This window comes from Streptomyces sp. GDS52 (genome assembly GCF_052246875.1).
Lineage (GTDB): Bacteria > Actinomycetota > Actinomycetes > Streptomycetales > Streptomycetaceae > Streptomyces > Streptomyces cathayae.
This window is the reverse complement of the sequence record NZ_JBQQCR010000003.1, coordinates 50,923-102,954: the sequence shown is the minus strand read 5'-3', so window position 1 is coordinate 102,954 and position 52,032 is coordinate 50,923. Positions and strand designations below refer to the sequence as shown.

The 52,032-nt window shown below is 71.0% G+C and carries 75 protein-coding genes and 1 pseudogene (2 of these 76 cut by a window edge); 59 read left to right on the top strand and 17 right to left on the bottom strand.

The features are described from left to right. The 13 genes from ACTWJ9_RS33525 to ACTWJ9_RS33465 all read left to right on the top strand — a co-directional run. On the top strand, positions 1-1,879 hold the 3' end of the coding sequence (locus tag ACTWJ9_RS33525; protein WP_443296163.1) for a hypothetical protein. 2,600 nt of this gene lie to the left of the window's left edge; only the last 1,879 of its 4,479 coding nucleotides appear in the window; the start codon falls outside the window, past its left edge; it ends in the stop codon at positions 1,877-1,879. After that, on the top strand, positions 1,876-2,769 hold the full coding sequence (locus tag ACTWJ9_RS33520) for a phage distal tail protein (protein WP_443296162.1): 894 nt from the start codon (positions 1,876-1,878) through the stop codon (positions 2,767-2,769). Before ACTWJ9_RS33525 ends, ACTWJ9_RS33520 begins: the two co-directional genes overlap by 4 nt. 7 nt (positions 2,770-2,776) lie before the next feature. Beyond that, positions 2,777-3,724, top strand: coding sequence for a hypothetical protein (locus ACTWJ9_RS33515; protein WP_443296161.1), 948 nt, complete (start codon positions 2,777-2,779; stop codon positions 3,722-3,724). Beyond that, positions 3,724-4,824, top strand: a complete 1,101-nt coding sequence (locus ACTWJ9_RS33510) for a hypothetical protein (RefSeq protein ID WP_443296160.1) — start codon at positions 3,724-3,726, stop codon at positions 4,822-4,824. The genes ACTWJ9_RS33515 and ACTWJ9_RS33510 overlap by 1 nt, the downstream gene beginning before the upstream one ends. Continuing rightward, a complete protein-coding gene (locus tag ACTWJ9_RS33505) occupies positions 4,824-6,368 on the top strand; it encodes a hypothetical protein (RefSeq protein WP_443296159.1) in 1,545 nt (514 codons plus the stop codon). The genes ACTWJ9_RS33510 and ACTWJ9_RS33505 overlap by 1 nt, the downstream gene beginning before the upstream one ends. 21 nt (positions 6,369-6,389) lie before the next feature. Beyond that, the gene (locus ACTWJ9_RS33500; RefSeq protein ID WP_443296158.1) at positions 6,390-6,713 is read left to right on the top strand and encodes a hypothetical protein; all 324 of its coding nucleotides are present in this window, start codon (positions 6,390-6,392) and stop codon (positions 6,711-6,713) included. Between the two features lie 122 nt (positions 6,714-6,835). After that, a complete protein-coding gene (locus ACTWJ9_RS33495) occupies positions 6,836-7,228 on the top strand; it encodes a peptidoglycan-binding protein (RefSeq protein WP_443296157.1) in 393 nt (130 codons plus the stop codon). A gap of 1 nt (position 7,229) precedes the next feature. After that, positions 7,230-8,180: an N-acetylmuramoyl-L-alanine amidase gene (locus tag ACTWJ9_RS33490; protein WP_443296156.1), complete on the top strand. Its 951-nt coding sequence runs from the start codon at positions 7,230-7,232 to the stop codon at positions 8,178-8,180. 26 nt (positions 8,181-8,206) lie between these two features. Beyond that, positions 8,207-8,590, top strand: a complete 384-nt coding sequence (locus tag ACTWJ9_RS33485; RefSeq protein ID WP_443296155.1) for a hypothetical protein — start codon at positions 8,207-8,209, stop codon at positions 8,588-8,590. Positions 8,591-8,674: 84 nt separating this feature from the next. After that, positions 8,675-9,010: a hypothetical protein gene (locus tag ACTWJ9_RS33480; protein WP_443296154.1), complete on the top strand. Its 336-nt coding sequence runs from the start codon at positions 8,675-8,677 to the stop codon at positions 9,008-9,010. Next, positions 8,973-9,206 (top strand): DUF7620 family protein, encoded by a 234-nt coding sequence (locus ACTWJ9_RS33475; protein WP_443296153.1) that lies wholly within the window; start codon positions 8,973-8,975, stop codon positions 9,204-9,206. The genes ACTWJ9_RS33480 and ACTWJ9_RS33475 overlap by 38 nt, the downstream gene beginning before the upstream one ends. Further along, positions 9,203-9,556 (top strand): putative phage holin, encoded by a 354-nt coding sequence (locus tag ACTWJ9_RS33470; protein ID WP_443296152.1) that lies wholly within the window; start codon positions 9,203-9,205, stop codon positions 9,554-9,556. The genes ACTWJ9_RS33475 and ACTWJ9_RS33470 overlap by 4 nt, the downstream gene beginning before the upstream one ends. Positions 9,557-9,570: 14 nt before the next feature. Then, a complete protein-coding gene (locus tag ACTWJ9_RS33465) occupies positions 9,571-10,860 on the top strand; it encodes a hypothetical protein (protein ID WP_443296151.1) in 1,290 nt (429 codons plus the stop codon). Positions 10,861-11,116: 256 nt separating this feature from the next. Here the strand turns inward: ACTWJ9_RS33465 and ACTWJ9_RS33460 are convergent, their stop codons facing one another. The 3 genes from ACTWJ9_RS33460 to ACTWJ9_RS33450 are packed head-to-tail and all read right to left on the bottom strand — an operon-like array spanning position 11,117 to position 13,191. After that, positions 11,117-12,124, bottom strand: coding sequence for a hypothetical protein (locus ACTWJ9_RS33460; RefSeq protein WP_443296150.1), 1,008 nt, complete (start codon positions 12,122-12,124; stop codon positions 11,117-11,119). Continuing rightward, positions 12,124-12,396, bottom strand: coding sequence for a hypothetical protein (locus tag ACTWJ9_RS33455; protein ID WP_443296149.1), 273 nt, complete (start codon positions 12,394-12,396; stop codon positions 12,124-12,126). The genes ACTWJ9_RS33460 and ACTWJ9_RS33455 overlap by 1 nt, the downstream gene beginning before the upstream one ends. A gap of 51 nt (positions 12,397-12,447) precedes the next feature. After that, positions 12,448-13,191, bottom strand: coding sequence for a helix-turn-helix domain-containing protein (locus ACTWJ9_RS33450; protein WP_443296148.1), 744 nt, complete (start codon positions 13,189-13,191; stop codon positions 12,448-12,450). A 271-nt stretch (positions 13,192-13,462) separates the two neighbouring features. Between ACTWJ9_RS33450 and ACTWJ9_RS33445 the strand changes: the two genes are divergently transcribed. Both ACTWJ9_RS33445 and ACTWJ9_RS33440 read left to right on the top strand, forming a co-directional pair. Then, complete coding sequence (locus tag ACTWJ9_RS33445) at positions 13,463-14,521, top strand: hypothetical protein (protein WP_443296147.1); 1,059 nt, start codon at positions 13,463-13,465, stop codon at positions 14,519-14,521. Continuing rightward, positions 14,518-15,180 (top strand): hypothetical protein, encoded by a 663-nt coding sequence (locus tag ACTWJ9_RS33440; RefSeq protein WP_443296272.1) that lies wholly within the window; start codon positions 14,518-14,520, stop codon positions 15,178-15,180. The genes ACTWJ9_RS33445 and ACTWJ9_RS33440 overlap by 4 nt, the downstream gene beginning before the upstream one ends. Before the next feature lie 86 nt (positions 15,181-15,266). On the opposite strand, the gene ACTWJ9_RS33435 is transcribed toward ACTWJ9_RS33440, so the two are convergent. From ACTWJ9_RS33435 to ACTWJ9_RS33405, 7 genes are all read right to left on the bottom strand, one after another. Next, a complete protein-coding gene (locus ACTWJ9_RS33435; protein WP_443296144.1) occupies positions 15,267-15,587 on the bottom strand; it encodes a hypothetical protein in 321 nt (106 codons plus the stop codon). A 50-nt stretch (positions 15,588-15,637) separates the two neighbouring features. Continuing rightward, positions 15,638-16,492 (bottom strand): hypothetical protein, encoded by an 855-nt coding sequence (locus tag ACTWJ9_RS33430; protein WP_443296271.1) that lies wholly within the window; start codon positions 16,490-16,492, stop codon positions 15,638-15,640. Positions 16,493-16,690: 198 nt separating this feature from the next. Further along, entirely contained in the window at positions 16,691-17,056 is a 366-nt protein-coding gene (locus ACTWJ9_RS33425; protein ID WP_443296270.1) for a hypothetical protein, read from the bottom strand. 15 nt (positions 17,057-17,071) lie between these two features. After that, on the bottom strand, positions 17,072-17,263 hold the full coding sequence (locus ACTWJ9_RS33420; RefSeq protein WP_443296269.1) for a hypothetical protein: 192 nt from the start codon (positions 17,261-17,263) through the stop codon (positions 17,072-17,074). Between the two features lie 188 nt (positions 17,264-17,451). Beyond that, positions 17,452-17,928 (bottom strand): hypothetical protein, encoded by a 477-nt coding sequence (locus ACTWJ9_RS33415; RefSeq protein ID WP_443296268.1) that lies wholly within the window; start codon positions 17,926-17,928, stop codon positions 17,452-17,454. Positions 17,929-18,027: 99 nt separating this feature from the next. After that, positions 18,028-18,843, bottom strand: coding sequence for an HNH endonuclease signature motif containing protein (locus ACTWJ9_RS33410; RefSeq protein WP_443296267.1), 816 nt, complete (start codon positions 18,841-18,843; stop codon positions 18,028-18,030). 10 nt (positions 18,844-18,853) lie between these two features. Then, complete coding sequence (locus tag ACTWJ9_RS33405; RefSeq protein WP_443296266.1) at positions 18,854-19,306, bottom strand: WYL domain-containing protein; 453 nt, start codon at positions 19,304-19,306, stop codon at positions 18,854-18,856. A 229-nt stretch (positions 19,307-19,535) separates the two neighbouring features. Here ACTWJ9_RS33405 and ACTWJ9_RS33400 point away from each other — a divergent pair, with 229 nt between their 5' ends. The 13 genes from ACTWJ9_RS33400 to ACTWJ9_RS33340 all read left to right on the top strand — a co-directional run bounded on the left by ACTWJ9_RS33400 (position 19,536) and on the right by ACTWJ9_RS33340 (position 29,039). Further along, complete coding sequence (locus ACTWJ9_RS33400; RefSeq protein WP_443296265.1) at positions 19,536-20,024, top strand: hypothetical protein; 489 nt, start codon at positions 19,536-19,538, stop codon at positions 20,022-20,024. Between the two features lie 92 nt (positions 20,025-20,116). Continuing rightward, the gene (locus tag ACTWJ9_RS33395) at positions 20,117-21,283 is read left to right on the top strand and encodes an ATP-binding protein (protein WP_443296264.1); all 1,167 of its coding nucleotides are present in this window, start codon (positions 20,117-20,119) and stop codon (positions 21,281-21,283) included. Further along, a complete protein-coding gene (locus ACTWJ9_RS33390) occupies positions 21,283-21,954 on the top strand; it encodes an SAM-dependent methyltransferase (RefSeq protein ID WP_443296263.1) in 672 nt (223 codons plus the stop codon). The genes ACTWJ9_RS33395 and ACTWJ9_RS33390 overlap by 1 nt, the downstream gene beginning before the upstream one ends. A 120-nt stretch (positions 21,955-22,074) precedes the next feature. Then, positions 22,075-22,395 carry a hypothetical protein gene (locus ACTWJ9_RS33385; RefSeq protein WP_443296262.1) on the top strand — a complete coding sequence of 107 codons (321 nt, stop codon included), beginning with the start codon at positions 22,075-22,077 and terminating at the stop codon, positions 22,393-22,395. Between the two features lie 33 nt (positions 22,396-22,428). Then, on the top strand, positions 22,429-22,695 hold the full coding sequence (locus ACTWJ9_RS33380; protein WP_443296261.1) for a hypothetical protein: 267 nt from the start codon (positions 22,429-22,431) through the stop codon (positions 22,693-22,695). Continuing rightward, positions 22,692-23,549 carry a WhiB family transcriptional regulator gene (locus ACTWJ9_RS33375; RefSeq protein WP_443296260.1) on the top strand — a complete coding sequence of 286 codons (858 nt, stop codon included), beginning with the start codon at positions 22,692-22,694 and terminating at the stop codon, positions 23,547-23,549. Before ACTWJ9_RS33380 ends, ACTWJ9_RS33375 begins: the two co-directional genes overlap by 4 nt. After that, entirely contained in the window at positions 23,546-23,977 is a 432-nt protein-coding gene (locus ACTWJ9_RS33370; protein ID WP_443296259.1) for a hypothetical protein, read from the top strand. The genes ACTWJ9_RS33375 and ACTWJ9_RS33370 overlap by 4 nt, the downstream gene beginning before the upstream one ends. Before the next feature lie 333 nt (positions 23,978-24,310). Next, positions 24,311-24,835 (top strand): hypothetical protein, encoded by a 525-nt coding sequence (locus ACTWJ9_RS33365; protein WP_443296258.1) that lies wholly within the window; start codon positions 24,311-24,313, stop codon positions 24,833-24,835. A gap of 324 nt (positions 24,836-25,159) precedes the next feature. Further along, positions 25,160-26,401, top strand: a complete 1,242-nt coding sequence (locus ACTWJ9_RS33360; protein ID WP_443296257.1) for a hypothetical protein — start codon at positions 25,160-25,162, stop codon at positions 26,399-26,401. A 92-nt stretch (positions 26,402-26,493) separates the two neighbouring features. Beyond that, the gene (locus tag ACTWJ9_RS33355) at positions 26,494-26,709 is read left to right on the top strand and encodes a hypothetical protein (protein ID WP_443296256.1); all 216 of its coding nucleotides are present in this window, start codon (positions 26,494-26,496) and stop codon (positions 26,707-26,709) included. Between the two features lie 211 nt (positions 26,710-26,920). Continuing rightward, entirely contained in the window at positions 26,921-27,865 is a 945-nt protein-coding gene (locus ACTWJ9_RS33350) for a hypothetical protein (protein WP_443296255.1), read from the top strand. 82 nt (positions 27,866-27,947) lie between these two features. Then, positions 27,948-28,739, top strand: a complete 792-nt coding sequence (locus ACTWJ9_RS33345; RefSeq protein ID WP_443296254.1) for a DciA family protein — start codon at positions 27,948-27,950, stop codon at positions 28,737-28,739. Positions 28,740-28,808: 69 nt separating this feature from the next. Continuing rightward, positions 28,809-29,039, top strand: coding sequence for a hypothetical protein (locus tag ACTWJ9_RS33340; RefSeq protein ID WP_443296253.1), 231 nt, complete (start codon positions 28,809-28,811; stop codon positions 29,037-29,039). A 91-nt stretch (positions 29,040-29,130) separates the two neighbouring features. Here ACTWJ9_RS33340 and ACTWJ9_RS33335 read toward each other — a convergent pair whose 3' ends face one another. Beyond that, positions 29,131-30,057: a hypothetical protein gene (locus ACTWJ9_RS33335; protein WP_443296252.1), complete on the bottom strand. Its 927-nt coding sequence runs from the start codon at positions 30,055-30,057 to the stop codon at positions 29,131-29,133. Further along, the gene (locus ACTWJ9_RS33330; protein ID WP_443296251.1) at positions 30,054-31,199 is read right to left on the bottom strand and encodes a ParA family protein; all 1,146 of its coding nucleotides are present in this window, start codon (positions 31,197-31,199) and stop codon (positions 30,054-30,056) included. The genes ACTWJ9_RS33335 and ACTWJ9_RS33330 overlap by 4 nt, the downstream gene beginning before the upstream one ends. Positions 31,200-32,105: 906 nt before the next feature. Between ACTWJ9_RS33330 and ACTWJ9_RS33325 the strand changes: the two genes are divergently transcribed. The 30 genes and pseudogenes from ACTWJ9_RS33325 to ACTWJ9_RS33180 all read left to right on the top strand — a co-directional run bounded on the left by ACTWJ9_RS33325 (position 32,106) and on the right by ACTWJ9_RS33180 (position 48,927). Beyond that, positions 32,106-32,372 (top strand): hypothetical protein, encoded by a 267-nt coding sequence (locus ACTWJ9_RS33325; RefSeq protein ID WP_443296250.1) that lies wholly within the window; start codon positions 32,106-32,108, stop codon positions 32,370-32,372. 149 nt (positions 32,373-32,521) lie between these two features. Continuing rightward, positions 32,522-33,160: a hypothetical protein gene (locus ACTWJ9_RS33320; RefSeq protein WP_443296249.1), complete on the top strand. Its 639-nt coding sequence runs from the start codon at positions 32,522-32,524 to the stop codon at positions 33,158-33,160. A gap of 119 nt (positions 33,161-33,279) precedes the next feature. Next, positions 33,280-33,510, top strand: coding sequence for a hypothetical protein (locus ACTWJ9_RS33315; protein ID WP_443296248.1), 231 nt, complete (start codon positions 33,280-33,282; stop codon positions 33,508-33,510). A 198-nt stretch (positions 33,511-33,708) separates the two neighbouring features. After that, positions 33,709-34,041, top strand: a complete 333-nt coding sequence (locus ACTWJ9_RS33310; RefSeq protein WP_443296247.1) for a hypothetical protein — start codon at positions 33,709-33,711, stop codon at positions 34,039-34,041. 2 nt (positions 34,042-34,043) lie between these two features. Then, a complete protein-coding gene (locus tag ACTWJ9_RS33305) occupies positions 34,044-34,256 on the top strand; it encodes a hypothetical protein (protein ID WP_443296246.1) in 213 nt (70 codons plus the stop codon). Between the two features lie 28 nt (positions 34,257-34,284). Then, a complete protein-coding gene (locus ACTWJ9_RS33300; RefSeq protein WP_443296245.1) occupies positions 34,285-34,764 on the top strand; it encodes a DUF6197 family protein in 480 nt (159 codons plus the stop codon). 22 nt (positions 34,765-34,786) lie between these two features. Further along, the gene (locus tag ACTWJ9_RS33295) at positions 34,787-35,014 is read left to right on the top strand and encodes a hypothetical protein (RefSeq protein WP_443296244.1); all 228 of its coding nucleotides are present in this window, start codon (positions 34,787-34,789) and stop codon (positions 35,012-35,014) included. Next, positions 35,011-35,394, top strand: coding sequence for a hypothetical protein (locus ACTWJ9_RS33290; RefSeq protein WP_443296243.1), 384 nt, complete (start codon positions 35,011-35,013; stop codon positions 35,392-35,394). The genes ACTWJ9_RS33295 and ACTWJ9_RS33290 overlap by 4 nt, the downstream gene beginning before the upstream one ends. A gap of 114 nt (positions 35,395-35,508) precedes the next feature. Further along, positions 35,509-36,303 (top strand): hypothetical protein, encoded by a 795-nt coding sequence (locus ACTWJ9_RS33285; protein WP_443296242.1) that lies wholly within the window; start codon positions 35,509-35,511, stop codon positions 36,301-36,303. Further along, positions 36,300-36,521 (top strand): hypothetical protein, encoded by a 222-nt coding sequence (locus tag ACTWJ9_RS33280; protein ID WP_443296241.1) that lies wholly within the window; start codon positions 36,300-36,302, stop codon positions 36,519-36,521. Before ACTWJ9_RS33285 ends, ACTWJ9_RS33280 begins: the two co-directional genes overlap by 4 nt. Continuing rightward, positions 36,514-37,482, top strand: coding sequence for a DUF5131 family protein (locus ACTWJ9_RS33275; protein ID WP_443296240.1), 969 nt, complete (start codon positions 36,514-36,516; stop codon positions 37,480-37,482). The genes ACTWJ9_RS33280 and ACTWJ9_RS33275 overlap by 8 nt, the downstream gene beginning before the upstream one ends. A 214-nt stretch (positions 37,483-37,696) precedes the next feature. After that, entirely contained in the window at positions 37,697-38,305 is a 609-nt protein-coding gene (locus ACTWJ9_RS33270) for a hypothetical protein (protein ID WP_443296239.1), read from the top strand. Between the two features lie 83 nt (positions 38,306-38,388). Next, positions 38,389-39,084 carry an HNH endonuclease gene (locus ACTWJ9_RS33265; RefSeq protein WP_443296238.1) on the top strand — a complete coding sequence of 232 codons (696 nt, stop codon included), beginning with the start codon at positions 38,389-38,391 and terminating at the stop codon, positions 39,082-39,084. A 32-nt stretch (positions 39,085-39,116) separates the two neighbouring features. Continuing rightward, positions 39,117-39,362: pseudogene (locus tag ACTWJ9_RS33260) on the top strand (WhiB family transcriptional regulator); the annotation flags it as partial. 725 nt (positions 39,363-40,087) lie between these two features. Beyond that, positions 40,088-40,597 (top strand): single-stranded DNA-binding protein, encoded by a 510-nt coding sequence (gene ssb / locus ACTWJ9_RS33255; protein WP_443296237.1) that lies wholly within the window; start codon positions 40,088-40,090, stop codon positions 40,595-40,597. A 159-nt stretch (positions 40,598-40,756) separates the two neighbouring features. Further along, the gene (locus ACTWJ9_RS33250; RefSeq protein ID WP_443296236.1) at positions 40,757-41,083 is read left to right on the top strand and encodes a hypothetical protein; all 327 of its coding nucleotides are present in this window, start codon (positions 40,757-40,759) and stop codon (positions 41,081-41,083) included. A gap of 189 nt (positions 41,084-41,272) precedes the next feature. Next, entirely contained in the window at positions 41,273-41,617 is a 345-nt protein-coding gene (locus ACTWJ9_RS33245) for a hypothetical protein (protein ID WP_443296235.1), read from the top strand. A gap of 40 nt (positions 41,618-41,657) precedes the next feature. Then, on the top strand, positions 41,658-41,840 hold the full coding sequence (locus ACTWJ9_RS33240) for a hypothetical protein (RefSeq protein ID WP_443296234.1): 183 nt from the start codon (positions 41,658-41,660) through the stop codon (positions 41,838-41,840). 50 nt (positions 41,841-41,890) lie between these two features. Beyond that, a complete protein-coding gene (locus ACTWJ9_RS33235; RefSeq protein ID WP_443296233.1) occupies positions 41,891-42,763 on the top strand; it encodes a hypothetical protein in 873 nt (290 codons plus the stop codon). Positions 42,764-42,891: 128 nt separating this feature from the next. Next, on the top strand, positions 42,892-43,347 hold the full coding sequence (locus ACTWJ9_RS33230; RefSeq protein WP_443296232.1) for a hypothetical protein: 456 nt from the start codon (positions 42,892-42,894) through the stop codon (positions 43,345-43,347). Beyond that, on the top strand, positions 43,344-43,688 hold the full coding sequence (locus ACTWJ9_RS33225) for a hypothetical protein (RefSeq protein ID WP_443296231.1): 345 nt from the start codon (positions 43,344-43,346) through the stop codon (positions 43,686-43,688). Before ACTWJ9_RS33230 ends, ACTWJ9_RS33225 begins: the two co-directional genes overlap by 4 nt. Positions 43,689-43,839: 151 nt before the next feature. Beyond that, complete coding sequence (locus ACTWJ9_RS33220; protein ID WP_443296230.1) at positions 43,840-44,691, top strand: hypothetical protein; 852 nt, start codon at positions 43,840-43,842, stop codon at positions 44,689-44,691. Continuing rightward, on the top strand, positions 44,688-45,044 hold the full coding sequence (locus tag ACTWJ9_RS33215; RefSeq protein WP_443296229.1) for a response regulator transcription factor: 357 nt from the start codon (positions 44,688-44,690) through the stop codon (positions 45,042-45,044). Before ACTWJ9_RS33220 ends, ACTWJ9_RS33215 begins: the two co-directional genes overlap by 4 nt. A gap of 40 nt (positions 45,045-45,084) precedes the next feature. Then, positions 45,085-45,648: a GIY-YIG nuclease family protein gene (locus ACTWJ9_RS33210; RefSeq protein WP_443296228.1), complete on the top strand. Its 564-nt coding sequence runs from the start codon at positions 45,085-45,087 to the stop codon at positions 45,646-45,648. Between the two features lie 103 nt (positions 45,649-45,751). Beyond that, complete coding sequence (locus ACTWJ9_RS33205) at positions 45,752-46,003, top strand: hypothetical protein (RefSeq protein ID WP_443296227.1); 252 nt, start codon at positions 45,752-45,754, stop codon at positions 46,001-46,003. Next, the gene (locus ACTWJ9_RS33200; protein WP_443296226.1) at positions 46,000-46,332 is read left to right on the top strand and encodes a hypothetical protein; all 333 of its coding nucleotides are present in this window, start codon (positions 46,000-46,002) and stop codon (positions 46,330-46,332) included. Before ACTWJ9_RS33205 ends, ACTWJ9_RS33200 begins: the two co-directional genes overlap by 4 nt. Continuing rightward, on the top strand, positions 46,329-46,778 hold the full coding sequence (locus ACTWJ9_RS33195; RefSeq protein ID WP_443296225.1) for a hypothetical protein: 450 nt from the start codon (positions 46,329-46,331) through the stop codon (positions 46,776-46,778). Before ACTWJ9_RS33200 ends, ACTWJ9_RS33195 begins: the two co-directional genes overlap by 4 nt. Further along, positions 46,775-47,401: a nuclease-related domain-containing protein gene (locus tag ACTWJ9_RS33190; RefSeq protein WP_443296224.1), complete on the top strand. Its 627-nt coding sequence runs from the start codon at positions 46,775-46,777 to the stop codon at positions 47,399-47,401. Before ACTWJ9_RS33195 ends, ACTWJ9_RS33190 begins: the two co-directional genes overlap by 4 nt. Before the next feature lie 164 nt (positions 47,402-47,565). Beyond that, positions 47,566-48,066, top strand: a complete 501-nt coding sequence (locus ACTWJ9_RS33185; RefSeq protein WP_443296223.1) for a hypothetical protein — start codon at positions 47,566-47,568, stop codon at positions 48,064-48,066. A 45-nt stretch (positions 48,067-48,111) separates the two neighbouring features. Then, on the top strand, positions 48,112-48,927 hold the full coding sequence (locus ACTWJ9_RS33180; protein WP_443296222.1) for a hypothetical protein: 816 nt from the start codon (positions 48,112-48,114) through the stop codon (positions 48,925-48,927). Between the two features lie 295 nt (positions 48,928-49,222). Here ACTWJ9_RS33180 and ACTWJ9_RS33175 read toward each other — a convergent pair whose 3' ends face one another. Beyond that, positions 49,223-49,408 carry a hypothetical protein gene (locus ACTWJ9_RS33175; protein ID WP_443296221.1) on the bottom strand — a complete coding sequence of 62 codons (186 nt, stop codon included), beginning with the start codon at positions 49,406-49,408 and terminating at the stop codon, positions 49,223-49,225. A gap of 320 nt (positions 49,409-49,728) precedes the next feature. On the opposite strand from ACTWJ9_RS33175, the gene ACTWJ9_RS33170 reads away from it, so the two are divergent. Further along, the gene (locus tag ACTWJ9_RS33170; protein WP_443296220.1) at positions 49,729-50,724 is read left to right on the top strand and encodes a hypothetical protein; all 996 of its coding nucleotides are present in this window, start codon (positions 49,729-49,731) and stop codon (positions 50,722-50,724) included. A gap of 62 nt (positions 50,725-50,786) precedes the next feature. On the opposite strand, the gene ACTWJ9_RS33165 is transcribed toward ACTWJ9_RS33170, so the two are convergent. The 4 genes in view from ACTWJ9_RS33165 to ACTWJ9_RS33150 are tightly spaced (at most 11 nt apart) and all read right to left on the bottom strand, a layout consistent with a single transcriptional unit that may run on beyond the window. Then, on the bottom strand, positions 50,787-50,954 hold the full coding sequence (locus ACTWJ9_RS33165; protein WP_443296219.1) for a hypothetical protein: 168 nt from the start codon (positions 50,952-50,954) through the stop codon (positions 50,787-50,789). Positions 50,955-50,965: 11 nt separating this feature from the next. Continuing rightward, positions 50,966-51,145, bottom strand: a complete 180-nt coding sequence (locus ACTWJ9_RS33160; protein WP_443296218.1) for a hypothetical protein — start codon at positions 51,143-51,145, stop codon at positions 50,966-50,968. After that, positions 51,142-51,471 carry a hypothetical protein gene (locus tag ACTWJ9_RS33155; protein WP_443296217.1) on the bottom strand — a complete coding sequence of 110 codons (330 nt, stop codon included), beginning with the start codon at positions 51,469-51,471 and terminating at the stop codon, positions 51,142-51,144. Before ACTWJ9_RS33155 ends, ACTWJ9_RS33160 begins: the two co-directional genes overlap by 4 nt. Beyond that, positions 51,468-52,032: the 3' portion of a hypothetical protein gene (locus ACTWJ9_RS33150; protein WP_443296216.1), read on the bottom strand. It continues 26 nt past the right edge of the window; the window shows 565 of its 591 coding nt (coding positions 27-591); its start codon lies beyond the right edge, outside the window; its stop codon occupies positions 51,468-51,470. The genes ACTWJ9_RS33155 and ACTWJ9_RS33150 overlap by 4 nt, the downstream gene beginning before the upstream one ends.

Sequence of the window (52,032 nt, the reverse complement as noted above, 5' to 3'; positions counted from 1 at the left end):
GTTGACCGAGGACGCGCAGTCGATGCTGCGCGAACTCGGGTTCGAGGTCACCGAACTCAAGGACGGCTCCTTCCGGGTCACCGCGAACACGGCCACCGCGGAGGCGTCCCTCGCGGACGTGCAGTCCCTGCGGGACGGGCTGGCCGACAAGTCCATCACCATCGACGCCCGCACCCAGGACACCATCAACAGCCTCCAGGGCGTGCAGGACAAGGTCGCCACCACCAAGGGCAAGACCATCACCATGAAGGCCCCCACGTCGGAGGCCCGCCACCAGCTCGAGCTGCTGGGCTTCCGCATCCGGGACACCAAGGGCAAGAACGTCCAAATCACCGTGCCCACCGGCAGTCAGCGAGCCAACGTGGCCGCGCTCGCCGGCGCCATCGCCGGACTGCGGAACAAGACCGTCACCATCACCACCAACTACGTCATCACCGGCAACCAGGCGAGGCGCTCGGGTGCGCACGGCTCCCAGCTCGCCAACGCCCGCGGCGGGGTGTGGGACTACTACGCCGACGGCGGCATCCGCACCCCGCGCGTGCACAAGTTCGCGTCCGGAGCCGAGAACCACGTCGCGCAGATCGCCCCCGCCGGATCGTGGCGGGTGTGGGCGGAGCCGGAGACCGGCGGCGAGGCCTACATCCCCCTGTCGTCGGCCAAGCGCACCCGCTCCCGCGCCATCCTCGAGGAAACCGCCCGCCGCCTCGGAGGCGACCCGGCCGCCATCCAGTGGAACGCCGCCGGCAGCATCACCGACTGGCGCTACGACCCCACCTCCGGCTCCCTGTACTCCGCGTCCGACGCCGGGGCCGCGGGCCGCAAGACGAAAAAGGTCAAGGTCAAGGGCGGCAAGACGAAGGAAGTCGAGTATTTCGACCTGGGCGCCGTCGAACGGAAGCTGAAGAGCGCCTCCAAGGCGACCAAGGCGTGGAACAAGGACCTCGAGCGGGTCGCCGACCGGGTCGGCGGGGACGTCGCCGATGCGCTCGCGTCGATGGGCGAGGAGGGCGTCAAGCTCGCCGCGAAGATGGCCAAGGGGTCGACGAAGTACATCAACGAGATGGCCAAGGCCCTTCGGGGCCTCCAGGCCACCGCCAAGGCCAGCCTCACGGACTACACGCGGCAGCTGACCGGCGCGAACAAGCTGAACAAGACATTCGCTGACAACCTCGCCAAGCTCGCCGCGCAGGGGTACGGCGACCTCGCCGCGCAGCTCGCCGACCAGAACGACGAGGCCGCCCAGCAGCTTGCCGCCGCCGCGGTGAAGGACAAGGGCAAGGCGTCCAAGGCCAACACCCAGGCCAAGGCGGCCAACAACGCCCTCACGTCGGATCAGGTGCAGGACCTGGTGCAGATCATTGCCGCAATCAAGACGAAGTCGACCGGCATCCACGACGTGGCCGGGACGACCGGCCTGGGTGAGGACGTCATCATCGCCATCGCCAACAAGGCCAAGAAGCAGATCAGCTCCAGCCTCGGCACGCGGGCGACGCGGTTCCTCGCGGACCTGGGCAAGGCCAACAAACACCTGGCGTATGCGGACGGCGGTATCCGGGCGGGCATCTACGCGAGCCGGGCGGGCCTGATCCGCTGGGCGGAGCCGGAGACCGGCGGCGAGGCCTACATCCCGCTCGGGGGGAACAAACGCCGCACCGCGCTCCCGGTCCTCGCCGATGTCGCCCAGCGGTTCGGGGTCGGCCTCACGAACGGGCAGGCCGGGCGGGTTGTCATCATCCGCGAGCAGGGCCCCCTCGTGGGCGCCTCCCATTTCCACATCGGCGCCCGCCAGTCCGACCGCGACCTGGCGCGCGCCATCGAGGCCCGCCAGTCCTACCAGCTTCGGCGCCTGGCGCGCGGGGGAGTGGGGGCAAGAGGATGAGCACACCCGTGGAGCTGGCCGACCACCAGCACGATCTGGCCGGGATCCTGATCGGCCGCGGCACGCCGGTGGTCGTCGCGGCGATCGAGGGGCTGGGCAGGGCGCCGCAGCGCACTGCCGACATCGAGCCGCCGGGGGAGGACGGCCTGTGGCTGGGCCCGGACTTCTTCGCCGGCCGCACCATCCGCATCGACGCCGGTATCAGGACGCCCGGGGATGAGGTGGCGGCCCTGGCCGTGCACGCCGCGCTCCAGGAGGCCGCCGACGACGAGGCGGTGCGCCTGGCCGGCGGGGCGACCACCAGTCTGCGGCTGAAGTTCCCCGGCCGCCCGGCCCGCACCGTCCGCGGCCGGATCCGCCTGCTGGACGCCGACCTGACGACGGCCGTCCACGGCTGGATCCCCCTGGACATCGAGTACACCGCCCACGACCACCTGTACTACGGCGAGCGGCAGTCCACGTCGATGCCGCTGGGGTCGCTCACCCAGGGCGGCATGACGTTCCCGGTGATGTTCCCGTTCACGATCGAGGACACCGCCGGGGCGGTGGGCCGTCCCGGGTTCCTCACCGTCACCGGCAGTGCCCCCACGTGGCCGGTGCTGCGGATCAGCGGCCCGTGCGCCAACCCGTCTGTCACCCACGTCGCCTCCGGCCGCACCCTGACGGTGCAGGGCTCGCTGGCCGCCGGGGAGTGGGTGGAGATCGACACCCGGCCCGGCTGGCGCACGGTGCTCCGCAGCAACGGGGGCGGCATGCCCCTGACCGCGCGGTCCCGTATCGACCTGTTCCGTCTCGCCCCGGGGCTGAACGAGCTCCATTGGACGGCGACCGACCCGACCCTGACCAGCACTCTGGCCGTCACCTGGTGGCCGGCCTACAAGGCCCTGTGAGGATCCGATGGCACTGGCACCCGTTCCGATCGCCACGAAGGGCGCAGAGCATTCCGCGCAGCAGTTCCGCATGATGATCAAGGATTTGGCGCGGGACAACCAGGGCGTCACCACCGGCACCGACCTGAAGGTCACGGCGCTGCCCACGCCGGGCGCGGGGGTGCAGATCGGCGACGGGTCCGCGGTCATCGCCGGGAAGAAATCCCCGGTCCAGGGCTACTACAACGCCTACAACATCGGCACGGACACTGTGTCGGTCGCGGCGACCGGCGGGGTGGGCCGCTCCGACATGCTGGTGCTGCGGGTGGAGGACCCCGAGTACGAGGGAACCCGCGACCCGAAGAAGGACCCGATCGTGTTCTTCGAGGTCATCCCGAACGTGTCCTCCAGTGCGACGGCGGTCCCGGCCGGGTATTCGGCGATCCCGCTGGCCCGGATCGACCTCCCCGCGTCCACGGCCACCATCACCAACGCGATGGTCAAGGACCTGCGCAGGATCGCCAACCCGCGCCGGGAGCGGATCCTGTACCCGTACTACGCGCAGGACCCGCTGGTGGAAATCTCCGGCACCTCCGAGACGTGGCGCACGTTCCCCAACCTGACCATGGCGACGATCGCAATCCCCGCCTGGGCGGCGAGCGCGAAGGTCGTGTTCAGCGCCGGTGGCATCCGCACCGCCGGCGGCAACGTGTGGGGCAACTTCCGCTTCATGCTCGGCACGATCGAGGCCGGCCAGTACGTCGCCATCGACGACGAGGGCACCACCGCGCGCCGCCTGTATGTCGAGATGGTGGAGACGATCGACCTGACCACCACGGCGGGTGCGGCGATGCGGGGCACCAGCCAGGCGTTCCGCTCCCGGATGCGGACCCGGTCCTCGAACGCGGGGCGGATCGGGGTGGACGCCACCACCACCTTCAAGATCGATGTGGAGTTCACGGAGGGCCCGCTCTGATGGGCGGCCGGTGGCGGTACTTCACCCAGCACGCCCTCACCGGCGAGATACTCCACTCCGCGCTGCCGTTGTCGGATGTCGACTTCGGGAGCGAGTTGAACGGGCCGGGCCAGTTCTCCGGCACGCTCGCGCCGCGGTTCGTGAAGGCCCATGTGGCGTCCCTGCTGCCCGGGAAGGCGCTCGTCTACGCGGAAGCGGACGGGTTCCTCCGCTGGGGCGGCCTGGTGTGGGACATCACCGCCGAGGACGGCGAGTACCGCATCGAGGCGGCCTCCTGGTCGTCCTACCTGACCGCCCGGCACGACACGCACGGCGAACTCAACGCGCGTGGCCCCTACGTGTACACCGACCCGTGCAAAATCATCCGCGACCTGTGGGCGTACGCGCAGGAGCAACCCGACGGCAACCTCGGGGTGGTCGTCGATGCGACCGCCTCGCAGATGACGGTGGGCACCCCGGCGGAGCTGTGGCACTCCTACTGGTACGAGACCCCCAACCTGGGCGACCACCTGGACGACCTCGTCTCGGAGGAGGGCGCCCCCCAGTACACGTGCACCTGCCGCTACCTGACCAACGGGAGCGTGGAGAAACGCCTGCGGCTGGGCTATCCGCGGCTCGGGGCCCGCCGCACCGACATCAGCTTCGCGACCGGTGTGAACATCGTGGAGGCGCCCCCGGTGCAGTACGCGGGCGACGACTTCGCCAACGTGATCATCGCCACCGGCTCCGGTGAGGGCACCGCCACCCGCCGGGCGGAAGCTCCCTCACGGGACGGCGGGCTGCGCATGGAGTCCGTGCTGGCCCTGCCGACCGTCAACGGCGTGGACGTCCTGGGCAAGCGGGCCGGTGCCGAACTGAAACGGCGCCGGGCGCTGGGGCAGGTGGAGCAGATCACCGTCCGGGACCACCCCAACGCGCCGCTCGGCTCGTGGCAGATCGGCGACGACGTGCACGTCGCCGTGCACAACCAGTGGGTGTCCTGGACCGGCTGGGCGCGGATCACCGCCGACTCCTACCGGCCGTCCGACAGCCCCGACCAGGCCGTCCTGTCCCTCAAGCGCGCCGACTCCTACCACTACGGACCCGTGGAGGCCCCCTGATGGCCCGTGACTACGCCAGTGAACTCGCCCGCCTGGGGCAGCAGCTCAAGCAGATACAGAAGGGGCAGCGGTACGCGCACGGCGGCAGCCTCGAGGACGCGGCGATCGAGGTCCGGGACGGTGCGGGCACGGTCCGGGCCGTGATCGGGATGCAGCCGGACGGCACCGCCGGGCTGATCGCCCACGCCGGGCCCGCCCCCGGGGCCCCGTCCGCGCCGGTGGTGACCTCCACCATCGGCGGGCTGCGCATCGTGTGGGACGGCGCCCTCGCCTCCGGGCAGCCTCTTCCGGCGGACTTCGACCACACGGCTGTCCACATCTCCACCAGCAGCGGCTTCACCCCGTCGGCGGCCACCTACGTCGGCACCATCACCAAGGCCGGGGACGGCGGCATGCTGCCCGCCCTGCCACTCCCCTACGTCCCGCACTACGTGCGGCTGACCGCCGTCAACACCTCCGGGAACGCCGGGGACCCGTCGCAGGAGACCACCGCCACCCCCATCAAGGTCGACGGCCCGGACCTTGAGGCCGGGTCGGTCACCGCGGGCGCCATCAAGGCCGGCGCGGTGACGGCGGAGAAGCTCGAGGCGATCCTCCAGCTCGTCACCCGGCTCGTCGCCGGGGACCCGACCGGGGCACGGGTGGAGCTGAACGAGGGCGGGCTGCGCGTCTACAACAGCAGCGGACAGCTCGTGATCCGCTTCGACGCCGCCGACGGATCCGCCGCCTTCACCGGGGCGATCACCGGCAGCACGGTCACCGGCGGACTGATCCAGACCGCCACCAGCGGCGAGCGGATCACCCTCAACGAGCAGGGCCAGAACAAGGTCGTCGTCTACAACTCATCCGGCTCATCCGGGACCGCGATCGGTGAACTGTCCGCGCGGGGCCTCATCGTGCAGGGCACCACCGGGGCGACCCTGTGGCTGGACCCGAACAATGCGTATCCGAACCTGCGGCTGACCAACCCCGCCCGCACCAACGCGGCCATCATCAACGTGTCCGGCAACAACGCCGTGCTCGGCATGAACTCGGGAACCTACCCGGCGTCCGGGGCCACCTGGAAGTGGCGAAACCTGTTCGGCATGGACAGCGGCCTGGACTTCTGGGCGGCCGAACGCGTCCGGGACGACAACAACGCGATCTACAACGGCGGCCGGATCTACCTGACCCCCACCTCCGCGACGTTCGGCTACCGCAACGCCGCCGACGTCAGCCAGGACGCCTACCTGCGCGCCAGCCCGGACCTGATACAGCTCACCGGCAACACCCACGTCACCGGCATGCTGACCGCCAGCAACATGGCCTACGGGCGGGTCGTCATCACCCCGTCCGCGGCGAACGCCCCCACCAGCGCCACCGTCACCTACCCGCGCCTGTCCGGCACCGACTACGAGGGCTACGCCTGCGCGTCCACCGCCGTGCCCGGCATGACCGTGACCGGCGTATCCATGTCCGGCGTCGGCCCCACCAGCGCCACCGTGTGGTGCACCCGCACCAACCTGACCGCCACCGGCGTCAGCTGGCAAGTCATAGGAAGGTAACCCGCCATGTCCATGCCCCCCATGCCCATCGATGAAGAGCCGACCCCCGTCATGCTCATAGCGACCTGCCACACCGACGGCTGCAAGATCGAAGACGTGTCGATCACTGCCGCGTACTACGCGAACGCCGCCCCGCCGGTCTACCGCGGTGTGTGCGGACCGTGCGGGCAGACCATCACCGACCTCGTGCCCGCCCTGTGCGACCAGTGCGGGGCCCCTGTCAGCAGCCACCCGCCCACCGCGTGCGGGCAGTGCGGGCACACCGTCACCGACCCGGCCCGCGGCGAATGGCCGCCCGAGGGCCCGGACGGGGACCCGGGAGCGGGGGCAACGTCGGACGCGTGAGCGTCTAGCCTGACCACATAGGGCGACCCTCCGCCCCAGCTCCATCCCTCGAGGGACGACCGCACGCAGCGGTCCGCCACCACCAGTCAGCTCTGGGCGCGGGGAGTTCAGGAGCACGGGCGATGCCCGATCCGACCACATCGCAGGACGAGAAGACGGCTGCCCGGAAGAAGACCGCTCCCGCCACGGAGCCCGCTCCGGCCCCCGAGCCCGTCCCTGAGCCGCCCGCGGACGGCGACGCCGCCCGGTACGAGCCGTACCCCGGCCGGGAGTTCTTCCACGGCGGCCGCCACTCCCCCCTCTTCACCGCGATGGCCCGCCGCCTCGAGGCCGAAGGTGCCACCGACGGCCGCCACCTCGGCCCGGACTGGACCCGCGCCCACCGCGACGCCGTCGCCGCCTGGCAGCGCACCCTGCGGCCCAAGGGCGGCGGCGACACCTCCGGCATCCCCGACCAGACCGCCTGGGACAAGCTCCGCATCCCGCGCGTCACCCCCCTTCCCCAGGAGACCTGACATGGCCACCGCCCCAACCGCCGCCACCTTCGCCAAGGCCCTCAGATCCGAGGGTGCCACCGTTGTCGAGGTCGGCAACTGGGCCACCCACAACCGCAACCACAAGGGCCCGTGGGGCCCGGTGCACGGCGTGATGATCCACCACACCGTCACCAAGGGCACCGCCACCACGGTCCGCATGTGCAAGGACGGGCACTCCGCCCTGCCCGGCCCGCTGTGCCACGGCGTCATCGCCAAGGACGGCACCGTGCACCTCGTCGGGTACGGCCGCGCCAACCACGCCGGGCTCGGCGACCCGGACGTCCTCGCCGCGGTCATCGCCGAACGCAAGCCCCCAGCCGACAACGAGGCCACGGTGGACGGGAACCGGCACTTCTACGGCTTCGAGTGCGAGAACCTGGGCGACAACAAGGACCCGTGGCCGCCGGAGCAGATCGAGGCGATCGTGCGTGTCGTCACCGCCATCTGCCGCCACCACAAGTGGGGTGCCCGCTCCGCGCTCCGGCACCTGGACTGGCAGCCGGGGAAGGTGGACCCGCGCGGGCCCGGCATGGACTGGGACGACGTCCTCGCCCGCGTCACCAAGCGGCTCGCCGGGGACAAGCCGGCCCCGCAGCCCGCCGCCCCGGCCCCGAAGCCGCTGCCGAAGCCGGCCAAGCCGGTCGTGGACCTGTCCCGGCTGGTCGCCGCCGCCCGGTCCAACCCCGCCGCGAAGGGCACCCCGGTCACCTACTCCGGCGTGCGCACCGTGGAGGCCGCCCTGGTCGACGCGGGCCTGCTGGCCAAGAAGTACTCCGACGGGCACTACGGCACCACCACCGTCACCGCTTACGCGGCATGGCAGCGCTCCAAGGCGGGCGGCGGCTACCGCGGCAAGGACGCCGACGGCATCCCCGGTAAGGCCAGCCTGAAGCGCCTGGGCGACCGCTACGGCTTCACCATCGTCGACTAACTCCTACCACCAGAAACGAGACCATCGTGAAGCTCTTCGCCCGTGAACCCGCGCTCCTGCTGGGGCTGATCGCCGCCGGAGTCAAGCTGATCGGCTACGAACTGAACGTCTCCGCCGGCACCCAGACCGCCATCAACGCCGTCGCCGCCGGTGTCGTCGCCATCGTCATCGCGTTCGTCGCGCAGAACGGTGCGTGGGGTGCGGCGATCCTCCAGACCGCGCAGGCCGTCATGGCGCTGTTCGTCGGCCTGGGCCTCGAGTGGAGTGCTGACCGGCAGGCCCTGTGGATGGCGTCCATCGCCGCGACGCTCGCCGTGGTGGAACGCTTCATCGTCACCCCGCCTCTGGCCACCACCGGCCTCGAGCAGTCCAGCCCGCTCACCAAGTCGCCCGGCCCGCGGGCCGTCTGACCGTGACCCTCCGGCACGTCCGCCGTCGACTGGCAGCGGCACGGGCGTGCCCCCACATCCCCCCACACCATGAGGAGCGGTCCGATGAGTGACCTGTCGGCCCTCGCCGTCCTACTGCCGGGCGGGGCCGGTGCCATCGTCACCCTCATCGTGCTGCTCATCCTCCGAGGCAGTCTCGTCTCACGCGCCGTCCTCGAGGACGTCCGCAAAGACCGTGACGCCCGCGTCGCCGAACTGGTGGCGGAGCGGAACGCGTGGCGCGAGGCGCATCGGGAGAGCGAGGCTGCGCGGATCGAGGCGCAGAACCAGGTCGGCGAGCTGGTGGAACTCGCGCGTATCGCCGACCACGTGCTGCGCGCCATACGAGGGGAGGTGCCCGGGGATGCGATGGACCAGACGGTTGCTGCGCCGCCGTCCTGAGCCCGCCCCGCAGCACTCGGAGACGCCGGGGCATCGGGAGGCCAAGTCTGCGCTGTCCCGTGCCCGGCAGGCCCGCCGGGAGGTCGAAGCGCACCGGCAGGCCGTCACCCACCTCGCCGAACGCCTGGCCCGTGAGCGGCAGAGGAACCACTTCGCGGAACTTTTCCGCTCTGCCTTAGAGGGAGGCCGACGATGAACTGGGCGCAGATAACCAACCTCGCAGCATCGGGCCTGGTGGCCCTGGCCAGCCTCGTGTTCGTGATCGCCTACCACCTGCACGCCCCGTGGCGGTCCACTGTGGTGGGCCGTCACCTGATGGGGTTCACCGCCGCGATCGGCGCGCTGGGCGCCTACACCATCGCCATCACCATCTGGCCGGACGGGGCGGCTGCGTCGGTGCTGCGCACGGCTCGGACGGCGCTGCTGGTGGTCATCGCCTGCCTGGTGGTGCAGCGGATCCGCATGGTGGTGACCGTGCAGCACCAGGGGGCGCTCCTCGGCACCCGCGCCCCGCACGATCAGCCCGGCCCGCCGCCCACGGCCTGAACTGGAGTACGACGATGACCATGGTGAACGGGACGCTCCTGGGGGGCGGGGACACCCGCCGGGTGGAGATGCGGGCGACGCTCGTGGACGTGACCGGTGCGCCGGCGGTCGGCTACGTGCCCTCCCTGGAGGGGGAGTTGGTGCGGCCGGTGGCGATCCTGCCCGAGCCGGACGGGGACTGGACGGTGGACCTCACCCCGAACACACTGATCGACTCCGCCGCCGGGGACACGCTGTGGGCGGTACAGGAGGGCCGCACCCTGTCCGGCGCCCCGATCATCACCCACATCCTGGTCCCGGAGTCCGGCGAATGGTGGGTGGGGGAGCTGCGCGTCGACCTCGCGGACGCGCCCACCGGGCAGGGCAGCGTCGTGTACGCGCCGGGCCCCGCGGGCGAGGACGGTGCCGACGGGCAATCAGGCGCGGATGGGGCGTCAGCGTACGAGGTCTGGCTGGCCGCGGGGAACAGCGGTACGGAGGCCGACTTTCTTGGCTCGCTTCGTGGGGAGCCCGGCACACCCGGTACCTCGGGCGCAGATGGGCAGAACGGCGCCGTCGGCGAGGACGGTGCGTCCGCCTACGAGGTGGCCGTCGCAGCGGGTTTCACCGGCAGTGAGATGGAGTGGCTGGCCTCGCTGACCGGGCCCCGGGGCGAGCCAGGACCGCAGCCGCCGCTCGGCTCCGCGGGCGCCGGCCCCGATGTCGCACTCCGCTCCACCGACCCGGCCCTCACGGACGCGCGCACCCCCACCGCGCACGCCGCCAGCCACGCCACCGGTGGTACGGACCCGCTCACGGCGGCCGCGATCGGCGCCTACCCGGCCGCCGACGGCAACACGTTGAACTCGTTCGTGACCGACCTACAGAACCGGGTCGGCGGCCAGTTCGGCGTGGAGAACAGAGTCGGCGCCCTCGAGGGCGGGAAGTTCGACAAGGCGGGCGGCTCCCTGTCGGGTGGGCTCACGGTGAACACGGCGGCTGCGGGCGATGCGCTCCTCGCCCTGCACGTCGGCGCTGAGACGTTCGACCGGGTGCGGGTGCTGGTCGACCGGATCGAGTGGGGTCCGGGACCCGGCGCGCGGGATACTAACCTGCGCCGGTCCGCGGCGAACGAGCTGACCACCGATGACGCGCTGATCGTGTCCCTGATGCTGCGGCATCTGGGCAGCACGCTGGGGTTCTACGGTGCGGCGGCGGTGGCGCGGCCGACGGTGAACGGCTCCCGGGGCGGGAACGCGGCGTTGGCGTCGCTGCTGGCGGGGCTGGCCAGTCTGGGGCTGATCGTGGACGACACGACGCCCTGACCTGCTGGGGCAAGTGGCGCGCTCGTACGATGGCGGTATGAGCACGCCGCCCGCCCTTGCCCGTCCGAAGCCGCCGACGCCCGACTGCGCCCCGTCCCAGGTCGGCCTGTGTGCGACGTGCCAGCATCCGTGTCACCGGTACGGGCCCGGCGGGAACCCGCTGTGCGTCCTGTGCCGGAAGGAACTGCACGCCTGAGAACGCGAGCCCCGGGACCCTCACGGTCCCGGGGCTCGGTGGGTGGTCAGCGCAGGCGCCTTACGTTCCGGCGGCCCGCTGCCACGGGGCGCCGGAGGAGGCGCGGTGGCCGCCGCCCGGGGTGTAGACGTGGGTGGCGAGGGCCGTCTGGACGAGGTGGTCGGCGATGGCCCGCGCGATGACCATGCCGGTGGCGGCCTCGACGAATCCGAACTGGCCGAACGGATTCGCCTCCAAAAACCACCACGTGCCGCCCCGGTCGACGGCGAAGTCCAGGGCCGCGTACTCCAGACCCAGCTGATCCATGAGCTGCTGGACCTTGTGCGTCAGCGGCCGACCGGCGCTCACGGCCTCGAAGCCCAGCTCGTCCTCGGGTGCGGCCCGCCAGTCGAACGCACCGTTCGCCGTGACCTTGCACGGGAACATCCGGTCGCCGATCACCGTCAGCCGGATGTCGTGCACCTTGTCCACCGGCCGCTGGAAGTAACAGACGGCCTGCCGCACACAGTCGGCGGATTCCTTGATCTCCTCGGCGGACACCAGCCGGGCCTGGATGAACCGGTGGGGGTGGGCGGTGAGTGTCTTGCACACGACCCGGCCGCCCTGCTCGCGGGCGAACGCGGCAGCCTGGTCGGGGTCGTTGGTGAACAGGGCGGGCGGGGTCCGCAGACCGAGCGACGCGGCGAGCTTCAGTTGCCGCGGGCCCGGCCTGGCCGTTCGGGCCCGCTCGGGGTGGTTGACCCATAAGACCCCGTCCAGCCCGAACAGGAAGTCCTCCAGGATGACCCGGGACTCCTGCTGCTCCCACCCGCCGGGCGGGCCCGGGTGCCACCAGAGCACCGAGACGACCGACTGCGAGAGCGTGCACCGGTGTTCGTCGTCGATCGTGAACCGCAGCGGCTCCCCGTCCGCGGTGCCGGTCATCCGCAGGACCCCCGGGCGTGCGAGGTCGGCGGGGTCGATGCGGTGGATCGTGACCCCGCGTTCCTGGATCTGCCGTATCACGAGGTCGGCCCCGAGGTCGCCGGGTGTGGTGACGATGAGCACGGTGGGCGGGAGCAGCGGCATCAGTCGTCGTCCTTCTTGCGGCCCTCGCTGTTGTGCGTGTAGGACGGCCCGAACAGCGCGTGGGGCGCGTACTCGAAGTCGTCGTCGCGCTTGAACCCCTTGTGGTTGTGGGTCATGGTCTCGGCCTGGACGTCGGCGACGTCCACCACGGCGTCACCGGCCGGGGTCAGGTTGAGCTGGCGGAACCGGTCGTAGGTGTGCGGCGGCGTCCGGTCGGCGGGCGGTGTCGGGTCTTCGGTGAGGAGAGCGAACGGGGTGAGCGTGGCGGTCATGGCGTGGTCCTTCGGGTAGGGGCCGCGCGGTGCGGCCCGGTCTCGTGTGTCTTACTCGTCGCCGGGCGGCCGGTTGTATTTGGCGACCGTCGTCCTGCTGGTGTCGGCGTCCAGGAACGTCAGCTCCCACGGGCCGGTGTTGACGTCCAACTGCTTGCCGAACCCGACCCACTTGCCGGCCATGCGCCGTCCGGTGGGGTCGATCAGCAACTGGATCGCCCCGTGGTAGACGGCGCCCCGGTAGTAGCCGCCGGGTGCGGTGCGTTCGGTCCACGCACCGGTTACCACGGTGCCGTCCACGGTCAGCTCCATGGACAGCGGTGAGTCGGGGTTCGTAGACCCGTTCGGCAGGGACTTCACGGTGAGCCGGTGCCGGTGCTGGAGCAGCACCACGTGGTGGAGCCCGGTGAGTTCGCTGCCCCGGCCGGAGCTGGGGTAGGTGTACCGGGACAGCCAGATACCGGTGTACGGGGCGGTAGACCTCCTCATGTCCGGCGTCCTTTCGTTTCCTTGGTCCTGGCCCGCTATCAACGGGTCGACCGGTGAGAAGCCGAGCGAGGACAGCGGGAGGCCCGTCACCTGCTCCAGGGCGCGTGCGTATACCGGGCGGGGGGTGGTGATGTCGCCTGATTCCCAGCGTTGTATCAGGCGTTTCGATGCGTCGTTGGGCTGTCCGGCGCGGATTCCGGCTTTTTGGATCTCCCGGGCGAGGTCGCCTTGGCTGAGGTGCAGGCTGAGGCGGGCCGCCCGTAGTGCGCTGTTCGGCGTGTGTCGCGTTTCGTTCGTTGTCGTCATGCTTCCACGGTGGCACGGACGGTAGTCGGTGCGACGCCTTTATGACGTCTTTGATGGTGCCGAAATGACGTCCCGTTGGGACGCCTTGCGCGGAGGTGCGCGTCGTAGGGGTCGGCCTTGCAGACGCTCGACATCTCGGAGCCACCCGAGCGGAGAATCGCTCCTGACGAAGAATCTGACGGGCTGTCATACTTGCGGGTCGTCAGGGCGGCCTGAAGCCTAGCCCCTCATAACCTTCCTTATGAGCGGTTAGATCCACTAGACTCGGATCATGGACAACCTCCCGGCCCGCCGCCCCGAGGACGTCATCGACGCCGAACTCATCGACGACGACCGAACAAGCCTTCCCGCCACTCGCGACACCGACCTCTCCCCCGCCACCCGCGCGCTCCTGGCCGCAGCCGACGCCGACAACACCCGGGCCGCCTACACCCGCCAGTGGGACCTGTTCACCGGATGGTGCGCCCACCGGGGCCGCGCCGCGCTGCCCGCCACCCCCGAGACGCTCGCCGACTACGTCACCCACCTCACCGCCACCGTCTCCCAACGCACCGGCCGCACCCCGGCGCCCGCCTCGATCGAACAGGCCATCGCCGTCATCCGCGCCGCCCACACCGCCGCCCGGCACCGCGACCAGCCGGACACCGCACTCGCCCTCAAGGCCCTCAAGGCGTACAAGAAAACGCAGGCCCAAGCCGGCCGCCGCAAACGCAAGGCCCCGCCCATCAACCTCGCCCGGCTGCGCGCCCTCGCCGCCACCTGCGACACCGGCACCCTCGCCGGGCTGCGCGACCGCACCATCCTCGTCCTCGGCTTCGCCATGATGGCCCGCCGCTCCGAACTCGCCGGCCTGCACCTCGAGGACATCCGCGAGGACGACGGCGACCTCCTCGTCTACCTCCGCACGTCCAAGACCGACCAGGAGGGCCGCGGCGCCGAGGTCGTCGTCCCCCACGGCGTCCACCCCGACACCGACCCCGTCCGCGCCGTCCGCGACTACCGCGCCGCCCTCGCCGCCCGCGGCATCACCACCGGCCGCCTCCTGCGCGCCATCAACCGCTGGGACAACGTCAGCCGCGACTCGATGTCCGGCGACGCCATCAACGAGATGCTCCAGCGCCGGGCCGCCGAAGCCCTGCCCGGCGAGAACCTGGTCTTCACCGCCCACGGCCTGCGGGCCGGCGCCGCCAGCGAGGCGTACCGGGCCCGCAACCCCATCTCCGCCATCCGCGGGCAGGGCCGCTGGGCCGAAGGCTCCCCCCAGGTCCTGGAGTACATCCGCCCCGTGGACGCCCGCGAAGAGAACCCCATGAGAGGAATCGGCCTGTGACGACCGCCCATGAGACCGCAGCCACCGAACTCCTGCACGACATGACGGCCGATCCCGCCTGGACAGCCGATCTGGCCCGTGCCGCCGCCGGACTGCGGCGCCAGTATCCCGAACAGTCGGTGACCGCCATCGGCCAGACGCGGGAACGGCCGGCCTACTGGCCACCCGAACAGATCGCGGCCTTCACCTACGTGGCGTCCCGGCTCGCCCACGGCCTCATCGCCCGACGCCGCATCCGGGTGGGCGCCACGCCGCGCCCCGACTCCGACCGCGCAGGCAACGCCGAACGCCTCTCCCGCGTGGTCCCGCCGTTCACCGCCCGCCTGGACCTGGAGCAGAACGGCGCGGACAGTGACGGCACCCTGACATGGGACGCGCCTGCGACGGCCTGGCGGGCCACGGGAACCCCCGTCCTCAACGCGCACGTCTACCGCGGCACCATCCACGCGCCGTTCGACCTGAAGCCGTTCTCCGCACCGCTGGAGGTCGGCTACACCAAACCGAGCCGCACGCTGCATCACCTGACCGAGGAAGGGGCGGTGGCCCGGTGGGCGTACGGCAGCACCGACATCGACCTCCTCATCGACATCGAGCGACTCGGCGGGTTCGTGGCAGCACGCCCCCTGCCCGCGGGCATCGAGATGGTCCGGGTCCTGTAGGGATGCCGGGTAGAGTCGTTCCCGCGACAGGCACCGACGCGCGGCGACGGGCCTGAACCACTCGCTCCTTCTGACAACCTCATAGCTCAGCCCGCGGCCAGGGCTTCCCGCAGGTACAGGGGCAGGGCCTGGCGGACGGCCGCATCCGCGGTCCAGCCGTCGGCGGGGAGCTGGTCGCAGGTGACGGTGACCGGCTGGCCGGTGTCGGGCCGGGCGAGGGCGCGGAACGTTTCCCCACTCCGGGGCGGGTGGACGGTCAGGTGACCGGCCAGGACGGCGGCGGCGACGTCGGCGGGGTCGGCGGTGGTGGTGGCCCGGCCGTAGCCCTTGCAGATCCACACGCGGGAGTACGGTTCGTAGCACTGGATTTCCCAGGCGAGGCGGACGGGAGTGTCTTCGCAGGTCATGCCGACAGCCTGCCGCGTGCGGACGGGCGCCGCGCCGCATACGTGCAATTTCACGTCCCGGCGGGGCTGTCCCAATACCCGGTGTGCGCGATGGTGTCGGCGGTGACGGGGGGCTGCCGGTCGGCGAGCAGGGGGTGGGTGGCGGCCATCTGCCCGACGAGTTTGTTCACCCAGCGGGACTGCAACGCCTGCCGGTTGTCGTTGAGCAGCAGCGCGTACTCGCTGGGGTCGGCCGGTTCGGGCCGGACCTCCAGGTACGCCTTGAGTGCGGCGCCGGTGAGTGGCTCCAACACGAACTGTTTGCCGACCGCTTCGTGGTCGTCGGGGGCGCGGATTTCCCAGGTGCCGTCGGGCTGGGGGTAGAGGTGGCGTTTGTCGACGCGGACGACGTGGGCGGGGCGCAGGCCCTCGAGCAGCAGCCAGACGGCGAGCCGGTCGCGCTGGTAGTGCCGGGAGTGGTGGGGGCCCCAGGAGCCGATGATGGTGAACAGGACGGCGCGTTCCATGCGGTCCAGGCGGTTCTTGGCGCCGGCCGGTCGGGTCACGCCTGAGCGCAGGGCGACCAGGTCGGGGGGGATGGTGATGAGGCGGCGGTCGTGGGCGGCCTCAAAGAATTGGGTGAGGGCGCTGATGCGGCGGTCGTGGGAGCGGGCGGCTTCGGGGTGGTGGTCGGCGAGGTGGGTGAGGGCGTCGGGTCCGTTGAAGGGCCGGCCGTCCAGGTAGGGCGCGAGGAAGCAGTCGTGGGCCCAGGCGGCGATGTCCTGGGGGCGGGCGGTGTAGGCGTCGGTCTGCTGGGTGCGGCACCAGGTGAGGAAGGAGCCGATCTCGCGCGCGTATTCGGCGCGGGTGGAGGGGCGCAGGGCGGATCCCTCGAGCCAGTCGTGCAGCAGGTCGTCGGCGTCCATGCCCCCTAGTCTGCCCCGTTTGAAGATCGGGTTACAAAACTTCCGGGCTACCTCAGCTCTAGTGGCGGGGTGGTTTCGGTGGGCGGGAGGGTGCGGGGCGGGGTCGCGCATGCGGGCTGGAGGGTGGCGCCTGGCGGAAGTTTTGTAACCTTCCCGATCATGGTGGCGGGGGGTGCGGCCCGCCCCCCCCCCGCAGTCTCAGAAGGCGGTCCCGGCGCGGGCGGTATCGGCGGGCCGGTGCAGCTCCTCGTACTCCTCCCAACTCAGCTCCCGGCTCTCCGCCGCGGGGGTCACGTCCAGGGAGAGGACGTCGTACTCGCCTGCGGGCCGACGCACGAGACCGAAGAGGGCGTCCTCCTCGGGGCGGGCGGCCTGGTGGAGGTCGACGGCCGTCTCGGTGCCGTCGGCGCACATGACGCGGGCGTCCTCCACGTTCCAGGCCCGGACGTCGTCACAACCCCAGCCGGCGGCGGGCAGTTGGACGGCGACGGCCGGGCTCGGCAGGTGGGCGGTGGCGCGGCGCACGAGGGCGGCGAGCACGGTTTCGGGCTGGCTGGTGTTCACGAGATGTCTCCTGTCTCAGAGCCCCGGTATGGGGTCTTGGTCGATGTCGTGGCGGTCGTAGCCGGTGCGCGGCTCGGGATCGCACTCCGGTCCTCGCCGGCGCTGACGCGAGATTTTGTCCGTCAATTCGGCGCCGCAGTCGACGCACCAGATCCGATCGCGGGCGCCGGGGTCGATGAGCAGGGCTTTCTGCTGCCGACTGTCCATGGCTCCAGTGTCTTCCTGAACGGGGCTGGCCTTGCTACCGGTTGAGCTGTGCGCTCTCCCAGGTCGCGAGGGGGTCTTGATCGGTGCCGAGGTCCGTGGTTAGACTGGCGTCCTTCTGATCGGGCTTACACCCGTGAGGATCGAGTTGTTGAGGCCACCCCCGGTTCGGGAGGTGGCCTTCGTCGTCCCTACGACCCGATGTTGAAGTACAGGCCGAGGAACTCCTTCGGGTCCATGGCGGGAACGGCGTGCCGTTCAGCTTCCGTCGCCTTCTCGCGGATGGCTTCGATCGCCTCGATGAGGTCCTCCCACTCATCGGTCGGGGCTCCCTCGGGGATGGGCTCGCCCGCGATGTCGGCGGCCTCGTGGAGGACCGTGGCGCGGTAGGCGCTCTGGAGCCGGGAGGGCCGGTGCTTCTCGACCTCGTCACGGATCCACGGCTGCACCATGTCGTAGCAGTCCAGGCGGGTGCCGATCTCCTCGGCCTCTCCGCTGTTCTCGCTGGTGCCGAGGACGGTGAGCTTGGTGAGCTGGTCGCCCTCGTAGGTCAGCCGCAGGCCGGTGACGTCGTGGTACTCGTAGTCCGCCTTGAGGGGCGGGGCGCCGGTGATGGCGAGTTCGATGATGCGGGTGGTCTTCTGGCTGACGACGGTGCTGGTGGTCACGGTTGCTGATCCTCCGGGGTTCAGGCGGTGCGGGGCTGCCGGTCACGATGCCGCGTCCGGCGGGGGTTGTTGCCTGCGGTCAGGCGACGTGCGCGGTGGTCAGTCGTTAGTTGGTGTCTCGACTACACGAGCGAGTGCTTCGGGGCTGGCACCAGTAGTCAGGGCCCGCTCCACGCTCCAGCCGAGCTGGCTGACCCGCCTGCTCAGAGTGGCAGGCTTTATGCCAAGCAGGTTGGCCCAGTCGGTCAGAACCATCGTCTGCCCGCGGAAGGTGAGCCTCTTGTTGCGGCGAGTGTTCCGCGCTTGCTCGCTGCGCGTGGCCCATCGGCAGTTCGATGGCTCGTAGTTCCCGTTCGGGTCGATCCGGTCGATCTCGAGGTCCGGAGAGAAGGTGGGACCCATGTCGGCTGCAAAGGCCTCGAAGGACTCGCGCCAGCGATGGCACACAGATATTCCGCGGCCTCCGTACCACTTGTAGTGGCTGTCGTTGGGGTTGGTGGTGCGCTGGATGATTCCATTCCAGCGCGAGTACAGCGGTGTTCCCGTCTGCCCGTGCGTGCGGGTAAGCCAAGCGCACCCGCACGACTTGGCTCGCCCTGACCTGAGGTCGGTCACAGCCCGGACGACTTCCGTGCCGCACTGGCAGCGGCACAACCAGGCGACGCCTCCACTGGCGACGTGCCCCACTTCTTTCACGACGGTCAGCAGGCCGAAGGTCTCGCCAGCCGCGCGGATCTTCCGTGAGCACCCGCACGACGTGCTGCGCTTCGACGTCAGGTTGGTCCTCTGCACGGCGACCTCGGTTCCACAGTCGCAGCGGCAGAGCCACATGATGACCCCGCTGGCTCGTCTCTGTCCTTCTCCAAGGACGACCAACTGGCCGAAGCGTTGACCGGTCAGATTCTTCTTGGGCACGTGGTTCCTCTCAGACGGCAAGGGTCAACTTGCGGCGGGGCCGGTAGTCGGCGTCGTCGGGGTCCCGCTCCAGCTCGAAGTAGATGAGCGCGGTGGCGTCGTCGGCCGGGGCCGGCTCGGGGCGCTCGTAGGTGGTGGGCTCCGGGCGCTCCAGGACGAACGCGATCCGGTGCAGCGTGTAGGTCCGGACGCCGGACAAGTTCAGGTGGCGCTCCGCGGTCTCGCCCTTGGTGTCCTCGCCGGCGGCCTGCTTGGCGGCGAGTTCGGCGTGGGCCTTGCGGCACATGGCGATGATGACGATGCCGCCGCTGGCGGTGGTGCGCAGCTCGTGGATCTCCACCGTGCGGATCGTCTCCTCGCCGTCACGGTCGACGTAGGTGACGGAGACGGCGTGCTTGCGCTCGATGCTGCGGTACAGGTCGGCAAGGGTCTTGGTCGTCGTCTGCTTGGCCGTGATCCGCATTGTGGGCTCCCCCTGCTGTGTGGTGATGGTTCCACCGTAGCGGACTACGCATTGCAGTGCAATGCGTATGCCTGTACTGTTGGGGTTGTTGGGACGCCGTCCCGGCCGCCCCGCCCGGAACCGTCGGGCATGGCGTTGCAATGCAGATTGGAGGAAACTGGTGGCCAACGCCCCCACGCGTCCGCCCACCTATTCGGCCGGGCGGCGCCCGCCGAAAGGACACCGCCGCGTGCCACGCCCCATGCGCGACCGCCTGCTCACCGCCGCCCAGCACCTCGAGGACGCCGGCCACCCGGACTCCGCCGCCGACGTCCGCGCCGTCGCCGCCCCGGGCGGGTGGACGCTGCTGCGCACGAAGGACACCTCGGAGCGCACCCCGGGCACGAACCTGCCGCTGACGATCGACCGGGACCTGCGCGACGCGTTGAAGGCGAAGGCCGACGAGTTCGGTGTGACGCTCAGCTCGGTCGTGGAGGACGGCTTCCGGAAGGTGGTGGCCGGTGAGTGGCTGCCGCCGAAGCTGGCCCGCTCGTCCGCGAGCAAGGTCGTACTGAACGTGCGGGTGGACGACAGTCTGCGGAAGCAGGTCGACGCCCTGAAGGAGCGGTTGTCCCGGGAGGCCGGCTACCGGGTGACGCAGTCGTCCGCCGCGATCGCGTGGATGGCGGAGGACCTGGGCGTGGATGTCGCGACCGTGGACACGGAGCCGACCGAGTAGCGCGCGTCTGGGCGGGCCGGCCTGGACGCCGACAACCAGACCGGCCACCGCCCCACATCACTACCTGAACAACCTCATAGGAGAGACCTCACATGGCTTCTGCCACGCAGGCCGCCGCGACCGCGGGCGGTCCCACTCAGCACACCCTCATTCAGGACGACGGCCTGGACTTCGAGGACGCCGTACGGGCGGCGGAGAAGGCGCGGATCGCGCTGACCGGCCCGAGTGGAAGCGGTAAGACGTACACCGCGCTGTCGATCGGGACGGGGCTGCTGCCGGAGGGCGGCACGCTCGGGGTGATCGACACGGAGCGGGGGTCGGCGTCGAAGTACGCGGGCCTGTTCACGTTCAAGACGATGAAGCTGCCCAGCTTCGAGCCGCAGGCCCTCATCCGCGCCCTGGCGGTGGCGGCGGCCCGCGGGATCGACGTGGTCATCATCGACTCGCTCACCCACTTCTGGTCCGGCCGGGGTGGCGCGCTGGCGCAGGTCGACCAGAAGACGAAGGCGTCCTCGTCGAAGAACGCGTTCACCACGGGGTGGAAGGACGTCTCCCCGCTGCTGCTGGACATGCTGGACGCGATCCTCTCCTACCCGGGTCACGTGATCTGCACGATGCGGGTGAAGACCGAGTGGGTCATCCAGGAGAACGACCGCGGGAAGAAGGAGCCGACGAAGGTCGGTACAAAGCTGGACCAGCGCGACGGCATCGACTACGAGTTCGACCTCGTGGGGGCCCTGAACCAGGACCACGTGATGACGGTCGACAAGTCGCGGTACCCGACGATCGAGGTGGGGTCGGCGCACGACCGGCCGGACTTCTCCTTCGGTCAGACGATCGCCGGCTGGCTGGACGACGGCGAGGGCAACGCGCTCGGGGTGATGGACTACCACCGCCTGGCGACCGGCCCGGACATGACTCCGCAGCAGCTGCTGAACCTGCTGTCGGAGGTGGAGGGCCGGGGCCTGCTGGGTGCGGCGGTGCTGGGGCTGGACCGGCAGGCGACGTCCCTGGGCGAGCTGATCAAGCTGATGGGGTCGGCAGCCCGGGTGAAGGACCCGGCGACGGACCCGGATGGGCTGCGGTCGCTGCGGCACCGGCTTGAGCAGTCGGGCCGGCTGGGTGCGCTGGTGCCGGGCATGGACGGGCAGCCGACGGCGATCGGTGACCTCATCGCGTTCGTGCAGAGCAAGGCGCGGGCGGCCGCGCAGACGGGACAGGCCGCGCAGGGCGGCGACACGGAGAGGAGCGCCGCGTGATGGCCGTCCTGCCCGAGCGGGAGCCGAACGGGCTCAGGGTCCTGGACGTGTACTGCTGCCAGGGCGGCGCGAGCATGGGCTACCACCTGGCCGGGTTCGACGTCGTCGGTGTTGACCTGCACCCGCAGCCCCGCTACCCCTTCGCCTTCCACCAGGGCGACGCGGTCGCGTACATACGCGCCCACGGGCACGAGTTCGACCTGATTGTCGGGTCGCCGCCGTGCCAGCGGTACAGCAATGCGCAGCGGATCCAGGGCCGCGAGCACCCGGACCTGATCGGACCCACCCGGGAGGCGATGGAGGCCACCGGCCGCCCGTGGGTCATCGAGAACGTGGAGGATGCCGGGCCGGAGATGCGGGATCCGATCACGTTGTGCGGTGCGTCGTTCGGGCTGCGCACCTACCGGCACCGGCTGTTCGAGTCGTCGTTCCCGCTGGCGGTGCCGCACCATCCGCGGCATCTGCACCCGACGGTGAAGATGGGCCGTCCGCTGCGTGAGGGCGACTGGTATCACGCGGTGGGGAACTTCTCGAACGTGCCGTATGTGAGGCGGGATATGCGGGTCGGGTGGATGTCGCGGGACGGGATCCGCGAGTGCATCCCGCCGGCGTATACCGAGTTCGTCGGGCGGCAGGCCGTGGACAGGATCCTGGCTCCGCTCGCCGCCTGAACCGCCCCTGGGGCCCGCCATGGTGCGGGCCCCTTCGAGGCTCCGGCCTCCCCGAAGTCCCCGTCCTGGGGCGCTGCACCACCCGATTCCTGTCCGGCTGTCGCCGTGTGGAGGTTCGTCATGCCTGAAATCGTTCACTCGCTGCTGAACGCGCCGGAGGTGTGGGTGCTGGCGCTGCTGGCCATGTCCCTGGCCAGCACGTGGTGGCTGGTGCGCCGGGAGCGGCGCCGGCCCACGGCGTACTCGCGGAGTGCGGAGTTTCTGGCCGGGGTGGCGGCGTGGCGGTCGATGTCCGTCCGGGCGCAGGCCGCGCACGACGAGGCGGTGCTGGACGCGGCGGAGGCTGCCGCGGCGCGGGCGGTGCCGCCGGTGGTGCGGAATGCGGAGTCGCTCGTGCTCGCGGAGTACGCGCGCACGATCACCGAGATACCCGAGAGATGACCTGTCCCCTTCCCCTTATTGGAGGTGAGTGCCGTGGGCGCTCGAGTTCTGTCTGTGTCGGCCGCCGCGGTGCTCACCGCGGCGGCCGCCGTTTACGCGCTGCTGCATGAGCGGGACCGCCGGCTGCGGCGTGAGGCGGTGTCGGAGCGGCTGATGGCCGGGTGTGCGGCGCGGGACAACGTCGTGCTGCGGGCCGAGGTGGAGAGGTTCCGGCGGCGCCTGGGCCAGGAGGTGGCCCGGCCCCCAACGGCGGCTGCCGGTACCCGAATAGAACCGTCCTCGGAAAGGGGGCCGCAGTGACCAGTTCGAAGGCGTTGAGGAAGGCGTGGGAGGAGCACCCGCGCTACCGGTACCGGGGGTGTGCCCCGGACGTGGATGAGCCGACCCGGGCGGCGGGGGACCTGTCCCTGACGCTGGACGCGTGGTCGGGTGGCGAGGACCGGGACGGCAACGAGCCGCAGAAGGAGCGCGAGGCCCGCCAGTCGGCCGCGATCGACGTGTGTTTCGGCTGCCCGGTGATGGTGGCCTGCGACGCGTACGCGTCGTCGGTGGTCGTGGAGGACGGCACGGCCCGTCTGGCGGAGCCGGACGGGATCTGGGGCGGTCGGACGGCGCTGGAGCGGCACCGGGCGTTCATCCGGCGGCGGCACGAGATGGCGGCGCCGGCGCCGGCCCGGCTGGTGATGACGGCGCAGCGGGTGGCGGTGCTGCGGGCGTTGGCGGTGCATGCGGATCCGCGGGCGGTGGCGGCCGCGTCCGGGGTGGATGTGCGGACGGCGAACTGGCAGCGGCGCCGGTTGGTGACGATGCTGGCGCTGCCGCAGGAGGCGACCCGCGTCCAGTTGCTGGAGGTGGCGGTGGCGCGGGGTCTCCTCGAGGGCGTGTCCGTGGTGGCGGATGACGGGTCGGTGCCCGCGGTGCCGCCCGCGTCGAAGGCGCCCGAGCCGGAGCCCGCAGCGTCTGCCGTGCCCGAGCCGTCCCCCGTGGTGCCGAAGCCGGGGAGGCGTTCGCGTCGCAGCCGGGTTCAGGTGCTGCCCGGCCGGGTGTCCGTGTCGCCGGATCAGCTGTCCCTCGATGACGCCCTTGCCGTCGCCCTCGCCCCTTCTCCTGTCGCTCCCCTGTTCACGAATCGCCCGTTGGAGGCAGCAGCATGACCGAGACCGTTCCCACCCCGCCCGCTGTTCCCGCCCAGGTCGATGCCGCGGAGTGGGAGGCGTTCGAGACGATGCGCGCGGATGCGGTGCTGGGCGGGCGGGCGATGTCGTCGGGGGAGTTCCTGGCGGGGCTGATCGCGAACGCGCAGTTGGCGACGGTGGGCCGTCCGGACAAGCTCGCGCGGGATCTGTTCCCGGGCGTGGACCCGGTGGTGGTGCAGACGATTTGGGACCGGGCGTTGGCGGTGGGGTTGCATGCGGGGCGTCGGTCGGCGTCGCCGCGGTTGTACCGGGACGAGCTGGACCGGATAGCGGGCCAGCTGGAGGAGGCGGGGTTTCACGCGATGGCGGGGATGGTGGCGCGGTCGCGTCGGCTGGTGGCCCCGGAGGTGCATCCGGCGGACGGCGAGGCGGCGGACGGGCACTGACGGGCCGTCGCCATCGGTGTGACCAGTAGTACCAACGACACAAGGGGAAGGACCTGGGACAGTGGACGCTTCAACCGGTAGTCTGGTACCAGCGTCAGACGACCACTCAGATGTGGTCCTGGCCGACAAGACAATAGGAACGGCCCCCGTAGTGGTCCGGATGTTTGCCGCATCCGGTACAGGGGCCGGGCCGACACCACACACAACCGAAGGCGCCGACATGGCACAGAGTACCCGGGGACCGAACCCCGTAGACAGGTGGACCCGCGAATCCGGCGTGAACATCACACCGCCGACGCTCGCCGCCCCTGTCCCTTCTACCCGCACAGTCGCGTGACCGGCCAGGGCGAAGGCGCCATCGAGGACGTCTTCGCCGCTCCGACGTCTTTGACCGCAGAGACCGCGCTCCGTCAAATCAACCATCTTCTGGCCAACGGCGCCTCGCCGGAGGACGTCCGAGGCGTCGTCGTGTCGGCCATCGCCCGCATCGACATGATGCGGCGTTCCCGGCCCCCGAGGCAGTCGGGACGTAAGCGGCGGTGGCTGGCCAGGCTCACGAGCGCCGCGTTCCCGCGGTCCTTCGCCGTCGGGACGCCGCCCATGGCCAAGGACTACCCGGACCTGGAAGCGCACCTGGCTGCCGCTGCCGAGTACGCGGCGAAGGAGCATCACGTGTGCTTCACCATCGAGATCACCGACGGTGGGGCAGGTGCAACCGGCCGGGAGATCGAGGTTCAGGTACCGGCTGATGACGCGCTTCGGTTCGGTCCGCAGATGGTACGGATCGCCGATTTCCAGCTTGCCTCGAATCCTGCGAGGCGGAAGACCCCACCCACTGAGGGGGAGCAAGTGACCTAGTCGATTCCCGGCGGGAGGTTCCCGGGCCCCTTGGCGGGGGCCACTTCCTCTACCGCCTGGCCGCTGGTGTTGGCGCACCGTGCGCGGCCTTCGTGCAACGGCCCGGAGTTGGCGCTCCGAGCTAAGGCCCCGGTTTCCCGGAGCGACTTCCTGGTTCGAGCCGAACCACTTTCACCACCAGGCGGGCTTTTACGTCCGCAGGACGGCAGGTACATAGTGCCTCAGCGCACCCCCTCTTGTCAGCTTGACCACCCCGCGCCGGGTGATTCACGGCTTATCTCCCCCCCTTCGGACGGCACCCAGTGCCCCGAACCCCGTCCCACCGTGCCCCCCGCCCACCGGCCTGTCGCCCCCGCCGAACAGGAGATCGCCACCACCGCCTCGCGCCGCAGCGGACCGCGGAAGTGGCTCAAGGCGGTCCGCTGGCTCATCGGCGCCGGCCTCCACCCCAAGGCCAACCAGACCACCCAGGCCATCGCCGACGACCTCGCCGCGCGCATGGACTACGACACGGGGCACGTCCTCTACCGGATGCACGAGACCGCGGCCCGCGTCGACATCGACGTGTCCAACGTCAAGCGGCACGTGAAGTACCTGCGCGAGCTGGGCGCCCTCGCCTGGGTCCAGCACGGCACCCGCACCAACAGCCGCCGCGCCCAGGGCCTGGACGGCTGGGCGGGCACTGCCACCATCTATGCCGCGGTCATCCCGGCCGTGTTCGACCACGCCATGGGCCACCGGATCATCGGCACCGGCTACGAGGCGCGCATCGTCGTCGACCTCCGGGACCGGCCGAACCCTGTGGATAACCGCTCCGAGGGGCCTGTGGATAACTCCGCTAAAGGATCTTGTGCGCCCCCTTCCCTAACGGTGGTTAAGGAAGAGAGTCAGGTTCAGATAGTGGGTGGTTTTACTACTACCGCGACGCGGCAGCGAAAGACCTCCCCCGCCCCCAACACCCGCAAGAGCAGCAGCAAGAGGCGGGCCACCATCCTCGGAGCCGCCGTCACCGCCGCCGGAATGCAACTCGGGGACAAGCTCGCCCGCGCCATCGGCCGCCGCGTGTCCTGGGCCCGCCGCGCCTCCCACGACCAGCTCCGCTGGGTGTGCGCCGACATGGGCGAGCAGCAGTGGACCGAGGACCAGGCCGTCCGGTTCGCCGTCGAAGCGGGTTTCAAGCACCGCGCCGGCTTCGCGTGGGAGCCCGCCCGCCCGCACCGGCTGATCGCTGCCGAGCTGCGCGCCCTCCAGGAGCAGCAGCAGGCGGACCGGCAGATGCAGGACGACCTGGCGCAGGCCGTGTCGTGGGAGGAGAGCACCGCCGGCCGTGCAGCCGCGGCCCGCGCCTCCCTCGCCGCCCTCTTCGGGGCGCCTGCTGAGCCGGAGCCGGAGCGCACCGCTGAGGACCGCAAGCGCGCTGAGCTCTACGGCTGGGACCAGTGGGAGGAAGTCGCCGCCCACTACGCCGACGAACCCGACGACGCCCTGGACCTGTACGGCGAGCGCCTGTGCACCTACGCGGTCGGCAAGGCCGCCCGTCGCGAGTGGCAGGAGGCGTGGGCATGAACCGCGCCCAATCCCGCTTTACGCATTGCACTGCCATGCGTAGCGCGGTACGGTGGAACCACGCCCAGCCGAGCAGGACACAGGAGACCACCATGACCGCCGCCGCCACCCGCAAGCAGCACAAGCTCACCAAGGCCATGGAAACCGCCCTGCTCGCCGACCCGACCGGCGACGACGCCATCGGCTCCGAGCGCACCGTCATCGCCCTCATCGACCGCGGACTCGCCTACCCCCGGTGGAACTGCCTCGCCCCGAGCCGACTCACCCCCGCCGGCAAGGAGGCCCGTACCGCGCTCCGTGCCGCCTGACCCGCCGACCAGCGCACCCACAACCCAACCTCCCGAGGGGAGGTGGCTCTCCGGCAGATTCCGCGCACCGACCAGGCCCCGGACGCCGAACCCCCTGCGGCGCCGGGGCCTTCGCATGCACCACAGCAGGGGGCAACGCCCCTTCCCGCATTCGCGTACGACACCAACCAACTGCCATCACTGCGGGCGGATACCGCCTCGAGGAGACCCGATGACCACCGAACCCGCCCTGCGCCTGCTGTCCCTCGGTGCCGGCGTGCAGTCCACCACCCTGCTGCTCCTCGCCGCCGAAGGCCGGTTGCCCAAGCTGGACGGTGCGATCTTCTCCGACACCGGCTGGGAGCCCCGCGCCGTCTACGAGCACCTGGACCGCGTCGAAGCCGAGATCGCCCGGCCCGCCGGTATCCCGATCTACCGGGTGTCCGCCGGGAACATCCGCAACGACGCCCTCGACCCGGTCCACCGGTTCGCGTCGATGCCCCTGTTCATCAAGAACCCCGACGGCGGCGACGGCATGACCCGCCGCCAGTGCACCTCCGAGTACAAGCTGAAGCCGATCAAGGCGCAGGTGCGGCAGCTCCTCGGCTGCCCGCACCCCAAGCCGATACCGCGCGGCACGTTCGCCGAACAGTGGATCGGCATCTCCCGCGACGAGTTCGGCCGCGCCAAGGACTCCGGCATCGGCTACCTCAAGTCCTGGCACCCGCTGCTGTACCTGGACGGTGCCGCCGACGGCCGCGAAGGCTGGACCCGCGACGACTGCCTGCGCTACCTGCGCGCCAACGGCTGGGCGTCCACCCCGAAGAGCGCCTGCATCGGCTGCCCGTTCCACGGCAACGCCCAGTGGCGCCAGCTGCGCGACAACCACCCCGACGAGTGGGCCGACGCCGTCGACTTCGACCGCTCCATCCGATCCGGGAACGCCCGCGGCAACGCCAACGGCAAGCCGCTGCTCGGTGAGGCGTACCTGCACCGCTCCCGCCTCCCGCTGGACCGGGCCCCGATCGACCGCGTCACCGCCCACGAGTGGGCGAGCAAGCAGACCGACGTCTTCGGGCAGATCGCCGACACCGAGCTGGAGCAGGGCGACCCCGACGGCTGCTCCCCGTGGGCCTGCCGCTCCGGCCAGCCCGTCGACACCAGCGAAGCCGCCTGAGCCCTGCCCCAAGCGTGCCCCGCCCGGACATCCGGTGCGGGGCCATCGACTGACCGGCACCTGTCCCTGCCGAGGAGCATCTGTGACCGCCACCCCGCCCACCTCCGGTGCCGACCTCGCCCGGCAGGCCCTCGCCGCCGCCCGCAAGGCCGCCACCACCCGGCCCACCCAGGACCCGCGGAAACCCCGCCGCACCCGGCCCGCCCGCGGCACCGGCCGCGACCCCCAGGGCCTCGGCACCATCCTCGGCAAGCTCACCGCCGAACAGGGCTGGGAGGACGGCCTCGGTGGCGGCAACCTCCTCGACCAATGGCCCACCATCGCCCCCACCGAACTCGCGTCGACCGTGCAGCCCATCGCCTACGACCCCGACCGCGGCATCCTCGAACTCCGCCCGTCCAGCCCCGCCTACGCCACCCAGGTCCGGCTGTTCCAGCACCAGCTCGCCAAGCACCTCAACACCCAGTTGGGCCGGCCCGCCGTGCGCAGCATCCGCGTCCTCGCCCCCAGCGCCACCGCGACGGCCGCCACCACCGGTCCGGAGCCGGAGCAGCCCAAGCCGTCGGATGCGCCGGTGAAGACGAGGGAGACCGCCAGCGCTGGCTACCGGGCGACCCTCGAGGCCGTCTTCGCCCACCGGCCGGACCGGCAACCCACCGACCCGCGTATCGCCGAAGCCCTCGCCCGGCAGGAGACCGCCCTGCGCGCCCACCGGCAGGACGAGGGCGAGCACCGCGACGGCGAGTGGGAGACCGACCGGCTCACCACCGGCCAGGACGGCCCGGCCGACACCATCCGCCGCGCCGCCCTCGCCCGCGCCCGCCACGAACGCGCCGGCGGCGAGGTGCCCCGGCGGCTGTTCGGCGCCGCCTGAGCCGGGGGAACGCCCGGCGGTTTCTGCGGCACCGTGATGTGCGATCAGCACGCACGACAGGAGCCCCCGATGACCACCACCGTCCGCGCCCGCCGCATCCCCGGCCAGCAGGTCACCCTCACCACCCCCGGCCCGGAGGCCGCCCGGGACGCCGCCCGCACCCTCCGCCGCCCACCCGGGCCACGCCGCGAGTGGCCACGCCCGCAGCTCGTCCACGACCACGCCAGCCTGTTCCGCGAACCCGCCTACGCCGACGGGCAGCCGTACGCGGCCGACGACGACCTCGAGGACGACGAGTAGGTGGTGACCAAATGGTCACCACCTTTGGGTCAGACAGACGACAAGGTGGTGACCATTTGGTCACCACCTCGAGGCGTCGCCTCCGACAGGCCTACCGCTCCAGGTTCCCGGCCAGTTCCTCCAGCAGCTCACGGACCGCGCTCTCGAGCTGCTCAGCCTCCCGCCGCGCCAGAGCCGGATCCTTCGCAGCAAGAGCACGGATCCGCTCCACCGCCTTCAGTGACTCCCCCGCACCGGCCGACGACTTCTCCGCTTCCCTCTTCTCCTCCAGGACTGGCAGTTCCTTCGGCGGGGCGTAGCCGAGGAAGTTCGCCGCCTCCCTCAGCGCCGTGTCGGCGACGTTGCCGTGCCGGGCCGCCTCCACCCACGTCTCCCGCACCGCCTCCGGGCCGTGCGTGTCCAGGATCGGCACCAGCACTCGCAGCGGGCGTTCCTTCAACTCCTGCGTCGTGATGTCCTCGAGGGCCTGCGCGACACCGAGTACACGGATGACGTTGTTCGCCTGGTGCTTCTTGATGCCGAACCGGGCCAAGGTCAGGTCGCCGAAGGTGTCGTACCCGGCCGTCTTGTGTAGCTCTTCCTCCTTCACCGCACGCAGTCGCAGCCCGAGCCCGATCAGCCGCTGCTGCTCCGCCCGCTCATGATTGGCGCGGGCCGCGTACTGCACGGCGAGGATGCCACGGGAGTAGAACTCCAGCCGCTCCGCCGGGTCGCTACTGTCCGGCTCGGTGAACTCCGGCATCGGCAGATAGCCGGCAGCCGCCACCCGCGCCGACGTAACGGCCCCGCCTGAAGCCGCAGGCGTCAGGGGCTCAGCACGCCCCGGAGCGGACTGGGCGGGCACGGCAGCGACAGGAACCGGTGTCGGGGTGGGCGTCGCCGCGGCAGCCTGCTGCGCCCGCAACTGCCGCTGCCCCTCCTCCCACTGCCGCAACTGCTCCTCCCGGGACGGATCCCCCGCCCCCGCCGCGCCGCCGACGACCGGGATCGGCGGCGGCACCTTCCTCTTCGCGCTCATGCCGCCAGCTCCTTCGCCAGCGACCGCATCACCGCGGCCTGCCCCGACTCCGGGGCATGCTCCAGCAGCGGCACCTGATAGTCCGACGCCTCCCGGCCCTCGATCGCGTCCTTCAGCGTCGCCAGCACCCCCGGCGTGGTGAGCTCGTTCCACCCGTCGTAGAAGGAGCGGGTCACCACGCCCTTGCGGGCGTCGTAGGCGTTCACGACGAACCCCAGCTGGTCCACCACCGCCCCCGTCATCCGGCAGTGCGTCACGATCTGCTCGTTCAACATCTCGTAGGCGTCGAACGACGACCGGTCCGACCACACCGGCATCAGGATCCCCGAGTGGTCGATCAGCTCGCCCGGCCGGCGCTGCACGTAGTTGATGGCCAGGTCTATGGCCAGCCCCAGGTTCGGCGGCCCGTCCAGGACGATGACGTCGTAGGATTCCTCGAGCGGACCGAGCGCCCGCGCCAGGCAGGTGTCCCGGCCGACCTGGAGCAGCGCCAGCTTCGCGTCCATCAGGAAGGCGTCCTTGGAGGCGGGGAGCGCGTGCAGCCGGCCACCGAACCGCTCGTGCGGCAGTGCCACCAGGGAGCGGGCCAGGTGCTTGTCGGCCTCGCCGAGCATGTGCTTGAGCAGACTGTCCGCGCCGTCGGGCAGGCCGGGGATCTGGAGCCGGCTGGTGAGGTGTCCCTGCGGGTCGTAGTCGACCAGGAGGACCCGCAAGCCCGCTTCGGCCATCGCCTGCGCCAGCCCGGAGGCGACGAACGTCTTGCCGACGCCGCCCTTCTGGTTGCCGACCAGGATTCGCTTCACCGGCTGCGAGACCCGCCGCTGCGCAGGGGAGGGGTGCGCGGTCAGCCACAGGCTGATGGCCTGCGCCATGCTCTGCACCTTGGTCAGGCCGCGGGCCTCGCACTCCTGCGTGAACCGGGCGGGGGTGCCGGCGGGGAGGAACACGCCCCACGATCTGGAGCCCTTGGTGTCGGCTTCGGGAGCGGACGGGGTGTCGAGCCATAGGCTGATCGCGGAGGTGGCCGCGTCCTGCATGTTGAGGCCGTGTTCGGCGGCTCGGATGCGGAGGTCTCTGCGGAGCTCAGGCGTCAGGTTGACGAGCAACTTTTCGCGCGGCGTGTCGGCGTCTTGAGTGGTCATGGCGAGCAAATTACCAGGCACCCTCGTTGGATCCCGGCACCCGGTGCATTCCGAGCGGGTGAATGCTGCGGACAGGGCTGCACGCTGCGGTCCAACCATTGTTGACACGTTGTCGAATAGTGCTGGTTGTCGGGGTCTGGTGTCAGCCTTTCGGATGACTCTCTTTACCGGCTCTTGCCCGAGGTGATCGTTCCGTCTTTGGCTGGGGGCGCCCCATCCACCGGCGGTCGGCCGTCCAGCCAAGGGCCCCGGGGTGTTCGGTGAGGAGAGCGCCGTGGTGCTCTTTCGCAGCCCTCCCGGCACCCCGCGCCCCGGCCGCGACACCCCACCGCCCCGACCCGCACCCCCCGCACACCGACGCCCCTTCAATCGGCGGGGCATCGCCCCTACCAGCACGCCGACATCCGGGACTACACTCGCGTCAACCGACGGGTGGGCCCCACGGGGCAGGCCTGTGAGGTCTCAGGCCCTCGTGCCAGGCCCGGAGCGTTGTCGGCACAACCGCCCCGCGAACCGGCACGGGGGCCACCCTCTGCAATTCCACGGACAATTTCACGCCGCGCGCACCACCCGTGACGAACTTGCCACCCAGGCAAAGAAACCGGTCACAGCAGAGTGAAAGTCCCACCCCGCATTACCCACCCACTTCGATCGGTGGGACAGTGGCCTCCCGCGGTGTGGACTGGCAGCCGCACCGTGGACCCGGGGCCCGCCGGACCCGTCCGGCGGGTACGAGACCCTTCCCATCATCTGCCGGAGGAGCGGGGCGCTACCCCTATGTCCGCAGCAGAGCATGCCGCCTCAGACCGCACCTACATGAACGCCAGCCCGCCCGCGCCCGTAATCCACCTCAGCAAGCGCCGACGGCGCGGCGAACACCAGGCGACGAGGGGGCGGCGGCCGGCCATGACCACACCACCCGGCAACACGGGCCCGACAGAGGAAGGGGGGCGCAGCGCGCTCGAGGAGTTCGCGAACGACCTCGAGATGTCCTTCAACGACGTCGACAGGTCCCTCACGAACCCCGAGACGTCGGCCGTGTTCCTGCGGACCCTGGACATCTGGGAGCGCACCCTCCAGGGCTCCCACGCCAACGGCATCATCGACGCCGGGCAGCTCGCCGAGCTCACCGCGGTGCTCCAGGGCATGCGGGAGGCGCCCCGCCTGGTGTGACCGCCGGGATCCTCCGGGTTGTCTGAATATGCCGGGGATTCTTGCCTGTTGCGGATGAGGGCCAGCACCCATTCCCGCAACAGGCCGTTGATCATTTGTGGCCGCCCGTACAACTTGTGGGGCGCGCGTGCCATCATGGGGCGTCCGGAATGACCCGGAGCACAACGTCCGGCCCCCGGCGCGCGCCCCGCACCCTGTACGGACTCCCCGCGCCCCCGGCGGCCGGCAGAGGGGACGGGGACCCGCTCATGCACCACACGGACGACACGGACAGTGCAGCAGCACTCCTGCGGCAGCTCTCCGCCTACTTCAGAGAACACCCCGTCACCGGACCCGTCGAAGGACGCGCCCCCACCAGAGCCGCCCCCGCCCCGCTCAGCCTCGCCACCCTCGACCACGTCACGCAGAGCGTACGAGAACTCACGGACCTCACCGACGCCGTGAATGCCGAGCCCAGCCCCCTGCCCCGGAATGTCCAGGACGTGTACGCCTGGTGCGTCGCCAACACCGAACACGCCCCGGAAACCACCCAGCAGCGCCGCGACACGGTCATCTACCGGCAGTACCTGGAACACGCCATCCACGCCGGCGACTGGCGCAGGGTCATACGCCCCCACCGCTGCCCCGAATGCCGCACCTTCAGTCTCATGTGGAAGGAAGGGCGCGCCCTGTGTACCAAATCCGAATGCGTCGACGCTGACGGCATGTCCACCACCGTCACCCTCGCTCGGCTCGCCCACGAGCATGTGGCGGCCCGGAAAAGTCTCCGGCATGTGAGCGCAACCTGATCCGGGGTATGTGAGTCGTACCCAGCGCCAGCCCCACAACTGCACACCCACACCACACCCGTATCGGCGTTGCTGTCAGCTGCGAACTGCGGCGCCGCCGAACCCGGGAGGCCCTCCTCATGGCCACAGCATTCCTCAGCCCCTACACCGCCCGCGACGAGATCAAGCTGAAGGACGCGGTCGAACTGTTCCGCGAGACGGGCCACCCCATCTCTCTGACCACGCTGGAGCGGCAGAGCAGGGCGCGCGGCGTCGCGCTGGTGCGGCGCGGCCGGGCGAACTTCGCCTCGTGGTCGGACCTGCTGACGGTCCACGCGGCGTGGGTGGACGCCCGCGACACGCTGCCCTGACCCTGGGCGCCCCCTGAGACGGCCCCCGGTTCTCTGCACCCCCAGTGCGGGAGCCGGGGGCTTTCGCATGCCCTGCCGAACCCAATCCCGTCATACGCATTGCACTGCCATGCGTAGCGCGGTACGGTGGACGCGCCAAGACGGCAACAGCCCACCCGCCAGGGCCGATTGCCCCGTTCTGCCCTCCCTGGAGCCACCGTGGCCGCGACGACCCTCGCCCCCGCACGCCCCGAAGCCGACTACAACACCCTCACCGAGGACCAGCAGGACCGCTTCGACCAGCTGATGGAGCAGGCCGACACCGCCGGCACCACCGACCACTTCCTCACCCTCATGGCCCACGCCGCCAACCTCGCCGGCATGCGACTCCCGGCCAGCGGCGACATACGCCGCTGCGGCTGCTCCTGCGTCTGCGGCCACATCTTCGACGCCGAAGACCCCGACGCCCACGTCATCGAGTGGACCGGCGGCTACAACCTCGGCCGCGTCCAGTGCCCCACCTGCACCGACCGGCACCCCGAAACCGCCTGACCATGGAGACCCTCGTGAAGATCAGCCCGCGCATCGACGAGTTCGAGAACAACGTGCACCACTTCTGGAAGCGGACGATCAACGGCGTCACGTTCTCCTTCGTCCACGTCAAGGTCTCCCGCCTCGGACAGCCGTACATGGGGGTCTCACGCATGGACACCGGCGCCCTGGTGCGCTGCTCCTGCCCCCGCTCCGACTGCCCTTTCGCAGTCTGAGCCACCCTCCAGAACCGTCCGGCCGCGCATGACCACCGCACTGCGCGGCCGGACGCACCACCCCCGCCAGGAGGCCAGCATGAACGCCACGGACCTCATCCTCCGTGAAACCGCCCGCATCATCGACTTCCGCGGGCTGCACACCGGCTCCCAGTTCGCCACCAACACCGGTCGCCGCTCCAGCCTCGAAGCGCCACTGGACATCTGCGCAGCCGTCTACGCCGCCGCCACAGGCCAGGTGCCCGACGTGTTCTACACCGACGAGATCGCCTCCCTCACCCTCATCGAGTCCAGCGAGCCGGCCATGGCCGCGATCCGCGCCATCTCCGCCGCCCTCGGCTCCGATGTGTGCGAGACGAACGGCGTACCGGACTACATCGAGCACGTCTCCAACTGGACGGCCACCCGCGCCCCGTTCGACATCGCGCCGCCCACCACCGGCGAGGTCATCGACCGCATCCACCGCGCCGCCGACCTCGCTGCCCGCCCCCAGACCGACGCCGCCTGACACCCCGAAGGAGCCCCACGCCATGAGCCTCATGACCCCCGAGCCGACCGCCACCAACGGCGACTCCTACAACGACGGCCTCCTCGACGGCGAACTCGCCGCCATCACCCACCTGTCCTCCGCCCGCGTCCACGCCCGCGCCGCCATGGCCGACCCCCACGACCCCCTGTACGCGCAGGGCCTCATCGACGGCTACCTCCACGCCATCGCCGTCAACGCCGCCCTCATCGAGAAGGAGCAGACCGCATGAGCGCCCGCGACTTCATCGCCAAGGCGATGACGCACAAGCCGGTTGTCTGCTCAACAACCGCATCGAACGCCCTGGACACCTACCGCCGCGAGGTCCTCGCCAAGGCCATCGGTCGTCTCCGCGCCATCCCCGTCACCTGCACGGCCCTCACCGGGCCCGTCTGGTACGGCGACGGCTGGAACGCAGCGATCACCGAACTGGAAGAGATCGCCGACTACCAGAAGCCCGACGACGAGACGTACCCCGGCGAACTTCAGCGGCTTCGCGCGCTCGCCCTCGCCACCCGGGTTGCGCTCCGCAAGGGCGACTTGGCCGAGGTGCAGCGCGTCATGGACGCCCACGTCGCCTCGGAGGAGACCGCAACGGCAGGCCAGCGGTGACCTGACCCGACGGCATCGCCATCGCCGTCGGGCTCACCGCCCTCACCCTCACCCACCAGCACCAGCACCGGAGCACCACCAGCCAGCAGCACACCAGCAGGACGGAGCACCGCAATGGCCCGCACCCCCAGCACGGCGAAGAAGACCAGCAGCAGTCCGGCGAAGAAGACCACGGCCGCGAAGAAGACGGCCGCCCCCGCCCGGACCCCGCGTAAGACGGCCGCCGCCAAGACCGCGACCGCCAAGCCGGACACGCCCCGCCTGTCCCTCGTCAAGCCCGTCAACCTGCGCAAGCCCGCCGACCTCCGCGCCGGACTCCCCACCCGCGACCGGGACTGGATGACCGACACCCAGGGCTACGCCACCCTCGCCGCCCGCATGGTCGGCATCACCACCCCCCGCATCCACGACTGGCGCGACCACCGCGACAACACCGCCACCCGCGCCCTCACCGACGGCAGCCACCTCCACTACACGCTGCCCACCCGCACCCTCACCTGGCACGCCGTCTGCCCGCAGGGCGCCATCCACCGGTACGTCCTCGGCTCCCCCTCCACCAACGCGGCGGCCCGCGTCCACGCCGACCGCTGCACCACCGTCCACGCCGACCTCACCCACATCCCCGCCCTCACCCCCGACGAGCTCGCCACCTACGGCATCCACACCAGCCCCACCCTGGACCGCACCCTCCCCGGCGAACCCGAGACCACCAGCAAGGTCGTCCCCCTTCCCACCCCCGAACCGGAGCCGGCCCCGCGCGCCCTGGGCGACCAGCTCACCCACTCCCACGCCGACACCACCGACACCCAGCCTCTCTCCCGCGAGGAGATAGCCGCCGGCCTCGAAGCCCGCGCTGGCCTCGAAGCCCGCGCCGACCACGACCAGATGAAGGAGCACCCCGAGCCGTGACGACCGACCCGGCCTACGTCGCCGACCTCGCCACCCAGATGGCCACCCGACGCCCCGACCTCCTCGCCCTCGCCGAAGACGAACTGAAGGCCTTCCGCGCGTTCAAGGCCACCGTCGCCGCCTTCATCCACAACCCCGCCATCGCCCACGACATCCGCACCAACCTCGCCCGCGACCTCGGACTCCCCGCACCCACCCCGGAGAAGACCCATGGCTGACACCAGCAAGATCGAATGGACCGACGCGACCTGGAACGTCGTCACCGGATGCGACAAGGTCTCGCCCGGCTGCGACAACTGCTATGCCGAGACGTTCGCCGAGCGGTGGCGCGGCACCCCCGGCCACCACTTCGAGACCGGCTTCGACGTCACCCTCCGCCCCGAGCGGCTGACCATCCCGCTGAAGTGGCGCAAGCCGAAGCGTGTGTTCGTCAACTCCATGTCCGACCTGTTCCACAAGGGCATCCCCGACGAGTACATCGCCCAGGTCTTCGCGATCATGGCGCTGACGCCGCAGCACACCTACCAGGTGCTTACCAAGCGGCACGCCCGCATGCGCACGCTGCTGAGCGACCGCACGTTCCTGGCGAGGGTCGACCACGACCGGGAACGGTTCCAGCCCGGGTGCGGTGACTTCGCGTGGCCGCTGCCCAACGTGTGGCTGGGGGTCAGCGTGGAGAACCAGAAGTGGGCCGACATCCGCATCCCCGCTCTCCTCGGCACCCCGGCCGCCGTCCGCTTCCTGTCCTGCGAGCCGCTCCTCGGACCTGTCAAGCTGCCGTTCTTCGAAGAGGTCGACGACTGCACCTGCGGCTTCGGCCCTCCGGACTTCCCGCACTCCCCGGACTGTGGCCTGACCCCCGGCCCCGCCTGGGGAAACCTGCACTGGGTTATCGCCGGTGGAGAGTCCGGCCGCAAGGCCCGCCCCATGCACCCCCAGTGGGCCACCAGCCTCCGCGACCAGTGCGCCGCCGCCAACGTCCCGTTCTTCTTCAAGCAGTGGGGCGAGTACGCGCCCACCGGCTACCTCGTCATCGGCGGCACCAGCAAGGGCGTACTCCTCGTCGGAGACCCGGTCGATGACCTCGGACACCGCGTCGAACTCGCCCGCGTCGGCAAGGCCAAGGCTGGCCGCGAACTGGACGGGCGGACCTGGGACCAGTTCCCGCGCACCGCGTGAACGCCTACCTCGCCGGCTGCCACGGCAAGACCCGCTTCCCCAGCCGCAGAGCCGCCCGACGCCGCGCCCGACAGATACGCGGCCAAGGCGGCCCCCGCTTCAAGCAGTACCGCTGCCGGTGGTGCAGGTCCCTCCACCTGGCCCACCGGCCCGGACTCGCCACCCACCTCCGCACCGGCCCCCACGGGCCCACACCCGTCCAGGAGATCCCACTGTGACCACCCTCGCCCCCGACCCGGCCCCGATCCCGGCCGCCCTCGCCCCACCCATCGTCGTCGGCGTCGACCCCAGCCTCACCGGAACCGGCATCGCCTCCAGCAACGGCTGGTGCGACGTCATCGGCTACAAGCGCGCCCGCGCCAAAGACCCCGGCATCACCCAGCTCCCGCACGCCGAACGCATCGCCGCCATGCGCAGCCTCCTCGGCCAGGTCCTCGAATCGATCGGCCGCCCCGCCCTCGCCGTCCTCGAACTCCCCGCCGTCTCCCGCTCCGGAGGCGGAGCCCACGAACGCGGCTGGTTCTGGTGGCAGCTCTACAACCAGCTCACCCGACACGAGATCCCCGTCGGACTCCTCGCCCCCAACGCCCGCGCCCTCTACGCCACCGGCAAGGGCACCGCCGCCAAGGGCGCCGTCATCGAAGCCGTCACCCGCCGCTTCCCCGCCTGGACCACCGAAGGCAACGACAACGCCGCCGACGCCGTCGCGTTGATGGCCGCCGGCCGTGACTGGCTCGGACACCCCATCACCGACCTGCCCAAAACCCACCGGGCCGCCCTCGACAAGGCGACCTGGCCGACCCTTCCCGGAGACCCGCGATGAGCACGACAACCCGCCTCGGTAGAACACCGGCCTCGGATCAGGCGAAGCGGCACCCGCTGGACACCCGGGAGAAGCGGACTCCGGTGAACTACGCGCTGCGCGCCAAGGGGATCCCCGCCAAGGCGTGCTCGGTGTGCTGGGTCATCAAATCGACATCCCTGTTCAACAGGAAGAGCACGGCTTCTGACGGCCTGGATCCTTACTGCCGGGCCTGTAACAGCGCGAAGCACGCCGACCGCAAGGCCAACGATCCCGCGTACAGCCAGAGGCACCGCGATTCGGCCCGCACGTCGGCCCGTAAGCGCTACCCGGTCAGGCGCGAGGTCATAAGCGAGCAGAACAGGAAGCGTCGCGCCGGCTATGTCACCGCGAACGAGCACCGGGCGAAGGACCCGAATGTGTTACGGCGCTGCGGCGGCCAGTGCGGGCAAATGCTTCCTGAGACCGAGTTCCGTCTGAACCGCGGGGTGAAGGACGGTCTGCGCGGTCGTTGCAACCATTGCTCGGACGCCTGGAAGAGAGCGCGCCGCGCTTGCCTGGAGGCCTACGGGGAGCCCGTCGGCCAGGTCTGCTACCTGTGCGGCCTCCAGATCACGGTGAAGTCCGAAGCGTGGGTGGACCACGTCATACCCCAGTCCCAAGGCGGGCCGGACACGGCCGACAACGTCCGCTGGACGCACGACATCTGCAACCTTCGCCGCCAGAACTGGCCCCTCACGCCCGAGCAGCTTCGACGGTTCAACGACACCGCCCTCACCCTTCCTGGAGAAGCCCAGTGACTCTCAAGACGACATCTTTCAGGTTGACCGGCCTGACGCCCGCCACCGGTGACTGGCGTACCGCTGCCGCCTGCCGGACCGCGGACCCCGAGCTCTTCTTCCCGGTCGGCCACAGCCCTCAGGCCATCGCGCAGGAAGCCGAGGCCAAGAAGATCTGCTACCGGTGCCCGGTGATCGAGCGCTGCCTGGGGTGGGCGCTGGAGACCGGGCAGGAGGCCGGCGTGTGGGGCGGCCTGGCTGAGGACGACCGGCGTGCGATGAAGCGGAAAGCGGTGCGGCCGATCGTCATCCCGGAGCCGAGCAGCCCGAGGAGCAAGTCGCACAACTACCCGGGTTACGCGACCGCGGCTGACGGGATCCTCGGTACGCGTCTGGAGGAGGTGCAGCGGCTGGTGGGCCGGAACGCGTCGGCGCACGAGATCGCGTCTGCCCTGGGTACGAACATGACGACGGTCCGGAAGGTTTTGGAGCGGCTGGCGCAGCCGGTCGACGACGCCGCGCAGGAGGTGGACCACGCTGCGGTGAACCGGTTCGTGCAGGGCTTCACTGCGGAGGTCAAGGATGCGGACTTCCTGGCCGGGGTGCAGATCTGTGTCGGCCGGGGGATGACGCTCGCGGACGTCGACCGGCTGCACGGGTGGGAGGAGCGGACCGCAGAGAACCGGGTGAACCGGATGCGGAAGCGGTACAAGCGCGGCGGGCGGGAGTTTCCGTCGCTGGCGCAGCCGTCGGTGCGCCGGTTCTCGGAGGCCGAGGTCGTGGCGATCCGGAAGAAGTCGCGTGCGGGGGCGACGGACCTCGCGTTGGCGATGTCGTACGACGTGAACCGGGAGACGATCCGGTCGATTTGCCGGGGGCTGAGCTATCGGCAGTTCGGTGGTCCGCTGCGGGCGGCCCGGAGCGGTGTGACGACGGAGACGTCTCGGGAGTGGGTGGCCGGGCATGCGGCGAACTCGCGTGCGGCTCGTACGGAAATGAAGCAGAACGAGATGGAGGAAGTGGCATGAGTCTGCCGATGCTGAACGGAACGGCCCGGCTGATCGACACGCCTGAGCTGCGTTTTTCTGCGCAGGGCACGGCGGTCGTGAAGGTGCGGCTGGCGTTCAACGCGAGGAAGAAGGACGACAGCGGCCAGTGGGTCGACGGTGACTCGTTCTTCATCGACGGGAAGCTATTCGGGCAGCACGCCCAGAACATTGCCGACAGTCTGGAGAAGGGCATGGAGGTGGTGGTGTCGGGCCGGTTGAAGACGGAGCGGTGGGAGACGCGGGAGGGGGAGAAGCGGTCGGGTCCGTCGCTGCTGGTGGATTCGATCGGCCCGTCTCTGCGGTTCGCGACGGCCCGGGTGGAGAAGACCGGCGGGTCCGGGCAGGGGCGTCAGCGGTACGAGGAGACGCGGCGTCAGTCGTCGCGGGAGGGGCGTCAGGATCCGTGGGCGTCGGGTGTGCCGGGTACGTCGCCGGCGTCGGGTACGTCGGACGCGGGGGCGTGGGGGGAGGAGCCGCCGTTCTAGAGGCGAGCGGCGTGCGGTGAGGGGTCTGGCCTGCGGGTCGGGCCCCTTTTCGTGTGCCCGTACCCCCAATCCCGCCTTACGCATTGCACTGCCATGCGTAGCGCGGTACGGTGGAACCCATCCCAGCCCCACCCACGCACCCAACCCTGCGAGGCCTCCATGACCACCACCGCCCGCATCGCCCAGCTCCGCGAGTCCATCGCCCGCCGCGCCCTCACCGCCGCCGGCACCCCGGCCGACGCCCGCATCCTCGACGTCCAGCGCGTCGGCACCGTGTTCATCGTCGCCACCGAGGAGCCCACCAACCGCTGGGCCCCCTACGCCGTGGAGACCTTCCGCGTCCCCGCCGCCGACGACACCGACCGCGACTACGAGCCGGGTGAGGCGCCGAAGATCTGGTGCGCGCTGGCCGGCTGGCTCGGTGCCGGCGCGGACGAGGTGCCCGGGATGCTCGCCAAGGCCGCCGCCTACGCCCGCACCGCCTGACCGCCCCAGGGCCCGGCCTCCCCCGGCCGGGCCCACCTCACCTCCTGAAGGGCCCACGCATGCCCTGCGACTGCGGCGCCACCCCCGAAGAGGCGGCCGCCAGCATCCACGCACCCGACTGCACCCGCCACCACCTCCCCGCCGACGACCCGTCCGACCACTACCAGCACTGACCGCAGGAGGCCCCCAATGCTCGGAATGATCGCCGTCGCCGACGTCCTCGACATGCTGACCCCGGACGACGACGACACCCCGGACTGCCTGTACGTGCGGGACGTCCTGCCCCACAAGCGCACGTCCGAGCACTACGCCCGCCTCCTGGAGGAGATCCGTGCGGACGGCATGGCCCTCCCCATCATGATCCGCACCAGCCACGGGCAGCCCTGGCTGGTCGACGGCCACCACCGCGTCGCCGCCGCCGAGGAGCTCGGCATCACCCACCTCGTGTGGTCGGACCTGCCGGTCGAGATCGAGGACCACCAGTTCAACTACACGATGCGCGGCTCCTGGGGCCCCTACCGGCCCGCCGCCTGACCTTGCCCCGTCCGACCACTACCACCAGTAGGAGCCCCGCATGGCCACTGCCCTGAGCCCCCTGGACGCCCTCTACGCCGAACTGATCCCGTCCCGCCCGGAGTCGGCGCCGTCCTCCGGCCCGTGGACCGTAGCGGAGCAGGACGCGCACTGGGCGCGGTTGTGCGAGGCCGTCGGCACCCCCGGCGCGTCCCGCCCGGTGGCCCACCCGTCGACCGCCTGACCCGTAGCCCCTCCGACCACTACCAGCACTGAACGAAAGGCCCCACCACCGTGACCGTGTACGCCCTCAAGCACCCCGACGGCCGCTGGCTCTACCACCTGCCCAAGCCCGACACCTTCCGGTACGCGACCGACTTCGCGGTCTTCGCCGACGGCCAGCCCATGACCGCGCTACACGGCGACTGGTGGGCCACCGACCGTGAGGCCACCCGACTCACCGCCACCGCGCAGCCCCGGCCGAAGACCACCGGGTACCGGTTGAAGGACTCGTCCGTGGAGTCGGTCCGCTACCCGGCCACCCTCACCGTGGAGCAGTTCAACGACCGTGTGGACGACGACGAGGACTCCCTGTGGTCGTTCTACACGAGCGTCGCCGAGGAGCAGCCGCCGCTAGAGCACGTGTACGACGGCCCGGTCATGGTCTTGGAGGGCCGGGAGCCGCCGGCCCCGAACGAGCCGCAGTGGGTCGCCCAGCTCCCTCATGTGCTCACCGAGCGGCCCGAGTACCGGCACCTGTTTCCCGGCCACATCCCGGGCCTGCTCTCTCACCTGATGCGGGTCTTCAAGGGCATGCCCCGGGTGGAGCACGTCTTCCACAACTTCCAGGACCGGCCGGGCGTGTACGTCAGCGTGCGCGTCCCGTACGACGAGCCGCGCACCGAGTGGCGGGCGTACACCGGCCGCAAGGGGCAGCCGCTCAAGTCGGGCCGGAACGTGCACGTGACGGTGTCCCGGTCCCTGACGCTGCCGATCCCGGACCGGGTGGCCGCCGACACCTACGATCAGGCGCTGGCCCTGTGGGAGCAGCAGGTGGAGCACTGGACCGGCGTTGTGGAGGCCGCCTCGGTCGCCGCGTGCAGCCACTGCGACGGCAAGGGCTACGTCGTGGACGGCTCGAAGAACTACCCGCACTCCGTGCACTGACCCGCGGCCCCCACCCCTCGGGGGCCGCTCCCGGCCGCGCACCCCCGGCGCGGCACCCCGCCCCACCCCGCACCCCCCCGGCGGGGTGGGGCGCCCCCTTCGTCCGACAACTCCCCCAGGAGAGGACCATGAGCGGAGCACTTCCCTGCCGGGGCCATGAGGCCCTGTACGACATCGTCCTGTTCGGCGACGGCACCCCGCAGGAACGCCAGCAGGCCGTGCACCGGGCCGCCGCCCTGTGCGGCTCCTGCCCCGTCCCGTGCGACCAGAAAGTCACCGCCGACACCGCCCCCAGCGAACTGCTCCTGCTCGAGCCAGGCTGGATGCCGCCCGAGCGGGAAGGCAAACCCGAGCCGGAGCCCCGCATGCCGGCCCGCAGGAAGCGCGCCCGGCAGCCGAACATCAAGGTCGGCGCCGACTACGTGCCCTCGAACCGGCGGGTCGCCGCGTGGGCCGAGATGTGCGCGGACCGGGCGGCCCTCGGGCACGGCGTCGCGGACATCGCCGCGGACCTGTGCGTCAGCGAGGACACCGTCACCCAGCTGATCGCCCTCGGCCGGAAGGCGCGGGGGTGGGCGGCATGAGCCGGAAGTGCACCTGCCGGCACTGCGTCGCACCGACCGTGCAGGCCGTGGTGGAGCCGGTGCACGAGCCGGTGCAGCTCCCCGACCGGCCGCGCCCGTTCCGGGTCCATCACGACGGCCGCACCCAGGACTGCGTGCTGCACCCGGACGGGACCCTGACCGCCGCCATCGGCGGGGAGGTGCGCCGGAACTTCATGACCTTCGACGAGATGCGCGAGCGGAACTGGTCCACCGCGCACATCGAGTGGGATCCGGCACCGCGCGCAGACGAGCCCGCCCAGGCCGCCGAAGCCGAGACGCCCGAACCGGTCCAGGGCCACCTCGAGGGGTTGGCCGCCTGATGACCGCGTTTCTGCTGTATCCGCTGGCCGTGCTCGAGCTCGGGCCGCGCCTCCTCGCCCACACCCTGCGGGCCGTCACCGCCCGCACCACCCAGCCCTGACCCGCCCAGCCGCCCCCGACCGTGGGGCGACCCCCAACCCTGGAGACCCGATGACCGACACCACCGACACCGAGAAGACCCAGACCCCCGAAGAACTCCTCACCGAACTCGCACAGCTCCACATCCGCACCATCGTCCCCCCGTCCCCGAAGCACCCGTCCGCGTTCGGATGGCAGGCCATCGCCGGATGCCAGGCGGCCGGGTTCGCCCGCGCCCTGCACGCCCTGATGGAGGTCGCCCCCGTCAAGGCGGCGGAGATCACCGACTGGTTCCAGGGCCCGTTCGAGGAGGGCCCGGACCCGGAGGAGCACACGGACTGGATCGAGCGGACCGTGGCGGGGGGTGATGTGGGCCTGCTGGAGGCGTGGATCACGGAGGCGCGGCGTCTCGCGGAGGAGGCGAAGGCCAACACCGAGGCCGGGGATAAGGAGCGGCGCCGCATGGCCGACAAGACCCCGGCCGCCGTGTGCGCCGAGTGCGGTCACTCCCGTGCCGGGCACCGGGAGGGCGACGACCCGGTCACGCCCGGCGAGTGCACGGCGTGCCCGGACGACGAGCGGCACGACTACCGGCCCGCCACCGATGGGGAGCCCACGCCCCTCCGCTGGGGCCTGGACGACGTGATGCACGGCGACGACGACACCACCACCGTGCTGCTGTCCGGGCCGTCCGGTGAGCCGTACTGGCTGGAGCTGGAGCCGGAGCGGGCCGCCGCACTGCGGGAGAGCCTCGCCGGGCCCGAAGAGCCGGCCGCCCGGGTCGGCGAGGAGCTGACCAGCGGGGTCCAGCAGTGCGGCCACGACGACTACCACGACCCCCACGAGTGGCACGACAAGCCGCACCTCTGGTGCCCCGGCCACAGTGCCGCCGGCGACGCGTCCCGGGACGGGGCCCGCTCGTGACGACCGCCCCCGCCCGGCCGGGCCCGACCACCCCCACCGGTGGCGGGCCCGCCCCGGCGCACCACATGCGGATCCACCCCCGTGCCCTCACCACAGTGCCCCGCACCTACCTCACCGCCCGGGAACGGCAGGCCCTCGTGCTCGCTGCGAACGGGAAGACGAACGGCGCCATAGCTCGGGCGCTCGGGTTGAGCGAGGAGACGGTGAAGTCCCGCATGCAGGTGATCCGCAGGAAGTTGCGGGCGCAGGACCGGACGCAGGCGGTCGCGGTGGCGCTCGCGCTGGGGGTGCTCGCGCTCGAGGACATCGTGGTGCCGCCGGGCGCGAACGCCGGATACCGCGCCACCACCTGACCTGAAGAAACGCAACACGACCATTCCAGAGAAGGGCTCTATGTCCGCATTCATCGCGTGCGCCTCAACGGAGTGCTCCACGCCGGCAGCGTTGTTCATCGCCGACATCCCCGTATGCGAGGAACACCGGAAGGCACTCCATGGCTACTTCACTCAGCGAACCAAGCCGGGACCCCGAATCGACATGGCGGAGATCTTCCGCCTTCAGAAGGCGCAGCAAGCCTCGAGGGTGTGCATCAGCAGCCGGGAGGCTTTAACGCCTGCTCAGAGTGCTGTTGCTCCGGACGCTGCTGAGGAGATGGGCTGCGTCTACTACATCACGTGGAGACGTGACGACCGGTTCGTCAAGATCGGCACGACGCGAACGGCGAGCCGCCGCTTCAAGGACTTGAACGGGCCAACCGGGGACCGTATCCGGCTCCTCGTGGCGGAGCCCGGAAGCTACGCGCAAGAGGCGCTGCGCCATGAGCAATTCGCGAACCTGCGGAAGCCGCGCACGGAGTTGTTCGACTACACGCAGGAGATCGTCGACCACATCGCCAAGCTGCGCCAGCGGTTCCCGCATTACCGCGACTTCACAGACGTTGGCATGTCCTACGACTGATCTACAGAGCGTAACGAAAGTCTCCTCTGCCCACCGTTGGGCGCCTACTCACCGTCACACCGCCACCGGCGGGCAAGACCGATCACGCCCGGAAGGGGCCCCCATGCGTCGCATCCGCCCACACCTCCACCTGACCGCCTACGCCCTCACCGGGGCCGCCGCCGGGACCGGCAGTGTCCTGCTCTGGCTGCGCCTCCTCGGACCGGACCGCCCCCGGTGGCTGCTGATGCTGATAGCCGGGGCCACGGCCCTGCTGGTGCTGCGGGTGGCGGCCGAAGTGCAGCACCGGCACGGGAGCCGTCGGCCCCGCCGCGCCCACGCCCGACCCCACCACGCCGGAAGGACCACCACGTGAGCATCTGGGCCACCATCTTCGACCTCGAGGACGATCCGCCCTACGTCTACCAGGGCTCCCACGTCCTGCCCGCCGACGACGACCCGCGGGACGACGGCGACGCGGTGCAGCTCGCCCTGGTGCCGTCGCACATCACCCGGGACGGCCGGGACGACCGGCCGGAGGACGGGGTGCCGTGGCCGTGGCTGCGCCTGTCGCTGCGGTCGGAGGACACGGTGCTGGGCCGGTCGCAGGTCGCGGAGATGCACCGGGCGCTGGGGGCGTGGCTGGAGCAGACACAACCCCCGACCACACCAACCCACCACAACACCACGAGGAGTGCACGATGACCGCAGCCCGTTTCGCCGCCGCCTACGCGGCCCTCGCCGCCGCGCACGAGGTCGCCGACCACTGGGTGCAGACGGACCGGCTCGCCGTCGCCAAGGGCCGCCCCGACCGTGACGGTGTCATCGCCTGCGCCGAACACGTCATCACCTACACCGCCACGCAGGCCGTCGCCCTGCACGCCGTGCACCGGGTCACCGGAGCCCGGCTGTCGTGGAAGCGGGCCGCGGTCGGGCTCGCCGTGTCCGCCGTCACCCACTACGTCGCCGACCGGCAGGGCGGGCACTGGCGTGACGAGGACCCGAAGGGCATCGTCCGCCTCGCCGCCGAGACGGGGCACGCTGGATGGCTTCAGCGGGACCCGAACGCCGGCTACCTGATGGACCAGGCGTGGCACAAGGGGTGGATCGCTGTGGCTGCGCTGATTGCGGGCAGCGGGGGCGACCGGTGAGCGCGGCGGGTGGGTCGGCGGCCCGGTGGGGCCGGGAGCAGCGCCAGGCGGCCCGCAGGGGCCCGTGGCGGCGTGTCTTGGCCTGGCTGGGCCTCAACCGTGCGGCACGCCGTGCGGACGCCCGTGCCGCCCACTGCGAGGCCGGAGCGGTCGGTGAGCAGCGGACCGCGGACCTGTTACGGCCGCTCGAGGCGCAGGGCTGGCGCGTGTTGCACGACCGGGCCATCCCTGGCGCCCGTCACGCGAACGCCGACCACGTCCTCATCTCGCCCGGGGCGCTCGTGTTCCTGGTCGACTCGAAGCTGTGGTCGGGCCGGTTCCCGGTGCACGGGATGGACGGACGGCTGTGGCACGGCAAGGTCGCCCGGGACCGGTCGGTGCGCGCCGTGCGGTACGAGGCCGGGCTGATCGGGAGGGCGTTGGGGGTGACCGTGCAGCCGGTGATCGCCGTGCACAATGCGCCGGTGGACGGCGGCGGGTTCTTCGTGGAGGGGGTGCCGGTGGTGCCCGCGGACCGGCTGGTGGAGGTGCTGCGGGGCAACGACGGGCCACGGCAGGCGGGGGCGGCGTGGCTGGGGAAGCTGGCCGCACGACGTCTACCGGAGTATCCGGGCGGCCCGTAGGGTGGGCCCGCCACATTGGGGGGCGCCCACCGTGGTTGACGACGAGGCCCGCCGCTTGGGGACTTCCCCGGGCGGCGGGCCTCTTTTCGTGTTTCTGGGCCAACCCCTTGCCACAACGCCTCACTGTGAGGCATTATGGAGTCACGCCACACGAGGGGGACCCGATGAACACCACCGCCGCCGCCACCGAAGCCCAGGTCACCGTCGCCACCGTCCGCACCTGGTGCCGCCGCGGGGTCGTCGCCGCCACCAAGGTCGCCGGCCGCTGGGTCATCGACAGCGCCTCCCTCACCGCCCGCATCGCCATCGGCGCCATGAAGCGCCCCGCCCGCCAGGAGACGCCCATGCTCGACCTCGCCGCCGTCACCATCAAGACCCGCACCAAGCCCACCGGCGAAACCCTCACCAAGGTCACCGGCTACTCCGCTCTCCTCGCCGACAAGCTCGCCCACCACACCGACGCCGGCGACCGCATCCACGCCACCAACGTCCTCGACCAGACCGTCATCATCCTCAGCGACACCCCCGACGCCGACTGGGACGGCGAGCCCGGCGCCCGCCACGCTGGCACGGTCCGCACCAGCTACCGCGGCGGCGCGGCCGGCATCACCGTCGACGACGTCCTCGACCTCGCCGAGCAGCTCCGCGCCCAGCTCGCCGCCTGACACCCCACCAACCCGGTGCATCGACTCCCTGAAGGGGGACTACTGATGACCAGCATCGTCAAGCTCCACCTGCGCAAGGGCGGCCAGCTCGAGGAGGTCGACCTCGACACCCTCACCCCGAAGGCCCGCGCCCTCGCCGAAGCCATTCACGCCTGCCCCGGCCACCAGCCGATCGGGGTCGTGTGCGCCACCGGCCAGACCAAGGGCGACAACCCCAGCTTCCGCCTCATCCACGGCCACACCCCCGAGGCTGACGGGCTCGCAGCCGAGCCGCACCTGGTGACGATCCGGAACTTCGGCCTGATCCCCGCCGACTCCCCGACCCCCGCAGAGGAGTGGCTGGAGCGCGAGGCCGGCGCCCTGCCGCTGGACGCCTACCCGGTCGCGGGCGTCACCTCCAGCGTCGGGCAGGCCACGGCCCGGGTGCCGTCCGCGGACCTGGCGGCCGCCGACCGGTACCTCACCCGTGACGCAGTCCTCGCCTACATGCGGGACGCCGGGCAGCCGATGGACGTGAAGGCGTGGGACACCCTGCGCGGCACCGGGCACCTGCCCGAGCCGGACCGGTACGTGCTGCGTCGCCCGCAGTGGCGCCCGGAGACGATCGACGCCTACCTGGCCCGGGACCGGGAGCTGTGGCCGCTCAGTCGGGTCGCGGAAGTCCTCGGCTACAGCGGCCAGTCGGCGACGGGCAGTGCCCGGAAGCAACTGTCCCGCTGGGGTATCACCGCTGCGGGCCGGGCGCCGGGGCGGGGCGGGGAGTCGCTGTATGCGGCGGACCAGGTGGAGGCCGCGCGCACGCATCGTCCCGGTCGCGGTCGGTGGGCCGACTCCCGGAAGGGCGATGCGCCCGAGTTCTGAGACTGAGTGCACGAGCGCCCGCCCTGGGTGAGAGACGGGGCGGGCGTTTGGCGTGGCGGTAGCCGGACGCACGACCGCCCCATCCCGACGGGGGGCGGGATAGGGCGGCGGCTGGTGGCGGTCGCGCCCCTGGGGGCCAGCGCCTCTGAGCACCACACGTGGCGCGTCAGGTCTCCGATTGCTGCCCCCAGCATGGCATGGCCCACCGACAGGCGGGGGCGGTTCTCGGCATGGGGAAGGCCCGGCAGCGCGCTGGGGGCGTCCTGCCGGGCCGGTCTCGGGCGGGGCGGGGTTATCAGGTGGTGTCTCCCGGGCCGACCCAGTCCTCGCCGTCACCGGTGGGTGCGGTCCAGGTGGTGTCGTCGGGGGCGGACGTCCCCCACGTGGTGTCCGGGGGCACGCTCGCGGTGAGGGTGAGGCCGGTGGCGGCGGCGGCCGTCAGGGCCAGGCCGGCGGCGAACAGTCGGATGCGTCGGGCCACAGTGTGTCCCTTCCTGTTGTGGAGAAAACGTAATGGGGCGCCATCCGGTTTCTCGTCTCCTCATCCTGCTGCGAAACCCCAGGACGGGTGCGCGTTCTGGCAGTGCAACGCGTAACCGGGTGTGGGGAGGATGGGGTGTACGAGCGCCGGGGGACGCCCCGGGCCCCAATTTGCCTTAGGCTGATCGCACTTTCAACGGGTTCTTTCTGCGTGTGCGCGCAGTGCGTGTATATGCAGGCCGGTGGTCGGTTTTGACGGGGGATCAAGCTTTGGCCATACCTTTCATAAACGGTGATCAGGCGTTGTTGTCGGCGAATGCGGTGCGGGTTTACGGGCTGATCGCGGGCGGCGAACCCGTCCCCGCCGAGGACGCGCCGGTGGTGGACGAGCTGGTTGTGCTCGGCTTCGTCGTCCGGGACGAGGTCCACGACCGGCCGGTCGCCCTCGACCCCGGTGAGGTGGCCCGGCGCCGCATGGACGCCATGCTGCAAGAGGCCGCCGAACGCGTCGCCGTGCTGAGTGCGTTGCCGCGGATGACGGAGCAGCTCGCCGGCCCGTACGCGCGGGCGCAGTGGCGGGCCGGGGACGGCTCGGAGTACCTGGACGACCCGGCCGTGGTCAACGCCCGCCTGGACGACGTGATCGGGTCGGCGGAGTGCGAGATCCTGGCCGCGCAGCCCGGCGGGCCCCGCACGGAGGCGCAGTTAGCTCGTTCCCTCGCCCGGGACACCGCCGCCCTGGACCGGGGGGTGACGAAAAGAACCCTGTATCGGGCGACGGTGCGGGACACGCCCGTGACGGCCCAGTACGCGCGGGCGATGGCCACCCGGGCGGGCCGGCGCGCCGAGTTCCGCACCCTCGAGGGCCCCTTCGAACGGGCGATCATCGTGGACCGCAGGGTGGCGTTCGTGGAGAACTATCTGGTGGAGGGCGCACCGGAGCACGCGGCGTGGCTGATCACCGACCGGGCGATGGTCGCCTACGCCGCCGCCGAATTCGACGCGAAATGGAGACTGGCCGACCCGTGGCACGGGGAACTCCGCGGCCGCACCCCGGCGGTGGACGCGATCCCGGCGCCGGGCGCGGTACGCACCACCCGACGGCAGCGGGAGATCCTGCGGGACGTCGTCGCCGGACGCGCCCAGCAGGCCACCGCGCAGCGCCTGGGCATCAGCCTGCGCACCCTGACGGGGGAGATAGCCGAGCTGAAGAGCCTGTTCGACGCGGAGTCGCTGCCTCAACTGACCTTCAAGTGGGGGCGGTCCCCGGATTTCCGGGTCGACGACAGCGCCGCGGCCGGGGAGGCCGCCGCGTAGGCTGACACGACGATGCCCCCGCCTGCTTGTCTCAGGCGGGGGCGGCGTCATGTTCCGGGCGGTCAGCGCCCGGTGGAGGTGCTGTGCTCCGGGCAGACGGTGCGGCCGTCCGGCTCCTCCCAGCCGAGTTCCTGGCGGGCCTTCTCGGCTTCCTCTCGGGTGTCGTACTCGCCGTCCATGACGCCCCAGCAGACGTCGCACTTCACCTGGTAGCTGGTGGTGATCGGCATGGTTGGTGTCCTCATTTCTCGGTGGGGTCGATGGGCTCGGGGTCGTCGCGGTGTGTTCCGTGCGGGGTGTTGAACAGGGCGTCGGGGATGGTCTCCTGTCCGGCGAGCGGCGGCGGGGTCGGCAGGCCCAGGAGCGCCTCGACGCGCTCCAGGCGGCGCAGCAACTCCCGCTTCGAGACCGGGCGCCTCACGTGTCCTCCCCGAGCGAGGGCCGGTCGAACAGGGACTGAAGGGACCGGCGTTCCGCGACGCGCTGCCGGTGCTTCCACAGCTTCCAGGCGAGCGTGAACAGGTCGGCCGCCAGGATGAGCGTCCAGAACGGCAGCATGACGCCGGTGGCCAGGCGGTAGCCGACGGCCAGGGCGACGAGGGCCGCGGTGGATGCGAGGCCGGCGAGGAAGGTGAGCCAGGCCTGCCAGTGGAGCGGGGTCTGGTCGTCTTCGGGGGTGCGGGTGATGACGCCGACGAGCGCGTGGAGGACAACTCCCACGATCAGGACGATGAGGACCGGGATCACTCGGTGGGCTCCTTGTTCTCGAGGGTGTCCAACGTCGGGCAGGGGTGGGGGATGTACGCCACCCATTCGTCCGTGTGCGGGCCCGTACGGCGCCGGACGGAGCATTCGCCGCACCAGGTCTGCCCCATGTGCTGAACGGGCGCGTGAAGGGCCCTGAGGCGGTTTCTGGCGTCGTTCCAGGTGTCGGCGCAGACGTGGAGGGCTTCGGCGGCGAGGAACCGGGACTGGCGGAGGGTCTTGAGGATGGCGACCACGTCGGCTTCCTCGAGGGGCCGTTCCAGGGCGGACCAGGCGACGAACTCGATGCTGTCGTCGGGGTAGGCATGGTCGGCCAGGTCCTTGCGGGCGCGTTCGGCTTCCTGCTGCCACGCGGCGGCGAGCTTCTCCATCGCGGCGAGGCGCTGTTCCTGGGTGATGAGCTTGGTGCGGCCGGCTCGGGTGGCGGCCTTCATGGCGACCAGTTCGTCCTCTTCGGCCCATTCGATGAGGACGGGCCAGGGCATGTCGGGTGAGGCTTTGACGACGCGGGCGAGCTCGCTGCGCCAGTGCTCCAACTGCTCC

Excerpts from the sequence above, each read along its gene's own strand:
- ACTWJ9_RS33520 (WP_443296162.1), top strand. The coding sequence starts at position 1,876 with ATGAGCACACCCGTGGAGCTGGCCGACCACCAGCACGATCTGGCCGGG.
- ACTWJ9_RS33515 (WP_443296161.1), top strand. The coding sequence starts at position 2,777 with ATGGCACTGGCACCCGTTCCGATCGCCACGAAGGGCGCAGAGCATTCC.
- ACTWJ9_RS33510 (WP_443296160.1), top strand. The coding sequence starts at position 3,724 with ATGGGCGGCCGGTGGCGGTACTTCACCCAGCACGCCCTCACCGGCGAG.
- ACTWJ9_RS33505 (WP_443296159.1), top strand. The coding sequence starts at position 4,824 with ATGGCCCGTGACTACGCCAGTGAACTCGCCCGCCTGGGGCAGCAGCTC.
- ACTWJ9_RS33500 (WP_443296158.1), top strand. The coding sequence starts at position 6,390 with ATGCCCATCGATGAAGAGCCGACCCCCGTCATGCTCATAGCGACCTGC.
- ACTWJ9_RS33495 (WP_443296157.1), top strand. The coding sequence starts at position 6,836 with ATGCCCGATCCGACCACATCGCAGGACGAGAAGACGGCTGCCCGGAAG.
- ACTWJ9_RS33490 (WP_443296156.1), top strand. The coding sequence starts at position 7,230 with ATGGCCACCGCCCCAACCGCCGCCACCTTCGCCAAGGCCCTCAGATCC.
- ACTWJ9_RS33480 (WP_443296154.1), top strand. The coding sequence starts at position 8,675 with ATGAGTGACCTGTCGGCCCTCGCCGTCCTACTGCCGGGCGGGGCCGGT.
- ACTWJ9_RS33475 (WP_443296153.1), top strand. The coding sequence starts at position 8,973 with ATGCGATGGACCAGACGGTTGCTGCGCCGCCGTCCTGAGCCCGCCCCG.
- ACTWJ9_RS33470 (WP_443296152.1), top strand. The coding sequence starts at position 9,203 with ATGAACTGGGCGCAGATAACCAACCTCGCAGCATCGGGCCTGGTGGCC.
- ACTWJ9_RS33465 (WP_443296151.1), top strand. The coding sequence starts at position 9,571 with ATGACCATGGTGAACGGGACGCTCCTGGGGGGCGGGGACACCCGCCGG.
- ACTWJ9_RS33460 (WP_443296150.1), bottom strand. The coding sequence starts at position 12,124 with ATGCCGCTGCTCCCGCCCACCGTGCTCATCGTCACCACACCCGGCGAC.
- ACTWJ9_RS33455 (WP_443296149.1), bottom strand. The coding sequence starts at position 12,396 with ATGACCGCCACGCTCACCCCGTTCGCTCTCCTCACCGAAGACCCGACA.
- ACTWJ9_RS33450 (WP_443296148.1), bottom strand. The coding sequence starts at position 13,191 with ATGACGACAACGAACGAAACGCGACACACGCCGAACAGCGCACTACGG.
- ACTWJ9_RS33445 (WP_443296147.1), top strand. The coding sequence starts at position 13,463 with ATGGACAACCTCCCGGCCCGCCGCCCCGAGGACGTCATCGACGCCGAA.
- ACTWJ9_RS33435 (WP_443296144.1), bottom strand. The coding sequence starts at position 15,587 with ATGACCTGCGAAGACACTCCCGTCCGCCTCGCCTGGGAAATCCAGTGC.
- ACTWJ9_RS33430 (WP_443296271.1), bottom strand. The coding sequence starts at position 16,492 with ATGGACGCCGACGACCTGCTGCACGACTGGCTCGAGGGATCCGCCCTG.
- ACTWJ9_RS33420 (WP_443296269.1), bottom strand. The coding sequence starts at position 17,263 with ATGGACAGTCGGCAGCAGAAAGCCCTGCTCATCGACCCCGGCGCCCGC.
- ACTWJ9_RS33405 (WP_443296266.1), bottom strand. The coding sequence starts at position 19,306 with ATGCGGATCACGGCCAAGCAGACGACGACCAAGACCCTTGCCGACCTG.
- ACTWJ9_RS33395 (WP_443296264.1), top strand. The coding sequence starts at position 20,117 with ATGGCTTCTGCCACGCAGGCCGCCGCGACCGCGGGCGGTCCCACTCAG.
- ACTWJ9_RS33390 (WP_443296263.1), top strand. The coding sequence starts at position 21,283 with ATGGCCGTCCTGCCCGAGCGGGAGCCGAACGGGCTCAGGGTCCTGGAC.
- ACTWJ9_RS33385 (WP_443296262.1), top strand. The coding sequence starts at position 22,075 with ATGCCTGAAATCGTTCACTCGCTGCTGAACGCGCCGGAGGTGTGGGTG.
- ACTWJ9_RS33370 (WP_443296259.1), top strand. The coding sequence starts at position 23,546 with ATGACCGAGACCGTTCCCACCCCGCCCGCTGTTCCCGCCCAGGTCGAT.
- ACTWJ9_RS33355 (WP_443296256.1), top strand. The coding sequence starts at position 26,494 with ATGACCGCCGCCGCCACCCGCAAGCAGCACAAGCTCACCAAGGCCATG.
- ACTWJ9_RS33350 (WP_443296255.1), top strand. The coding sequence starts at position 26,921 with ATGACCACCGAACCCGCCCTGCGCCTGCTGTCCCTCGGTGCCGGCGTG.
- ACTWJ9_RS33340 (WP_443296253.1), top strand. The coding sequence starts at position 28,809 with ATGACCACCACCGTCCGCGCCCGCCGCATCCCCGGCCAGCAGGTCACC.
- ACTWJ9_RS33335 (WP_443296252.1), bottom strand. The coding sequence starts at position 30,057 with ATGAGCGCGAAGAGGAAGGTGCCGCCGCCGATCCCGGTCGTCGGCGGC.
- ACTWJ9_RS33330 (WP_443296251.1), bottom strand. The coding sequence starts at position 31,199 with ATGACCACTCAAGACGCCGACACGCCGCGCGAAAAGTTGCTCGTCAAC.
- ACTWJ9_RS33325 (WP_443296250.1), top strand. The coding sequence starts at position 32,106 with ATGACCACACCACCCGGCAACACGGGCCCGACAGAGGAAGGGGGGCGC.
- ACTWJ9_RS33320 (WP_443296249.1), top strand. The coding sequence starts at position 32,522 with ATGACCCGGAGCACAACGTCCGGCCCCCGGCGCGCGCCCCGCACCCTG.
- ACTWJ9_RS33315 (WP_443296248.1), top strand. The coding sequence starts at position 33,280 with ATGGCCACAGCATTCCTCAGCCCCTACACCGCCCGCGACGAGATCAAG.
- ACTWJ9_RS33305 (WP_443296246.1), top strand. The coding sequence starts at position 34,044 with ATGGAGACCCTCGTGAAGATCAGCCCGCGCATCGACGAGTTCGAGAAC.
- ACTWJ9_RS33300 (WP_443296245.1), top strand. The coding sequence starts at position 34,285 with ATGACCACCGCACTGCGCGGCCGGACGCACCACCCCCGCCAGGAGGCC.
- ACTWJ9_RS33295 (WP_443296244.1), top strand. The coding sequence starts at position 34,787 with ATGAGCCTCATGACCCCCGAGCCGACCGCCACCAACGGCGACTCCTAC.
- ACTWJ9_RS33290 (WP_443296243.1), top strand. The coding sequence starts at position 35,011 with ATGAGCGCCCGCGACTTCATCGCCAAGGCGATGACGCACAAGCCGGTT.
- ACTWJ9_RS33285 (WP_443296242.1), top strand. The coding sequence starts at position 35,509 with ATGGCCCGCACCCCCAGCACGGCGAAGAAGACCAGCAGCAGTCCGGCG.
- ACTWJ9_RS33275 (WP_443296240.1), top strand. The coding sequence starts at position 36,514 with ATGGCTGACACCAGCAAGATCGAATGGACCGACGCGACCTGGAACGTC.
- ssb (WP_443296237.1), top strand. The coding sequence starts at position 40,088 with ATGAGTCTGCCGATGCTGAACGGAACGGCCCGGCTGATCGACACGCCT.
- ACTWJ9_RS33250 (WP_443296236.1), top strand. The coding sequence starts at position 40,757 with ATGACCACCACCGCCCGCATCGCCCAGCTCCGCGAGTCCATCGCCCGC.
- ACTWJ9_RS33245 (WP_443296235.1), top strand. The coding sequence starts at position 41,273 with ATGCTCGGAATGATCGCCGTCGCCGACGTCCTCGACATGCTGACCCCG.
- ACTWJ9_RS33240 (WP_443296234.1), top strand. The coding sequence starts at position 41,658 with ATGGCCACTGCCCTGAGCCCCCTGGACGCCCTCTACGCCGAACTGATC.
- ACTWJ9_RS33230 (WP_443296232.1), top strand. The coding sequence starts at position 42,892 with ATGAGCGGAGCACTTCCCTGCCGGGGCCATGAGGCCCTGTACGACATC.
- ACTWJ9_RS33225 (WP_443296231.1), top strand. The coding sequence starts at position 43,344 with ATGAGCCGGAAGTGCACCTGCCGGCACTGCGTCGCACCGACCGTGCAG.
- ACTWJ9_RS33220 (WP_443296230.1), top strand. The coding sequence starts at position 43,840 with ATGACCGACACCACCGACACCGAGAAGACCCAGACCCCCGAAGAACTC.
- ACTWJ9_RS33210 (WP_443296228.1), top strand. The coding sequence starts at position 45,085 with ATGTCCGCATTCATCGCGTGCGCCTCAACGGAGTGCTCCACGCCGGCA.
- ACTWJ9_RS33205 (WP_443296227.1), top strand. The coding sequence starts at position 45,752 with ATGCGTCGCATCCGCCCACACCTCCACCTGACCGCCTACGCCCTCACC.
- ACTWJ9_RS33195 (WP_443296225.1), top strand. The coding sequence starts at position 46,329 with ATGACCGCAGCCCGTTTCGCCGCCGCCTACGCGGCCCTCGCCGCCGCG.
- ACTWJ9_RS33185 (WP_443296223.1), top strand. The coding sequence starts at position 47,566 with ATGAACACCACCGCCGCCGCCACCGAAGCCCAGGTCACCGTCGCCACC.
- ACTWJ9_RS33180 (WP_443296222.1), top strand. The coding sequence starts at position 48,112 with ATGACCAGCATCGTCAAGCTCCACCTGCGCAAGGGCGGCCAGCTCGAG.
- ACTWJ9_RS33165 (WP_443296219.1), bottom strand. The coding sequence starts at position 50,954 with ATGCCGATCACCACCAGCTACCAGGTGAAGTGCGACGTCTGCTGGGGC.